Source organism: Cystobacter fuscus DSM 2262, from assembly GCF_000335475.2.
Lineage (GTDB): Bacteria > Myxococcota > Myxococcia > Myxococcales > Myxococcaceae > Cystobacter > Cystobacter fuscus.
In genome coordinates this window covers 1-57671 of the sequence record NZ_ANAH02000064.1, presented here as the reverse complement: position 1 = coordinate 57671, position 57671 = coordinate 1, and the positions used below count along the sequence as shown (strand labels likewise).

The window sequence follows — 57671 nt, the reverse complement described above, 5'->3', positions numbered from 1 at the left end:
GTAGAGCGGCGTGACTTCCACGCCCGCCTGGGCGCCCCACTGGAGCAGGAGCGCCGTGGCCGCCTGGGCCTGCTCGCGCACCTTGTCGATGAGCTCCAGGTTGAAGGGGCTCTCGTTGGCGTACCAGTTGTACTGGCCGGTGAGCTGCAGGGCGAAGTTCTCCTGCAGGTGGTAGGTGTAGCCGAGCGCGCTGCCGGCGTGCTCGGTGAAGCGGCCATTCACCTGGGGGATGGCCGGGTAGAGGGTGAACTCGTGGCGGCCCGCGTCCGCGAAGCGCTTCTTCTGCACCACGTGCACGGCCACGTTCGGGTTGTGCAGGGGCGCGCCATTCACCAGGCGCTGCGCCTCGGGATCGGCCACCGGGAGCGGCGCGTCCGGGCTGGCGGCGGAGGAAGCCAGCGGGGCATCCGCGGCCCTCACGGGAGGAGGCGCCTGCTCGACGGGAGCCTGGGCCAGGGCCGGCGCGCAGACCGTGGCCAGGAGGAAGGAGAGCAACGAGGTGGGTCGCATGGGATGCGCAGCCTCAGAAGAGGAAGGTGTAACCGAGGTCGAACTGCACCAGGTGCGTGAAGCCGGGCTTGGGCGCGGGCTCGCCACTCTCGCGCCCCGCCTCCCAGTCCTCGCGCACCACGTTCACGCGGTAGCGGTCCGCGAAGATCCAGTCGCGCAGCTCCAGGCGCAGCGCGTGCCGGGGGCTCAGGAAGAAGCGCAGGCCCACCGCGCCGGACACCACCGGCGCCACGCGCGTCTCCGCGCGCCAGTAGGACTCGGTGGCGGTGGAGCGGTCGGCCACGTCCGTGCGGTTGTCACACACGCCCTGCTCGCGATCGATCACCTGACCGCACTGGATGATGGACTGGCGCCGCAGCGAGGCGAGCCCGCCACCGGCCCAGAGGTAGGCCTGGAAGTGCGCCGTCGCGTCGGCCAGCAGGGACAGCTTGCCGTAGATGGGGGCCCAGCGCGCGCCCACCACGCCGTGCGCGCCCATCTGCCACATGTCCGCCAGCTCGTCGGTGAGCCGCGTCTCCTCGCGGGCGAGGAAGCGCTCGGAGATGGAGCGGGCCAGCCCCGTCTGCCGGCTGAGCGCGTAGCCGACGCGCGCCTCGAGGGCGAAGGACTCGACGAAGTTGTAGGCGAGCGCGGCGTTCAGGTTGTAGTGCGCCGTGAGGTACTCACGCGCCGGCAGGCCCACCGCGAGCGACAGCTCCAGGTGTTGCTGGGGCGAGTAGAGGCGGTGGCGCACGGCGGCGGGATCCAACACCTGCTGCTGCGCCGATGCGCTCAGTGCCGTGAGCACCAGGGCCAGCGAGACGAAACGAAGAGGAAGGGAAGTCATATGTCCGGATGGCGCAACCATGTGGGCATGGCCCCGCATGAGGGCAAGAGAGTCAACCTCGTGGGGAGGTGCTTTCACACACCCAGCATGCGCACCGCTCGCTGGCCAACGTTTGGCGGCCACTTCCGGGGGGCCCGGAAACACGAACGCCCCGCCCGGTGGGAAGACCGGAGCGGGGCGTCGAGGAAGGCCCTGTGGCGGTGCCTGGAGGCTCGGTAGGACGAGTGACCCGGCCCTCCCCGCTCAACGGGGAGGGAGCACACACAGGGCGGTGCGGCGGACTACTTGCCGGCGCGGGCGGCCTTGTGCTTCTCGCGCAGCGCGACCTTGATGCTCGGGCGCACGACGATGAGGCCGTCGTTGTGGCCGGGGACGGCGCCCTTGACGAGCAGCAGGCCCTTCTCCACGTCCACGTCCACCACGGTCAGGTTCTGGGTGGTGACCTGCTCCACGCCGTAGTGACCGGGCAGCTTCTTGTTGGGGTACACGCGGCCAGGCGTCTTACGCTGACCGATGGCGCCCGGGTGCCGGCGGTACTCGTGGGTGCCGCGCGTGGCCGTCTGCGAGCCCTTGAACTTCCAGCGCTTCATGACGCCCTGGAAGCCACGGCCCTTGGTGATGCCCGTGACATCCACGAGCTGGCCCTTGGTGAACAGGTCCGCCTTCACGGCGTCGCCCACGTTGAAGCCCGCGGCCTCCTCCGCGCTCACCCGGAACTCCTTCAGGTGGCGGCGCAGCGGCACGTTCGCCTTCTTGAAGAAGCCCAGCTGCGGCTTGTTCAGGCTCGTCTCACGCAGCTCGCCGAAGCCCACCGTCACCGCCGAGTACTGATCCTTCTCGGGGGTGCGCTTGCCCACGACCGTACAGGTGTTGACGTCGATCACCGTCACGGGAACGAGGTTTCCCTCCTCGTTCCACACCTGGGTCATCCCAATCTTCTTGCCAATCAGACCCTTCACGTCGTCCTCACAGCTCGCGCGTTATCGCGCGAAAACATCAATGATTTCAGCAACTTGCGTCCGAATTCCCATTCCCCGGACGCCAGGAAGCGGCGCAATGTAGCAGCTTGCCCCCCCTGGTCAAGCACGGCGGCGAGCACGGTGGAGGGCGCGGCCCTCACTTGGCGCGATCCAACCGGGGGTAGAAGGCGGAGAGCTGCGCGTCCGCGATGCGCTGGGCGTACACGTCCTCGCCGAGCAGGAACAGCGCCTGATCCAGGTAATCTTCCGCGGCCTGCACCTCGCCCTCCTTCTGGGCGATCTGCCGATCCAACTCGGCCAGGGAGGCGTCGGCGCTCTCCTTGCGGGCGAGCATCTCGTCCTCCAGGGCGAGCACGCGCTTGTGGGCGATGATGCCGGGGGCGCCTGGCTGCCCGGGCTTGGGCGTGAGGGCCAGCTCCACGTCCCGCTCCAGGGTCTCCACCTCGCGCGACAGGCGCATGGCCTGCAGGCGGTTCTTCTTGATGTTGTCGCGCGAGAGGGAGAGCTTGGACTCGTCCCGGGTGGTGAGCTCCAGGTCGGCGTGCTTCTTCTCCATCTTCTTGAGCGCGTCCTGGGCGTAGCGCAGATCGGCGCGGCGGCTGGACAGCGTCTTGCGGAGGGTCTTGGTCTCCCCCTCCACGGCGTCCACGGCCTTCTTCCACTTCTGGACGATCTCCCCCTGGGCGGCGCGCATGCGCTCATACTCGGCGAGGTAGTCCTGCCAGGCGGCGTCCTCGTCGTTGAGCTGCGCTTCGAGCGCGGTGAGTTCATCGCGCCGGGCCACCAGGGCCTGCTCGGCGCGATAGACCCGATCCATGGTGCGAGGGCAGTTGGGCTTGCCCGCGAGCCGGTCCCTCGCGAGGTCCCCCAACTGGAAGATCAAATCGTCATAGCTGTCGGCCTTGGCCATGCCCGCCGTTTTACGCCCAAGGCGAGCGGGCTGTCAGCAGGCTCGATTACTCGGCGGGAGCGGCGGCCGCCATCTGGGACTCGCTCACGGCGGCCAGGGCGGCGCCCTCGGCGAGCGCGAGCAGCTCCCGGGAGCGGTCCTGCTCCTCGGTGCGGTTGAGCTCGCAGACCCAGGCGCTGGACAGGTCGGCGTGCTGACGGGCCAGCTCGGCGGTGGCCTCGTAGCGGGCGGCGGAGGCACGGGCGAAGGCGCCCTCGCGGCGCAGCTCGCGCACCGTGTCCTCGTCGAGCGTGATGTCCTCGGGAGGCACGGGCAGAGGACCCCGGCCGAGCGCGGCCAGGCGGGCCAGCAGCCGCGAGGCATGCGCCCGGCAGAACGCGGCCAGCACCATCAGGCGGGCCCGGCCCCTGCTATCGCCCAGTCGCTCGGCGAGCATCGTCATGCGCCGTGCGGATACCACTTCGGATTCCCATGCCGCGGCCAGTGCTGCTGCCAGACGGGTGTGCCTCGCGCCCATAAACCCTCCCCATGTACCAGCCCCTACCCGGTTTCGAAGCTATGAACGGGTTCCCCAGGATTCAACCGATCGGAGCGAATCCCCGCTCCAGCAACCAGTAGAGCGCCGTCAGCCCGAGCAGGACTGACAGGAAGCGGACGGTGCGTCGGTGCCACACGGGCCGGCGCTGGAGCATGCGCAGCAGTGGCAGCAGCACGGCGACAACGGCCGCCTGGCCCAGCTCCACGCCGAGGTTGAAACCGAACAGTGCGCCCACCACCGAGTCACCCAGGCCGTAGCCCGTCAACACGCTGGCGAAGCCCAGGCCGTGCACCAGACCGAAGAGGAAGGTGACGGCCACGCGGTGGCGGGGCGCGCGCCGCGCGAGGTTCTCCACCACCACCCAGAGGATGGAGCCGGCGATGGCGGCCTCCACCCAGCGCGTGCGCACCTCGTCCAGGGGGAGCCAGCCCAGCGCGGTGGCCCCCAGCGTGAGGGAATGGGCCACGGTGAAGGCCGTCACCAACAGCAGCACCCGCCGCGTGCCCCCCCCCACGAGCAGCACCGCCAGCAGGAACGCCAGATGATCCGGCCCTCCGAGGATGTGCGTGACGCCGAGCCCCACCCAGCCGGCGAGCCCCGTGGACGCTTCCTCGGCGGAGTCCTCCAGGGACACCACGAGCGTGGGCTGGGCGGCGTCGGCGAAGCGCTGTCCCCGCTCGCCCTGGACGAGGCTGCCGAGCACCACCCGGTAGCCCACCGGCAGCACGGCGAGCAGCGTGAAGCGCTGGCGCAGCTCCCCCGGCGCGCACGAGAAGGTGGCCCCGAGCTCCACATAGGACTCGCGCACCCAGGCGCTCTGGGCGGTGCGAGCGCAGGGCTGGCCGCCGGCGCTCAGGGGAAGGGCGTCCCAGAAGCCCACCGCCAGGGCCCGCTCGCGCGCGTCGAGATCCGCCTGGCTCAGCACGCCGTCCCCGTCCGCGTCCGCGGGCAGCAGGCGCGCGAGCGTGTCCGCCGTGAGGGTGATGCGCTCGCGCACCTCGGCCCCCCTGGCCTCGGGACGCCAGAGCTGCGCATAGAGGATGTCCGCGTCGTGCGCGCCCGCTCCACCCGCGAGCAGACACAGGACGAGGGCCGCCACCCACCGGGCCGTCCACCACATGGGCCCGGCAGCCTGCCCGCGCGGGCCGGGGCCGTCTACTCCTCGATGAACTCCAGGTGAATCTGCTGCCGGCCGCTCAGCCCCCCGTGGCGGGTGCCACAGCGCGGGCAGAAGAAGGGCCCGTCCCAGTCCCAGTGCGCCTTGACCTCCTCGCCACAGCACACGAGGGGCAGCACCCGCAGGTCATCCACGTCCGGAGCCATGGGACCCGGCAGGGCGGGTGGCCTGAAGCTCACGAAGGTGGGCCGCGGATTGTCCGCGAGCGTGCGCGACACGTGCGCGAGCTGCTCGTAGCGCACGTGGTTGGCCCAGGCGCGCGCCACGCTCTCCACGTGCGCCTGCTGCGCGGGGGTGAGCCACTCGTCCCCCGCGGCCCGGTGGCCACAATAGAGGCACCACGCGTCGGGCACCTCGTCGAAGCTCTCGTGCGCGTTCTCGAACGGAAAGAGCGACGCGAGCCGCCTCTGCAGGATGTTCCCATCATGCGCGCACGGTCGCGTCTTGAAGTCACGCTGGCAGCGCGGACACTCCCTGCGCACGAAGCCGCCCGCGTCCCGGGACAGCTCCACCAGGCAGATGTCGGGCGCTTCCCTCATACGGCCTCCTCAGGCCATCGATCCACGGCCCCGCTGCGCCACCGCCAGCAGCAGCGCCACCATGGAGAAGAGGAGCAACAGATGCACCCAGGCTCCCTCGGTGGAACCACTGATGGATCCGACGATCCACAGCACGAACAGGATGGCACTCATCGTCCAGTACACGCCGCCCACTCCTCTCCCGGTTACACGACTGCGCGCAAAGCTGGGGTGTCGGAGCCATGGGGGCAACCCCTCCTTTCAACAGCCCTTCCGGGGTTCAACGGACCGCTCCGGTAGACCTTTTTTCAGGAGGGGAATCTCCCACCCTGGCCCCATTTCGAGTGATTCCGAGAGGTTGGCGGATGGCACGGTGACTGCTTTGAACGCCGGGCATCTGCCACATGGGACACGTGGCCAGGTCAGGCACGTGTGGGGAAGAGGGTTGACGATATGAAGGGTTGGGCGGCGGCGCTGGTGGTGGTGGGGTCGATGGTGAGTCCGGTCGCGGGGGCGTTCCAGCCCTACTTCCCGGGAGAGAAGAGCCCGGAGATGGTGGAGCTGAGGGCCCGGCTGGCCGAGCGCGCGGTTCAGCTCGAGCAGATGGAGGAGGAGGCGGCGCTCTACGCCGAGGCGGAGGCGCTGGGCATCACCACCGCGGTGCAGGCCTCGCAGCTGCCCGAGCGTCAGCAGCGGCGCCTGGCGATGGCGATCGTCCGCGAGGCGCGCGCCAACGGGTTGGATCCGCTCCTGGTGGTGGCGGTCATCCACTGCGAGAGTTCCTTCAACAACTACGCGGTGTCGGGCGTGGGCGCCATGGGGCTCATGCAGGTGATGCCGGACACGGGCAGCTATCTGGCGGACAAGGCGGGCTTCAAGCTGCAGCGCCACTCCAACCTGTTCGATTCGGAATTGAACATCGAGTTGGGAACGGCCTACCTGGCCAACCTCATCGAGCGCTTCGGCACGCCCGAGCGCGCCCTGGTCGCCTACAACGCGGGCCCCACCCAGGCGCGGAAGATCCTCGCCCAGAGCGGCGCGCGCGAGCGCTTCCTCGCGGGCTACCCCGCCAAGGTGATGCGCGAGTTCCGTAACCTGAAGGCCCAGCGCTCGCGCGAGCTGACCCGGCGCGAGGCCCAGAAGAAGCCCGTGAACGGGCCGGGGTGATGGTTAGCCAACAGTGCGTGCGCTCGGTGCACGACACTGATTCCGAATTCCATTCGGCTGACTGCCCTTTCCAGGCTTTCAGATGCACTCTCCGAGGTGACTCTTGTGCGCCGGGGTGGGCGGTCCACTTCCGGGCCGGGCGTACCCGACACGCGCCGGTTTCCCAGGGAAACGCACGCGGCATCAATGGAGAGACACACTCATGGTGGGACTGGAAATTCACCAGGAAGAACGCGCAGGTCGTCTGACGCTGCGCCTGACCGGAACGCTGGACAACCAGACCGCCCTGCTCCTGCGCCAGTCGCTGGACACGCTGGGATCGAGGGAAGTGGAGTTGGACTTCACGCACCTGCGCGAGTTCCGTGACTCGGCGGTGGGGGTGCTGACGAACGGACTGGTGGACCGCAAGGTGCGCCTGCGCGGCCTGGCCGGGCATCACCAGCGCATGTTCCGCTACTTCGGGCTGAGCATGGGCGAGGCGTCCTCGTCGCGCGCCTACTACACCCCGGAAGAAGTGCTCGCCTGAAGTCTGGTCGTCGGGAATGAGCCGCGGGATGGGAGGGGATGAACCCCCTCCCGCGCCCGCCTCCCCGCCCTTCCGGCAACCGCTTCAGAAGTACAGCATCCCCGCGAAATACCTCGTCTCCTCCCCTCTGCGTCCAGGCGGACACGCCCGAGGCCCGGGGTTGTCGAGACAGACGTTCAGGAGTCGTCGGACTGGGGTAAAGTGGGTCCCCCGATGAACTCCCCAGCCCGAGCAACCCCTGCCCTCTCCTCTCCGGCGGCCGCGAGATCCGCGCTGGAGCAGGTGGCCGCGAATCTGTCCCTGGCCGTGCGGGGCAAGGAGAAGGAAGTCCGCCTCGCCGTCACCTGCGTGGCCGCGGGAGGCCACCTGCTGCTGGAAGACGTGCCCGGAGTGGGAAAGACCACGCTGGTGGAGGCCATCGCCCGCTCCTTCTCCCTGTCGCTGTCGCGCGTGCAGTTCACCGCGGATCTGATGCCGGCCGACATCCTCGGCGCGCAGATCTTCCACGCCGCCACGGCCTCGTTCTCCTTCCGCCCCGGCCCCATCTTCCGCCAGCTCGTGCTGGCCGATGAGCTCAACCGCGCGCCGCCGCGCACCCAGTCCGCGCTGCTGGAGGCCATGGCCCAGGGCCAGGTCTCCCTGGACGGCGTCACCCACCCGCTGCCGCGCCCCTTCACGGTGGTGGCCACGCAGAACCCGGTGGACTTCTCCGGCACCTATCCCCTGCCCGACTCGCAACTGGACCGCTTCCTCATGCGCCTGTCGCTGGGCCACCCGGCGCCCGAAGTGGAAGCGCGCCTGCTGGTGCTCGCGCGCGACGCCGCCACGGCCGGCGCGGTGGTGGAGCCGGTGAGCTCGCCCGAGGCGCTCAACGGGCTGCGCGCCCAGGTGGCCGCCCAGCGCCTGGACGACACCGTGGCCGACTACGTGGTGCGTCTGGCGCACGCCACGCGCTCGCACGGTGACATCGAGCGCGGAGCCTCCACGCGCGCCGTGCTGGCGCTGGGCATGGCCGCCCGGGCCCACGCCCTCTGGGAGGCGCGTGACTTCGTGACGCCCGGAGACGTACGCGCGGTGCTCGGGCCGTGCCTGGCCCACCGTCTGCTGCTGCGCAGCGCCAACCAGGGCACCTACACGCGCGACGAGGCGCTCCACCTCATCGAGGAGATCGCCCGGAAGGTGCCGGCCCCCCGGTGAGCCCGTCCCGTCCTTCCTCGCCGTGGCGGCGGTTGCGCGCCACGCTCCGGCCGCCGCGCACCCTCAAGGTGACGGGCATGGGCCGCACCTACCTCGTGGTGACCTTCGGCGTGGGCCTGGGCGCGCTCAACACCGGCAACAACCTGCTCTACCTGGTGCTGGGACTGCTGCTGAGCGTCATCATCCTCTCCGGCGTGCTGTCCGAGCGCTGTCTGCGCGACCTGTCCGTGCGGCGCGTGGGCGGCGAGGGCGCCTTCGCGGGCGAGCCCTTCGCCTTCCGCTGGGCGCTCACCCGCCGTGAGGGACATGCCTTCGCCCTCACCCTGTCCGAGGTGGACGTGCCCCTCACCGGCGAGGGCGGCGTGGGCCACCTGCCCGCGGGCGTGGAGCACGTGGTGCGCGCGGACCTCACCGCGCCCCGGCGCGGGCCGGTGAAGCTCGTGGGCGTGCGCGTCACCACCACCTGGCCGCTGGGCCTGTTCGCCAAGACGCGCGTCTTCCCCCTGCCGGGCACGCTGCTCGTCTTCCCCCGGCGGGGCTTCGCCTGTGCCACCCCCGAGGACGCGGCGACGGGCCACGTGGGCGAGGCGCACCACCCCCACCGGATGGATGGCACGGGGGACCTGGCGGGCCTGCGCGAGCTGGGCGAGGGCGAGGACTCCCGGCGCGTGCACTGGCTCAAGAGCGCCTCGGTGGGCAAGCTGCTCAAGGTGGAGCGCGAGCGCGAGGAGCGGCGCACCTACGTGCTCGAGGTGCGCGCCGGGCTGGCCGACGAGGCGCTGGAGCGGCGGTGCGAGGAGGTGGCCGAGCAGGCCCACCGGCTGCTCGAAGCCGGCCACGAGGTGGGGCTGGAGCTGCCCGGCCAGCGCCTGCGGCCGGGCGCGGGCAGTGGTCAGGAGCGCCTGCTCCTGCGCGCCCTGGCGTGGGTGGGCTTCGAGGAGCAGCGCGAGGAGGCGGCATGAGGCAACCCCTGCGGCTGCGGCTCGTGTTGAGGGACCTGAGCACGGCGGCGGCCTTCGCCTCCATGGCCATCTCCAGTCAGGTACCCGTGTGGACCCTGGTGCTCTTCGCGCTGGCGCTGATCGTGGCGTTGACGGGCCGGCGCCCCCTGGCGCGCGCGCCCCGGCTCACGGCGCTGCTGCTCCTGCCCGTGGCGGGCGTGCTCTACCTCGCGGTCGCCGCGGGGCAGATGGACCTGGTGGTGGCCGCCTGCTCCTTCGCGGGCATCGTCGCCGCCCAGCGGCTGCTCTCCGAGAGCAGCTCCGCCACGGACGGCCAGGTGCTGCTCGTCGGCCTGTTGATGATCGCCGGCGGCGCGGCGCTCTCCGGTGATCTCGTCTTCGCGCTGTGCCTGCTCGCCTTCGCGGTGCTCGCGAGCCTGTCGCTGGGCCTGGCCGTGGTGGAAGCGGCGGTGCCCCCGGGCGAGCCGGTCCCGGTACGCGCGGTGATGCGTCCGCTCGCGCGCGGCACCATCCTGGCCGTGGTGGGCGCGGTGCTCTTCTTCATCCTCATTCCCCGCCTCAACTGGAACATGGGCGTGCACCGCGCCACGCCGGGACTCGGCACCGCCACCAGTGGCTTCTCCGACACGGTGCGCCTGGGCGGCTCGGGCACCCTCAAGAGCAATCCCCGCGTCGTGCTGCGCGCCCGGCTGACGCCGGACCCGGTGCGGACCGAGCAGCTGTCGGCCTATTGGGTGGGCCGCACCTACGACACCTTCGATGGCCAGGAGTGGTCGACGATCGGCGCGGCCAAGCAGCGCCACCGCACGCGCGTGACGCTGCGTCCGGGCGCGGACAAGCAGGTGTACCAGCGCATCGAGCTGCTGCCCGCCTACGGCAGCCGTACGCTCATCGCCCTGGAGACGCCCGCCAAGCTGGGCAATGCCCTGATGCACACGCCCACGGGCGACCGGCGCACCCGGCTGCAGGAGCTGGGCGGAGACGAGCTGCGCTTCGTGGATGACGGGCTCGGCTACTCCTATGAGGTGTACAGCCTGCCGCCCGGCACGGACACGGACCCCGGCCGGATGAACCAGACGGAGGCGGATCAGCTCCTGGCGCTGCCGGAGAACCTGGATCCCCGGGTGGAGCAGCTGGCGCGTCAGGTGGTGGGCGACGAGAAGGATCCCCTCGCGGCGGCCCAGAAGCTGTCCACCTGGATGCAGCGCGAGTACCAGTACACGCTGGAGCTGAGCGGGGACCTGGCGGATCCGCTGGTGGACTTCCTCTTCGTGCGCAAGGCGGGCCACTGCGAGCACTTCGCCACGGCGCTCACGTTGATGCTGCGCACCCTGGGCTTCGAGTCCCGGCTCGCCACGGGCTTCTTCGGCGGCGAGCGCGTGGGGGAGGAGTACATCGTCCGCGCGGGCGACGCCCACGCGTGGACGCACGTGCTGGTGCCCGGGCGCGGCTTCATCACCGTGGATTCCACGCCCCCCGCGTTCCGCGCCAACCAGTCCCTTCAAGTCCTCCAGTCGCTCATCTCGTTCTACGAGGCCATCGAGGGCATCTGGCGTACGTCCGTGGTGGACTACTCGTTCCGGGATCAGCTCGACTTCATGCGCGGCCTGTCTCGGCCCCCACGGGAGTCCTCCTCCGGCGAGCAGCGGCCCTCGGGCCCGCCGGCCGGTGCCTGGTGGACGGCGGGGCTGGTGGCGCTGGGCGTCTACGGCCTCGTGCGCTACCTGTCGCGGCGTCCCCGGCGCTCGCCCCTGGGAGAGGCCACGCGCCTGGTGGACGCCGTGGAGCGCCAGCTCACGCGCGCCGGCCTGCCTCCCCAAGAGGGCGAGACGCTCGAGGACGTGGCCGCGCGCTTCACCCGCGACGCGCATCCGCTCGGCCCCACGCTCGCGCCGCTCACGCGCCGCTACCTGGAGGCCCGCTTCGGCCAGCGCCCGCTCGAGTCCGGTGAACGCGCCCGGATGCTCGAGGACCTGCGGCGCGCGCTGGACACCTGGCGTCAGGGCTCCCGCTCCAACGCCCCCTGAAGCCCCGCCCCGCCCGGCTCGCCCTCCTCCGCCCGCCTGCCCTCCGATGGGGCGGGGGTGATGGGGGCGCTGGCCGCGCGTGTCGCCTTTATTACCCCTGGGAAAACACGAAGCGACATGTGGCGGCATCGCTTGCCAGGAGGGATGGGCCCGGACCTGTAACGCTTACGGACTGCCTCCCGGGGCAGGACGAAGGGCTCGGCCAAGTATCCGTTGTCACTGATGAATTCTCGCGTGGAGGTGTGGCACGCACGTTGCTCTACGCCCTTCACGTCCGGTTGTCGTTTGACAGGAAAACCTACCTCTATTCACCGGCCTCCGAGCGAGGAGGCCCCTCGGAGACACACCATGCAGCTCTCCACGGAACAGTCGTCCAACTCGGGCTCGCTGGCGATGTACCTCTCGGAGATCAACCAGTACTCCCTGCTCAAGGTCGAGGAGGAGCAGGCGCTGGCGCGCGGCTTCCTGCAGGGAGATCTCGCCGCGGGCCACAAGCTGGTGACGAGCAACCTGCGCTTCGTGGTGAAGGTCGCCTACGAGTACCGCTCCTACGGCATCAAGATGTCCGACCTCATCCAGGAGGGGAACATCGGCCTGATGAAGGCGGTGCAGAAGTTCGATCCCGACAAGGGCATCCGCCTCATCTCGTACGCGGTGTGGTGGATCCGCGCCTATATCCAGAACTACATCCTCAAGAGCTGGAGCCTGGTGAAGCTCGGGACCACGCAGGCCCAGCGCAAGCTCTTCTTCTCGCTCGCGCGCACGCGCCGGGAGCTGGAGAAGTTCGGCACGCTGGACGGCTCGGTGGTGAACGTGGAGGAGATCGCCCGCAAGCTCAACGTGAAGGCCACCGAGGTGCGCGAGATGGAGCAGCGCATGGGCGGGCGGGACTTGTCGCTGGACGCGCCCATGGGCGAGGAGGGCGGCAACAGCCACGTGGACTTCGTGGCGAGCGAGTCCACCTCCCAGGATGACGAGTTCGCGGACCGCGAGGAGGCGGGCCTCATCAACACGCGCGTGCGCACGGCGCTCATGCGCCTGGATCCGCGCGAGCGCTTCATCATCGAGCAGCGCGTGATGAACGAGCGCCCGATGACGCTCAAGGAGCTGGGCGAGCACTTCGGCTTCTCGCGCGAGCGCGCGCGCCAGCTGGAGATCCGCGCCAAGGACAAGCTCAAGGCGGAGCTGGCGGCGCTGATGGCCGAGGTGGATCCCGACTCCCCCGAGGCGTCCGTGCAGCAGTAGGCCAGCAAAGCCAACGGCGACAGCCCTCCGAGGCGCCTTCACCGCGAGCGGCGGTGGGGGCGCCTCGTGCTTTGTCCGCTCCAAGGGCCCCTTCCTGGAAGACGACGGGACTCCGTGCCCTGAACAAGACACTCCGGGCGAACCTGATTATCATTTCTTTCAGGTCTTCTTTATATTTCAACTCTTACCGAGAGAACTCCAAGACAAACCCATCGTTCAGGAGCGTCCAATGGCTGGCAAACCCCTGCGTGGTGCGCGGTTCGTGCGAAGCCTGATTCCCGCGGTGATGATCGCCTTCACGGTGGGTTTGGACCAACTGGCCACCGCGGCGCTGGTCCGCTACCTGGTTCCGGCGGTGGCGGACCTGCCCCTGCCCGACCTCGGTCTGCCCGTCCTCGATCTGCTCCGCGCTCCCCTGCCCCTGCCCCTGCCCGTCCTCTGACAGGTAGGACAAGGTGTGCCCCTGGCCGCTCTCTCGGAGGGGGAGCGCGGGTGAAGGCCCTTTCCGAATGGAAAGGAGCGCGGGAATTACTGGGAGTACGGAGGATTGGGGGAGAGAATGGAGGTACACTGCAAGCCCCTGCTCTCCCACCCGCCTCAAGGACTTCATGGCTCAGGTACAGCCCGGTAACAGCCCGTCCTCGGAACCCGTGACGGATCCCGCCGTGCAGGAAAAGGTGGAGTCCGCGCGCTCGGTGGCCGCCCAGCTGCTCAAGGGCATCAAGCAGATCGGCATGTACCGGCACAACGAGGCGAAGTTCCCCGAGTTCCTCGCCCGGACGCACGAGGCGCTCAGCGCGCACACCGAGAAGCACGGCGCGCTGCACATCAAGGTGGAGCAGCAGAACTTCATGACGTACGGCGAGCCGCTGTTCGCCGAGGACACGCCGCTGCCCTACAAGTTCTTCCGCGACGGCATCCGCCAGCTCATCCTCCGGCCGGGCTTGAGCCTCGAGGAGCTGGTGACGTTCACGCTCATCGCCCTGTCCGAGCCCGAGCGGGGCGCCGAGGACGTGCTCGCGCAGCTGTGGCGCTCGGGCCTGGAGCACCTCGAGTACGTGGTGGTCGAGGGCTTCCGGATGGACGAGGTGAGCGAGGAGGAGGTCGAGGTCGAGGTCGACCGGGTCGTGGGCTACCTCTACTCGCGCCTCAAGACGAGCTCGGACGACTACCTGCGCTTCGCGCGCGTGAACGCGGAGGACCTGGACTCCAAGCTGGACGGCGTGGAGCAGATGCGCGGCCTGGTGGTGGCGGGCAACTACGCCTCGGATGACCTCAAGGCCCGGCTGCAGCGGGAGATCTCCGAGGAGGAAGGGGCCCGGCTGTTCCCCAAGCTGGTGAGCGCCATCTTCCTCGTCATCGAGGGGGGCGTGGAGGACCGGGAGCTGCTCGAGGAGATCTTCGTGCAGCTCTTGGACGCCATGCTCATCCAGGACGACTACGGCACCATCAACCAGATGCTGCTCAAGATGCGCGCCCTGGCGCAGCGCGCGCCCGGGGGAGAGATCGAGCGGCTGGTGAGCTACTTCACCCAGAAGATGGGGGACGAGCAGCGGGTGATGCGGCTGGCGGAGATGCTCAAGGCGACGCGCCCGCGCAACCCGGTGGACATCAACCGCTATATGCAGGCGCTGGACAGCTCGGCGGTCTTCGCGCTGCTCAACGCGCTGGAGACGATCGACATCCCGGAGAACCGGCTGCTCATGTGCGACGCGCTGGCACGATTCGCCCAGGACAACCCCCACCCCTTCGTGCAGCGCCTGGAGTCCGAGCGGCCCCAGACGGTGCGGGACATGGTCTACATCCTGGAGAAGAGCGACCATCCGGAGCGGGTGAAGATGTTCGGGCTGGTGATGCTCAACAAGAACCTCGCGGTGAAGCTGGAGGTGATGAACATCATCGCCCGGGGCCGCACCGCCGAGGCGCGCAAGCTCATCCTCGACGCGCTCAATGACCCGGCCGCCCAGGTGCGCATGCTGGCCGCGCGGCTGCTGCCCGAGTTCGATCGGGACCGCGCCTACACGGACTTGATGCGGCTGATGCGCGAGGCGAGCTTCGACAAGAAGAGCCTCGAGGAGCGCACGGCCTACTACACGGCGCTGGGCTCCACGGCGCTGCCGGGCGCCATCTCGCTGATGTTGCAGACGTTGTCGGTGAAGCCCACGCTGCTCAACAAGAAGAAGGTGCTGGAGGACAAGCTGTTGGCGGTGGCGGGACTGGCGGCCGCCTGCTCCATCCCCGGCTACAAGGCCCTGCAGGGCGTGGTGGAGGACAAGACCCAGCCGCTCGAGGTCCTCACCGCGGCGCGCAAGGCGATGTACCAGACGAAGAAGACGTTGTTCGGCGAGACAACCCTGGCCGAGGAGGCGTGAGATGGCGGAGAACCTGAAGGTCGCGCTCGGAGCCCAGGGCCAGACCGAGAACCTCAGCGAGGTGGGCCGCGCCTACTCGGAGAAGCTGCAGACGCTGGCGCGGGGCCTCATCTCGGGCCTGTACATGCTCATCCGCTCGGTGAAGATGTACGACCCGGAGAACTCGGTCTTCGAGAAGCCGCTGTTGCAGCTCCAGGACATCATCAACCAGATCATCTCCAAGGAAGGCCGGCTGGAGCTGGTGGGCGTCAAGGAGTCGTACTACCTCAACAACATGCTGGTGAAGGTGGACCTCAACTCCATCGACAACCAGCGCTACCTGCTCGCGGAGATGCGCTCCAAGGACGTGGGCGGCATCTCGCTCACCAAGATCATCACCGTGCAGGAGCTGAAGAACTTCATCTGGATCTTCAGCAAGGAGCAGCTCTCGTCGGCCGACGAGGACGGGCTGGCGGACCGCAAGCTGCTCAACATGAAGGTGGCCAGGTACTCGCGGCTCCGGGAGAAGCTCAGCCAGGAGGAGGACGAGAAGCAGGACCAGAAGGTGGACCGCAAGAAGTACGCGATGACGGTCTACGCGCGCGCGGTGTTCTTCCTCACGCGCTACCTGGAGTCGGTGCAGACGGGCAAGCCGCTGAACACCTCGCGGGCGCTGCGGCTGGTGCAGGACTTCGTGGACATCTCGTTCGAGCAGCGCACGCACTTCCTGGGCATGACGACGATGAAGCGCGAGCTGGACTATCTCGTGTACCACCAGGTGAACGTGTGCCTGATGAGCATCGTGTTCGGGCAGGAGCTGGGCCTGACCAAGCCCCAGCTCAGAGATCTGGGCTACATCGCGCTCTTCCACGACGCGGGCATGGCGACCATCCCCGAGGAGCTGGCCACCAAGAAGGGCGCGCTGAGCGCGGAGGAGAAGGCCATCATCCAGAAGGCGCCGCTCATCTCCATCCGCAACATCCTGATGGAGAAGGGCTTCTCGCGCTCGACGCTGCTGCGCGTGGTGACCACGTTCGAGCACAAGGCGGACTTCGGCACCGCGGTGCGCGACGCGCGGGGCGACATCCAGATGATCATCCCCAAGACGAACCTGGGGGCGTACGCGAAGATCATCGCCATCTGCGCGGCGTATGACGCGCTCACCTCCAAGCGGCCCTACCGCGACGCGTACGGTCCGGAGGTGGCGCTGATGCTCATGTGGACGGAGATGCGCAACAAGTTCGATCCGGAGCTGCTCCAGGTCTTCATGCGGGTGATGGCCATCCAGCCGGTGAAGGTCCTCAGCCGCCGCCAGCAGACGATGACGCTCGGCGGGCTGTGAGTTCCATCCGACGATGAGCGGACGCGCGGTTTTCGCGCACCGCGCGCCGCGCGCTATAGACGGGCCCTTCCCTCCTCGCAAAGGAATGCCCGTGCCGTCCTCCCGATTCCTCGCGCCGCTGCTGCTCGTGCTGTCGCTCGGCGCGTGCGCGACCCCTTCCGCCACGGTCTCGTCCCCGCCCCCCGCGGCGGACTCAAGGACAGGCGGCGACGCCGATCAACGCCTGCTCACCTTCCTGGACGCGGCCTTCGAGGAGCGCCTCGCGCTCAGCCCCGAGGGCCTCACCTACCAGGGCTCGAAGCAGTCCTATGATCGGCTCGACGACTACACCGAGGCGGGGGCGCACAAGCAGCAGGAGCTGGCCGAGCAGCAGCTCGCCCGGATGAAGCGGGAGTTCGATGAGAGCGCCTTGAGCCCCGCCTCGCGCCTGTCCTACCGACTCTTCGAGGACCTGGTCACCCGGGGCCGGGAGCGGCTGCGGTGGTACTCGCACGGCTTCCCCGTCACCAACAGCTCGAACCCGACCAGCAACATCCCGGTGTTCCTCATCAACGCGCACCGGGTGGGCTCGGTGAGCGATGCGCGGGCGTACGTGGCGCGCCTGCGCGAGGTGCCACGGGTCATGAAGGAGATCTCCGAGCGGATGCGGGCGCAGGCGGCCCGGGGCATCGTCCCGCCGAAGTTCGTCTTCGCGCCGGTCGAGGCCGATGCCCGCCGGGTGCTCTCCGGCGCGCCGTTCGGTACGGGAGCGGACAGCGCGGTGTGGGCGGACTTCCAGAAGAAGGTGGGCGCGCTCGAGGCGCCCGCGGACGAGAAGGCCCGGCTGCTCGACGAGGCACGCGAGGCCCTGAAGGGTCCGTTCAAGAGCGGCTACGAGACGCTCCTCGCGACGATCGCCGAGGTGGGTCGGCAGGCGAAGGGCAATGATGGCGCGTGGAGCCTGCCCGACGGCGCGGCCTACTACGCCGACCAGCTGCGCTTCTTCACGACCACGGAGATGACGCCTGAGGAGATCCACGCGGCGGGGCTGGCGGAGGTGGAGCGCATCCACGGCGAGATGGCGGTCATCCAGAAGCAGGTGGGCTTCCAGGGCTCGCTCCAGGACTTCTTCGCCCACGTGAAGGCGGATGCGCGCTCGCACTATCCGAACACCGAGGAGGGCCGACAGGCCTATCTGGAGGACGCGCGGCGGTTCATCGCCCAGGCCATGAAGGAGGCCCCCCGCCTGTTCCACCGCCTGCCCCGGGCGGCGCTCGAGGTGCGTGCGGTCGAGCCCTGGCGGCAGGAGACGGCGCCGGTGGCCTTCTACAACTCGCCGGCTCCGGATGGCTCCCGGCCCGGCATCTACTACGTCAACCTCGCGGACATGAACCAGGTGCTCAAGCCGCAGATCGAGGGCATCACCTACCATGAGGCGGCGCCCGGCCATCACTTCCAGATCGCCTTCGCGCAGGAGCTCGAGGGCATGCCGAAGTTCCGTCGCTTCGGCTACTACGGCGCCTACATCGAGGGCTGGGGCCTGTACGCCGAGAAGCTCGCGCGGGAGCTGGGCTTCTACGCGGACCCCTACTCCCGCTTCGGCCAGCTGTCGCTGGAGCTGTGGCGGGCGACCCGGCTCGTCACGGACTCGGGCATGCACGCGAAGCGCTGGTCGCGCGAGCAGGCCATCGAGTACTTCAAGAAGAACACGCTGCTGAGCGACCGGGACATCGTCAAGGAAGTGGAGCGCTACCTCGTGTGGCCCGGGCAGGCGACGAGCTACAAGGTGGGCGAGCTGCGCCTGCTGGCGTTGCGCGCCCGGGCGCAGGAGGCGCTCGGGCCGGGCTTCGACGTGCGGGACTTCCACCAGGTCGTGCTCGGCAATGGCTCGCTGCCGCTCGACATCCTGAGCGAGCAGGTGGAGGCGTACATCGCGGCGAAGCGCGTGCCCGCGGCCCGCTGAGCCTCACGACCGCCAGAACACGATGCGCCGGGAGAGCGCCATGCCGCTCAGGTAGGCGCCCTCGACCCGTGAGCCCGCGCACCAGTCGCCACACGCCCCGAGTCCGCGCTTCTCGTCGAAGAGGGCCCCCTCGGTGAGAGGGGGCTCGGCCTGGGCGTAGCGCCAGCGGTGGGCCACGGCCTTCACCGGGCGGACGTCCACCCCCGCCGCGCGGGAAAACGCCTCGACGAGCAGGGGCGCCACGGCCTCGGGGGCGTCCTCCAGGTGCTCGCGGGAGAAGTCCGGGGTGGCGTGCAGCACCCAGCGCTCGCCCGCGGGCCGGCCCGGCTTGCTGTTGTCCCGGGCGGCCCAGGACAGGGGCGAGCCGTGGATGAAGGCCCCATCCACGGCCAGCGGCACGGGAGTGTCGAAGCTCGCCATCACCGACCAGCATGGCTCCATGCGCACGCCCGCCACGCGCGCGGAGAGCTCGGGCGAGCCGGCCAGCAGGGGCACCGCCTGCGGCGCGGGGACGGCGGCCACCACGGCGTGGAAAGTGCCCAGGGCCTCGCCCGTCTCGGACGTGAGCGCCCACGCCTCCTGCTCGCGCCGGACGTGCTCCACCCGCACGCCGCAGCGCACGTCCACGCGCGAGGCGAAGGCCTGGGCCAGGGCGCTCATTCCGGGGACACCCACGTAGCGCACCGGGCCCTCGTCCTTGAGCGTGAGCGCGCCGTTGTCCAGGGTGCCGAAGCGCGCGCGCCACTCGGCGGCGATCCCCTGCTCCACCCACGTCTCCACCTGCCGCTGGAAGCCCTCGTCGCGCGCGGTGAAGTACTGGGCGCCATGGTCGAAACTGCTCCCGTCCTCGCGTCGCGTGGACATCCGGCCCGCGGGGCTCCGGCCCTTGTCGAAGACCTTCACCGAGAGGCCCATCTCCGTGAGGATCCGGGCGAGCGTGAGGCCCGCGAGTCCCGCGCCGATGACGGCCACACGGGGAAAGCGCGAGGAAGACGAGTCCGAGGAGCTTGAGGAAGCCATGGGGTGGCTTCTACTTCCCCACTCCGCTGGTGATCTTCAAGCCAATGATGGCCACGAGGAGCAGTGCGAGGAAGAAGACACGCGCGGGGGTCACCGGCTCGTGGAAGAGGACGATGCCCAGCACGGCGGCGCCCAGGGCGCCGATGCCCACCCAGACGGCATAGGCGGTGCCGATGGGCAGCGTGCGCACCGAGAGCGACAACAACACCATGCTGGCGGCGAGGGCCACGAGCGTCAGCACCGTGGGCACCACCCGGGTGAACCCCTCGGTGTACTTGAGCCCGATGGACCAGCCGACCTCGAACAACCCCGCGATGACGAGCATCACCCACGCCATGACAGGCCCTCCCGGGGGCTAACGGCCGCGCAGCAGCGCGAGCGCGGCGGTGAAGTCCGGAGGCAGGGGCGCCTCCACGCGCAGCACCTTGCCCGTCCGGGGGTGAGGAAACGACAGCTTCCAGGCATGCAGGGCCTGACGGCCGACAGTGTCCTGCGCCGCCCCGGCCAGGCCCTTGGGCTTGCGGCCCGCGCCGTACAGGGTGTCACCCAGCAGGGGGTGGCCGAGCTCGGCCAGGTGCACGCGAATCTGGTGCGTGCGGCCGGTGAGCAGATCCACCTCCACCAGCGCGGCGCCCTCGAAGGACTCGAGCACCCGGTACACGGTGAGGGCGGGCTTGCCCTCCTTCACCTTGCCGGTGAAGCGCTGGCGGTGCACGGGGTGACGGCCGTAGAGCGTTTCGATGCGGCCCTCGGCGGCCTTGGGCGAGCCGTGCACGAGCGCCAGGTACGTCTTCTCCACGGTGCGCGTCTTGAAGGACTTCTGCAGCGCCACCAGAGCGGTCTCGTGCTTGGCCACGACCAGGCAGCCGGTGGTGTCCTTGTCGAGCCGGTGGACGATGCCAGGGCGCAGCTCGCCGCCCACTCCGGCCAGGTCCTTCACGCGGTGCAGCAGCGCGTTGACGAGCGTCCCCGAGGCATGGCCCGCGCCCGGGTGCACCACCATGCCCGCGGCCTTGTCCACCACCACCAGGTCCTTGTCCTCGCGCAGCACCGTGAGGGGCAGCTCCTCGGCCACCGGCAGGGCCGGCGTGGGGGCGGGAACCTCGAGGGTGAGCCGCTCGCCGCCCTTGAGCCGCAGGGAGACCTTGGCGGGCTTGCCGTCGACCTGGGCGTGGCCGGACTCGATGAGACCCTGCAGGCGCGAGCGCGTGAACTCGGGGAACACGCGCGCGAGCACTTGATCCAACCGCTCACCCCGGGCTTCGGGCGGGGCCAGCTGCTCGCGCACGGCGGGGCCTACCAAATCTTCGACTTCACGTGCGCCTTGGAGCGCAGGACGATGTCGTTGATGGCGCGCTCGAAGAAGTTCATGCGCTGGAAGATTTCCGGGCTGACGCGGCTCTTGTACAGCTCTCGGCCTTCCTCGAGCTCCTCCTTGAGGACCTCGAAGAGGTTGTCCTGCTCGATGCCCTTGATGATCTTCTGCTCGTTGTAGAGCGAGATATCCGAAGCAATCGCGCGGGCCAGCCGCATCGCCTTGATCTTTTCTTCTTCCGTCATTCTGGCCCTTTCTAGGCACCGCCACCTGGGGTGTCAACTTCGTTGCCGGGGGCAGATGCGGGGGGCTGACGGTCCCGTTCAGCGCTTTTTCCTATCCTCCGAGGAAGCAAGGGCCATGTAGCTGCGCGACACCCGGAGGGGATCCAGCCCGAGTTCCCGGGCCATGCTCATCAGCATGCCGCGCAGATAGACGGGCGCGGGCAGCTGATCGTAGCGATCCGCCTCGATGTTCTCCACGTGCCGCACGGAGATGCGGGTGCGATCGGCCAGGGAGTGGGGCGAGAGGTTACGGCCCTCGCGCACCTGACGCAGCAGCTCGCCGTTGAACTCGGCCTCGGTCGAGATGTCGACGACCGTCTTGAGGCGGGTGCGCGAGTCGCGCCCCTTCATCGACGCGGGATTGGGCGACGACTCGGCGGCGGGAGGGGTCGCCGCCGGGGGGAGCGCCGAGGCGTCGCCGGGCGGCTGGGCCGGGGGCGGACGGCTCACGGCGCGCGACGACTCCGCCGTGGGGCGGGCGGGAGGCGGGCGCAAGCCCGGGCGCGCGGGCAAGGGAGGCGGAATGACGCCACCGTGCCTTCTCGCCGGCGCGGAGGGCCGCGCGTGGACGACGGGCTTCGTGCCCGCCTGGGTCTCGGGCAGCAGGGCCTCCGGAGGCGGAGGCGGGGGCGGAGTCACGGCCGAGGGCTCGACGATGACGGAGGGCTCCTCCCCCACCGGCGCGGCCTCCAGCATGGCCGTCAGGTCCACCACCACCGAGGCCGCGTCCACCATGGGCGCGGGCTCGACGATGGGGGCCACTTCCGCCACGGGCGTGGCCACCTGCTCCGGCGCGGTCTCGACGGCGGGGGCTTCCGCCACGGGCGGGGCCTCGGCCACCGGCACCACCTGTGCCGCGGACGGATCCTCCACCACCACTTCCGTCTCGAGCAGTTCCAGGGCCTCGATCTCGGAACTCTCGGGGGCCGGCGTCTGGGGGGCGGCCGCGCGCGCGAGGTCCTCGCCCCGCAGCAGGGCCAGCTCCTCCGGAGTCCGCGTCACCCCGAGCTGCCGGTCATACTCCAGGCGACGCTCCAGCGTGCAGAGCACGTCCCGGGCCTTGGCGAGGCGCTCATGCAGGGCCTCGAGCTGCCCCGGGTCCACCAGCGTGTACACGGCGATGGAATCCGGCGCGTACGTCTCCATGGCCTGGGTATAGGCGCCGAGGATCTGCGCCTGTGAAGCGGAAACGGGAACCTCCAGCAGTTCGTAATACGACTGTTGCTCGAAGTGGTTCATGGGGAAGTCACTCCGTCGAGAGCCAACAAACGGTCGGCGATGCTCTGGATGCCCAGGGCGGAGGGGGAATCCGGCTTGTCCAGCACGATGGGACGGCGCTTGCGCACCGCGCGCCAGGCCTCGTCGTCGTAACGGATGGCGCCGAAATCATCCATCTCGAGGCCGAAGAACTTCTTCCACGCGGCCACCACCGCGGCATTCACCTTCACGTCCGCGTCCGTGCGGGCCTGATTGAGCACCAGCTTCACCCGGAAGGCGGCCAGCTCCTTCTCCAGCTTCGCGGCGAGCGTGGGGCTCGTCTGGCGCACGTGCTGGACGATCTCCAGCGGCGTGCGGCTCGCGCCCTCGCGGGTGGACAGGGCGCGCTCCACCAGCCGCTCGATGCCGTACTCCGACTCCACCTGCTGCAGGCGCCGGAAGAAGGCGGCCTTGACGAAGCGGTAGGCGTTCTCCACCGAGGTGGGCTCGGGCAGCAGCACCAGCACGCCATGGTCGGCGATGATGAAGAAGTCGAGCGTGTTGAAGCTCGAGCCCGCGCCCAGATCGAGGATGAGATAGTCCACGGACTGGGTCTGCAGGCTGCGCAGCAGCCGCTGCTTGTGGGCGTACTTGATGTTGGCCGCGTCCAACACGTCCAGCGCGCCGGCGATCAGCGACAGGTTGGGCACGCCCGTGGGCACGATGACGTCCTCCAGCCGCGACTTGGGGCGCAGCAGGAAGTCGGACAGCGTCGCCGTGGGCTGGCCCACGCCCAGGCACGTGTGGAGGTTGGCCCCACCGAGATCCGCGTCCACCAACAGCACGCGTTGTCCTCGCGCGGCCAGCGCGACTCCCAGATTGGAGGACACGAGCGATTTGCCGATTCCACCCTTGCCGCCGCCCACCGCGATGATGCGGTGGGGGCGGGCACGCACGGTGCCCGTGGGTTCCACGGGCGCGGCGGTGGGGACGGAAGGCGAGGCTGCGGAGCGGAGAGAGTTCAAGGCCACCGCATCAAAACCCGTCCCGGGCCGCTCGTCGACTCCCTGACCGGACGGAAAGACCCTTCGCCCTCGGAACCAGGCCGTCACCTCGTCGAGCGGACAGGCGACCACCTGGATTCCGGAGCCGTCCGGTTTCAGTCATCGAGCAATTCTACGTTCCAGTACGACGCATCGGCCAGGTTGAGGAACGGCAACCACTCCCGGTAGGTGACGCGCCGAGACGCGCCGCGAAAGAAGGGCGTCCAACGAGGCCGGACCGGGGTGCGCAGGAGCTTGATGCCCGCCTGCTCCGGCGTGCGGCCCCCCTTGCGCAGGTTACAGGGCACGCAGGAGCACACCACGTTCTCCCAGCTCGTCTTGCCACCCTGGGAGCGGGGCATGACGTGGTCCAGGTTCAGCTCCGAGCGCGGGAGCTGCCGGGCGCAGTACTGGCAGGTGTCGTGGTCGCGCGCGTAGATGTTGAGGCGGGAGAAGCGCACCCGGCCGCGGGGCAGGTACTCGTAGGCGGAGAGCACCACCACGCGGGGCACGCGGATGCGCCGATCCACGGTGCTGATGGAGTCATGGGCGGTGGTGGCGCTCAGGGCCGCCCAGTCCTCGAACTCGTAGAGCCGGTACTGCGAGTCGATCGCCTTGGCCACCCCGAGGTAGAGCAGCAGGACGGCCCGCTTCACCGAGGTGACGTGAACAGGCTGATAGTTGCGGTTCAACACCAGAACGGCGCTGTTCAACATGGCTGCCTTCCCTGTGAAGCCATGGCGACGGCTTCAGCAACCGGCTCGAGGTCCTCCTCCGCCAGGCAGCGGACATCGAGTACGACATCCCCGTCCGAGATCCGCCCGATCACCGGAACGTCCGCTTTCCGAAGACATTCCAGGAAAGCGGCTGGCTGATTGAAATTGAGGACGCACGCGAAAGAAGGCAACCGGGCCGCGGGCATGGCCCCTCCACCTACCTGTCCGGAAACAGGCGCGACCCGGGCATGAATGCCTTTGGGGGTCAACAGGGAGAGCAGCCGCCGCGCGCGCGCTTCCAACACGGGCGCGGGCGTGGTGAGCAGCCGGTAGGTGGGAATCGCCTCCAGGCAGCCATCCCGGTACAGCTCCAGGGTGGCTTCCAGCGCGGAGACCGTCATCTTGTCGACGCGCAGGGCCCGGGTGAGCGGGTGTTGACGGATGCGGGCGAGCAGCGCGGCGCGGCCCACGAGGATGCCCGCCTGGGGCCCCCCCAGCAGCTTGTCGCCGGAGAAGGCCACCACGTCGGCGCCCGCGGCGACGGTGGCGGGAACGGTGGGCTCGTGGACGAAGTCCTCGCCCGGCAGCGCCACCAGGGCCCCCGAGCCCAGGTCCACCAGCACGGGCACGCCGCGCGCGCGGCCGAGCGCCGCCAGCTCCTTGACCTCCACCTCGGCGGTGAAGCCCACCAGGGCGAAGTTGGAGCGGTGCACCTTCATCAACACACCGGTGTCCGGCGTGAGGGCGGACTCATAATCCGAGCGCCGGGTGCGGTTGGTGGTGCCCACCTCCACGAGCCGGGCCCCGGATTGCTTCATCACGTCGGGCACGCGGAAGCCGCCACCGATCTCCACCAGTTCGCCGCGCGACACGATCGCCTCGCGGCCCGAGGCCAGCGCGGCGAGCATCAGCAGCGCCGCGCCCGCGCAGTTGTTCACCACCAGGGCGTCCTCGGCGCCAGTGAGCTGGGTGAGCAGCTCGACGACGGGGGCGTAGCGGCTGCCGCGCTCGCCCTCCTCCAGGTCATACTCGAGGTTGCAGAAGCCGCGCGCCACGCTGGCCACGCGCGCCACGGCCTCCAGCGCGAGGGGAGCCCGGCCGAGGTTGGTGTGCAGCACCACCCCGGTGGCGTTGAGCACGGGCCTCAGGTTCGGGGTGGACAGGGCGCGCAGGGCCGCGTCCACGTCCGCGTCCTCGAACGCTCGCTCCTCGCCCTGGAGCAGCCGCTCGCGCACGGACGCCACGGCCAGACGGAGCGCGGCGACGGCCCGGGCGCGAGGAATGCCCGCCAGCCGCGCCTCCAGGGAGGGGCGACGGAGGAGCTGCTCGATGGAGGGGAGTGCGCGCAACCGCGCGTTCTTCCCCCCGTCGTCGGTCGAGGGTGCACCCACGCGGACAAGTGTAAGAGGCAACGGGCGCGCGCGCCAGCCAACCCCCCTCCCCTTCACCTCGAAGTCACCTTGGGTCCTTCCATCGAAAACGACTTAAGCGGTTATTTCCAAGATAGCTGGGATAAAACAAGGAAGACGAACACGGGGGTCAATCATTGCCCTGGCGGCATTCACTCCTGGGAGTTGCCATGCGGAGAAATTGGTATCCCGAGCGCTATCCCAGCATCCGCGCGGTGCTCTACTTCCACGCGTACAAGTCCCCGAACGACTGGCGGGTGGACACGTCCGCCTCGTCACTCGAGGCCTACCGCGAGGTGGTCGCCTCCAGCGCCTATCGGGGACAGCTGCCCTGAACCGAGCGTCCCTCGTGGACTCACCCGCGAAACCGGGGGATTCCCGGAGCGGGCGGCTCGATTGGCGACGGAGCGGTCTCCTCGCCCGGATCCTGCTTCCGGGGCTGGCGCTGCATCATCTGGAAGACGTGCGTGCGCTCCAGGTGTCTCGCGTTGGTGCCCTCCCGCCACCGCTCGTCGTCCATGGGCTTCTTCGCGGCGGGCGGCGGTGGCTCGGCCGGAGGGACCTCGGGAGCCATCTCCGGGGCCTTCGCGGACGGAGCCTTCGCGGACGGAGCCTTCGCGGACGGAGCCTTCGCGGGCACCTTCTCCGCGGAGTCCTTCGCGGAAGGGACCTTCGCGGGCGAGGGCTTCGCGGCGGCCTTCTTCTCGGCCCTGGCGGCCTCGCGCTCGGCCTGGAGCTTCTTCGCCTGGACGATGAAGGTGCGCTCCATCTCCATCGCCTTCATCACCGGCGCCGCTCCCACCCGCCGCCGGGTGCCCGCCGACCTCGGCGCGGCGAGGGGATCCCGCTCCGCCAGCGCCATGACGAGCGCGCGCAGGCTCTCGACGTGGCCGGTGCGGTACGGGCTGAGGTGCGTCCGCGCCACCCCATCCAGCTCCTCCAGGACGCGGGGAGCCTGTTCGGGCTCGGGGTTGGCGCGCAAACGCTCGAGCAGCTCGGCGGCGAGCTGGCCCCCCTCCTGATTCATGCCGTACAGCGCCGCGTGCTGACAGAGGGCCGAGCCCAGCAACCTCCGCGCCTCCTCGCTCTCCCCCTTCTGACTGCGCGCGAGGACCACCCCACTCAGGGCCCGGAACACCTGGCGGGCGACGCGCTGCACGAACAGGCTGCCCCCGTTGCGATAGTGGGCAGCGGCCAGGCCGCTCTCGGCCAACGACTGGAGGATGCGGGGATGCCCCAGGGGGCGCGTCGCCACGGGCACGATGCCCAGGAAGCTCGGCTCCCCCAGCTCTTCCGCGATGAGCGTCTGGCGCAGCAGCCGCTGTCCGTTGTCCGTGGCCCCCACCGCGTCGAGGCTCGCCACCGCCACGAGCGCCTCGGTGACCAGGGGACCATTGCCCCCGCCCGGCACCACGTTGCGCGCCGCGAGCAGCAGCGCGCACATCGGCATCAGCTCGGCCAACGTCGAGACGTGTCCGTCGAGCTTCTGGCTGCGCTCGAGCAGCTCGCCCTTGTCCACCGCCATCTGCACCGCGCCCAGCATCGGGCCACAGCGCTCGCGCGCCTTCTGGACGATGTCCTGGAGGCACTGGCCCAGGGCCGCGGCCACGTCGTGCTTGCCACTCTCCGCCAGATTCAACATCAGCCGGACGGCCCAGTTGCCGCCCTCGGGTGCCTCCAGGAGCGCCGGGCCCAGGGCCCTGACGAGCTTGCCCGCCGCGTCCGCGGAGCCCGCACCGAGCGCCCCCGCCAGGAAGGCCTTCGACATCGTGTTGCAGGCCACCCGCCCCAGCGCCTCCGACGTGCCCAGGAACAACACCAACACGTCATGGAACTGGTTGGTCGGCAGGCGGATGGCGTCACGCGCCAGCCGCTCGATGTGTCCACGGCTCTTCTCGACGAGCGTGGCGCGGTAGGCCGGACTCGCCGCGCACCGCAGCGCGGCCTGGAGCTCGGCAACACGCCCGGCCACGCCCGTGCCAGGGAAGGCCGCGAGGTGTCTCGCCTCGGCGCTGGCCGTCTCGGCGAGCATCTTGTCGAACGTCGCGGCGTTCTCGCTTCCGGCCATGTGGGCGGCGCGCGAGATGAACGCGGCGATCTTCCGCCGGTTCTCGGTGGTGGCCTGATCCACCTGGCCGGCGAGCCGGTCCAACTGCGGCTTGAGCTCACGCGCCAGCATGCGCTTGAACTCGGGGCCCTGGGCCCCACTGAGCTGCTCGTTGAGCTGGCTCACGATGCGCGTGGGTGCCTCGCCCTGGTGCTCCATCTGGCCGAGCAACCGCGCTTCGCGCCGCGCCTGATCCACGGCGTTGAGCTCCGTGTCCTCCCCGAGCAGCCGCGTCCTCATGACGGAGCGGGTGTGCGCGTCGTGCTCCTCCCCCTTGACGAGCGGGCGATCGACGAGACCCGGAATGCGCCGCGCCTCCCTGTCCGCCCCGCCCCCCGAGGACGGCGAGCCGGGAGGCTGGCGCCCGGAATCCGAGCTCATCTCAGAGCCCATCCTGGACCCGGCGGGTGCCTTCGAGGCGGGAGGGCGGCGGGGGGCGTCCGGAAAGAAATCCCCACCGGGTTTCGGGGCGGGACTCCTGGCGAGGCCCTTCCCCCCTTTCGTCCCAGGCGCGCCCGGCGAAGACTCGGGCCGGGCGGGCAATGAGGGCTCGGGGGGAGCGGACTTGGGCATGGAGACCCGATTCTACCCGCTCCTGGCCGGGCGCGTCAGACGCAGAAGGGGTGAGGAAACGTGATACCGAAATCCCCTGCCTCGGCGAATAATCCCGTTATTTCTATTTTTCCGGGATAAAAGGCTGGAAGCAAGAGGAGCCCTCTCATGAAGAATCCTTGGATGAAGCGCGGTCCCTGGCTCGCCCCCCTCGCCCTGTGCGTGCTCCTGGGGAGTGCCTGTGGAAATACCCAGACGTCGCAGGAACCGGGCTCGGAGCAGACCGGCACCGACGTCCCCTCCGAGGGCGGTGCCGGTGGCGGTGCTGGCGGCGACCAACCCTTCCAGGCGGCGGACTGTGCCGCGGGCAATGCCGCCGCGCTCGAGGACCTCGGAGACGACCTGCCGGAGGGCACGGGCAAGCCGGTGACCACCATGAGCATCCTGAACGTGGGGGGCACGGGCTCGTACCAGCGCGTGACGAACATGTTGCCCGGCGTCTGGGGACAGCCCTGCCCGTCCAATGCCTGTCAGAAGGCGGATACGCCCGTCAGCGGCCCGCTCGCGCCCTTCAACGAGGAGATGACGGTCAACTTCCGCGGCCCCATGGAGCTGTATGACATCGCGGTCTACCAGCCGGCCGCGAGTGCCTGGAACCGCGTGTCCTCCTGGAACCGCTGCGGCTCCACGAACCTCACCTTCTTCAACAACCTGGGGGGCGGCAACGTCAGCGGCGAGTGGACCGTGTGTGGAGGCAACAGCCAGAGCTACGCCTCCGCGGATGGGAAGAAGGCGGCCGTGGCGCCCACGCGCTTCAATGGCTCGCTCGCCAACCGGACCGAGCTGAACATCCTCTCCGACAAGGCCTGCGTGGGAACGGGCGACTCGAGCGAGTGCGGCTTCTACCGGGGGGTGACCCGCCATGGCTGGGGCGGCGCGAAGATCTTCGCCATCCGCGCCCGCATGCCGCGCTACACCGAGCCCAAGACCCAGTACTACGACGACGTGCCGGCCATCTGGATGCTCAACGCCCGCGTGGTGCGCACCGCCCAGTATGGCTGCAATTGCCGGGGCATGGGCTCGCCCGGGGGCTGCGGGGAGCTCGACGTCGCCGAGGTGCTCCATGGCGACAACCCGCTGTACGCCACGAGCACCATCTACTCGTTCGAGGGCGCCACCGGCAGCGGGCCGAACTACTTCCAGCGCCCGGTGAAGGAGAGCGCCACGTTCATCGTCATCTTCGACGCGAGCGGGAAGATCCAGATGCTGCGGCTCAAGCCGGATGCCTTCGATTTCGGCGACACCGTGTCCAACAGCACCGTGTCCGAGTGGCTCGCGCGCACGGGCCTCAAGATGTCCCTGCCGTGAACCGGGCCCCGGGTTGATGGCGATGTCTGGGTTCCGGCTGGTCCCGTTCGATGCCATCCTGCGAGAATGGAAGATCCCATTCTCGCCCGTGTGGTTGATGCGCTCCGGCCTGTCCCAGGTCTGGCCGCACTCGTGCTCGGCGGCTCGCGCGGTCGGGGCACCGCTGGCCCCACCTCCGACTACGACATCGGCCTGTACTACGAGCCCGACGCGCCAATCGATGTCACGGCACTCCGATCGGCCATCGTTCCGCTCGTCGATGATCCCTCGTCGACGGTGACCCCGCTCGGCGAGTGGGGGCCGTGGATCAACGGAGGGGGCTGGCTCACCATCGAGGGCGTGAAGGTCGATCTCCTCTACCGCGACCTCGGACGCGTGCGCGAGGTCATCGCCGAGGGGCGACAGGGCCGCTTCTCGATGAACTACCAGGTGGGCCACCCTCACGGCTTCTGCTCGGTCATCTGGATGGGCGAGATCGCCACCTGTCAGCCGCTGCTCGATCCGCTCGGCCGCGTCGCAGAGCTCAAGGGCCGGACCTGGCCATTCCCGGAGCCGCTGCGGGACGCACTGATCGCCCGCTTCGGCTGGGAGGTGGGCTTCTCCATCGGGAACGCCGAACTCGCGGCCAGGCGCTCCGAGCAGACGCACGTCGCGGGCTGCGCCTACCGGGCGCTGTGCTGCGTGGCCCAGGTGCTGTTCGCCTTGAACGACCGCTACCTCATCAACGAGAAGGGCGCCGTCCCCGAAGCCGCGACCTACCCCCTCACGCTCGAGGGTCTATCCAAGACGCAAGCCGAGATCTGGCGCGACATCGGCAACGCGGACCACGCGAGCGCACTGCGCCGGTTGCACGGCGTGTCCGACGGTCTCCGCGCGCTCGTCGAGCGAGCGGCAACGAAGGCTAGTTGATGGGATAGGAGTGCACGAAGAAGTAGACGAGCATGCCCTGGAACAGGGCGCAGCCCAGGATGATGGGATCGCGCAGCGCGGGACGGCGGGCGAGCCACGCCCCCAGCGGCAGGAAGGCCGGCCACACCGCGGCGCTGTAACGCCCCAGGCCCACCAGACCCACCGTCCACAGCACGAGCATCAGGGGAAGCGCGAAGGCGGCCAGCACCCACCACCGGCGCTGCCGCAACAACAACAGGGCTCCCACCCCGGGGATGAACGACACCACCACGTACAGGCCGACCTCCGGCGCCCACTTTCCGCGCAGCCAGTCCCCCAGCCCCGCCCAGGCGCCCCCCCACCCCTGCGCGCGCACCTTCCACCAGAGCTGGGGATCTCCGAAGGTCCGCCAGAGATAGACGAAGTAGAGCGAGGTGATCAGCGGAGGCAGCAGCAGCGCGAGCACATCCCGGTGCAGCAGCGCCCGGAGGCCCCCGCCCCTCGAGCGGAGCTGTTGGTAGAGCAGCGAGAAGCCCGCCAGCAGCGAGAGATGGCGCGCCAGTCCCGCCACCCCCAGCGTGAGCCCGGCCCACCCGTGCCGGCCCCGCAGGCTCAGTGCCACCGCGAGCGCGGTGAGCAGCACCATCAACGACTCGGGATAGCCCACGGAGTGGAAGAAGGCGAAGGGGTAGGCCGTGAAGAGCAGCAGCGCGGTGCGTGACTCCTCCTCGTCCGCGAGCTCGCGGAAGAGCTGGTACAGCACCACGAGCGCCAGCAATCCGGCCACCTGCGCGATCCCCACCAGCGCCACCGGAAGGCTCAACCCCGTGAGCTCATGCACCAGCCGTCCGAGCAGGGGCAGCAGCGGAAAGAAGTTGGTGGCCTGGGCCCGCGTGTAGCCCTCCTGGGCAATGCCCACGTACCAGCCACAGTCCCACCAGCAGAACGCCTCCAGGCCCGCGAGTCCGGGGTACTTGAAGGGCGGGCGGTACAGCCTCGTCTCCAGCACGAGCGACACCCGCGCGAGCAGCCAGAGCGCCAGGCGGCTGAACACGAACAGACCCACGGGAAAGGCGATCCGGGCTCCCAGCTCCCGCAACCGGGCACTCGCGCTCACGGCGTCATCACCCGGAGGTTGAGCTTGCGGAAGGGGGCCAGGGTGGACTCGGAGGCGGGAGCCTCGGTCACCAGCGCCGCCAGCGATTGCACGGGCGCCACCACGAAGGGCGCGAGCGTCCCGAGCTTGTCGGCCGTCAGCACCGCCACCGTCTCGGCCGCGCCCTGGATCATCGCCCGCTTGACGGCCGCCTCCTCCGCGTGGAGCGCGGTGATGCCCGCCTCGGCATGCAGTCCACAGACGCCCAGCAGGAACAGGTCGGCTCGCACCTGCCGCAGCGCCTCCACCGTCTCGGCGCCCACCAGCGTCAGGGCCTGCGGGTGCACCCGACCCCCCACCAACCGGACCTCGAGCCCCGGATGCTCCGCCAGCGCGAGCGCCACCGGCGGACTCACCGTGACGACGGTGCCCCGAAGCTCCCGCGGCAGGCTCCGCGCCACTTCCAGCATCGTCGTTCCCCCATCCAGGAAGAGCACCTGATCGGCGCGCACCAGCCCGGCGGCGATCCGCGCCAGGGCCTGCTTCTCGGATTGCCGTGCCTCGGCGCGAACCTTGTGGGCCAGCGGCGCCTGGGCTCGGGGGAGCGCGCCCCCATGCACGCGTCGCAGCAGGCCCGCCTCGTCCAGCTCACGCAAGTCTCGCCGGATCGTGTCCTCCGAAACCCGCAGGATCCCGCAGAGGTCGGCGGCGAAGACCCGGCCCTCGGTCGCGAGCCGCTCAAGGATGATGCGCCGCCGCTCCTCGGGCAGATGCGCGGTGGCGGAGCTGTCTGGAGGCGGCATTCCCTTCCATCTTCCGTGCGGTTCGACGCGTGATACCGCGGGCCCCTGCGGGACTCAAGCGGAGGAAGCGGAACGGGACGGGAGCGGAAAAAACACGCGGCGTCTGGCTCGCTCCCCACGAACCAGACGCCGGCGGAGGGCGAAGCCGCCCTCGATATAAACCCTTCGTGACTCAGTAGCCGACGTAGCCGCCGCCGCCGTTCATCGACTGCAGGCCGGGCACGTTGGACACCGAGCCGTAGCGGTCCACCGCGTAGCGCACGCCCGCGATGATGTTGTCCACCGGGTCGCGGATGTTGTCGTGGCCGGGCAGCTTGTACGCATCGAACGTCGGCTGGATGGTCTGCATCAGGCCGATGGACGGCGTGCCCTTCTTCGCGTTGTCGTCCCACTGGTTGATGGCGTTGGGGTCGCCGCTGGACTCGTGCTGGATGATCTTGGCGATGTCCTCCGCCTTCATCTTGTCCGCGGGAATGCCCGCCGCGGCGAGCTTCTGCTGCGCCTCCTTGATCCAATCGCCCACCTGGCCCTTGGGCGCCTCACCCGCGCCCTGCGGACCGTTCGTTCCCTGCGGACCGCCCGGGCCACCCTGCGGACCGCCCGGACCACCCTCCGGGTTCTGGAAGAACGACTCCGGCTGCTGCCCACCCGCGGGCGGCTGCTCGCCGATCTCCGGCGCCTGCAACAGCTCGGTCAGCTGCTCCAGCGTCTGCACGAGCTGCTTGGCCGTCTCCAGCAACTGGTCCAGCCCTCCGCCCTGCCCCGTCGGATCGCCGAGGCTCGGCGAGCTCGGCTCGGTGCTGAAGGCGTCCGAGAACAGATTCAGCAGTTGGCTGGTGTCCAGCTCCGGCAGGGTCTCCGTCGGCGTGGAGGAGAACGTCGGGGTCTTGGGCAGCTCCAGCTCGGGGAGGCGGTACGACGGGCTGCGCGAGGAGATCGAGAAGGACATGGTGGATTCCTGGGGTAGGGCTGCGCGGCTCGCCGCCGCCATGATGCCCTGACCCAAAGCAGGCCCCGTGCCAGCCGCTCCCCCGCCCCTGGGGGGTTCGTATCTCCCTGATCTTCTTGGACCGTGACTCCTGGAAGCTGAATCCCAGGGGTTTGAACGGGGAATTCAGAACTCTGGGACTGGTGACTGCTGTCACCGCCCGCTGACGGTTGTCACCAGGTCGCCTCCCCTCCCGGCACCAGGCGGGCGTTCGATGGAGGGGTTGCCCCTTGCCGGAGGGACAACCGGTTCACATGAGTTCACTCCGAGCAGTGAATCCACGCATCCCTCTCACCACCAGGAGACGAGCGACATGGGAATCAGCAAAGGCAGCGCGCAGTGGAACGGGGGCCTCAAGGACGGCCAGGGAGTGATGAAGCCCGCCCACGCCCCCGAGGCCCCCTTCTCGCTGGGGACCCGCTTCGAGGGGAAACAAGGGAGCAATCCCGAGGAGCTCATTGGCGCGGCGCTCTCGGGATGCTTCTCCATGGCCCTGTCGCTCGGCCTGGAGACCGCCGGCCTCAAGCCCACGAGCATCAAGACGTCCGCGGACGTGCAGCTCGACAAGCAAGGCGCTGGCTTCGCCATCACCACCATCGCGCTCACCACCGAGGCCATCGTGCCCGGCGCGAGTGATGAGCAATTCCAGAAGATCGCCGAGGAGACGAAGAAGGGCTGCCCGGTGTCCAAGGCGCTCGCCGGGACGAACATCACGCTCAAGGCGTTGCTCGCCCGCTGAGCGCCGCCTCGGGCCTTCACTTCATGCACTCCGGTGACGGGCTCCGCCACCGGAGTGGCCGGGCACGGCGGCGCGTGAAGGCGCCGCCGTGTCCGCGGCCCCGCTGACTACCAGCAGGTGATGCCCACGTTGTTGTAGCGCACGTTCGAGGTCTTGAAGACCAGGGTCCGCATGTCCCCCGAGGCGAAGCCGCTCTCGCCGCAGGCACAGGTGGAGCCCGTTCCCGTGCACGACGTCCAGTTCGTGGTGTCGCCGCCCCCGTCCACGCGGTACTCGGCGTTGAAGACCGCCTTGTTCTGGGCCACGAACGAGGTCTTGTAGACGCCACACTCCTGGTAGCGCTGGCACTCCTCGTTGATGGCGAAGTCGAAGTACGGGGCGAGCGCGGTGACCTGATCGACGTCGTTCTTGAGCGCGATGCCCAGGCAATTGGCATGGGCCGTGTCGGCGAGCCAGCGGTTGTAGGCGAGCTGATCCGCCGCCGTGATGCCCCAGCAGGCCTGATCGGTGCACGAGATCTCATCGTCGTGCGAGTAGGCGTCGACGTTGTCCGGCTCGACCGCGTCACATCCCTTGGCCTTCGCCAGTTGAATGCGCGCCGCCATCACGTCGCGCACCGCCTGCTTGCGGTGATCCAACCACCACTCGCAGCTGTCGCTGCTGTCGCACCAGTCGCCCATGATGTGGATGGACTCGTTACAGTCCTCGCCGGGGCTGCAATAGGTGTCCTGCGGAAACTGGTCGGCATCATCCCGCCAGTTCTCGAAGGAGCCGGCGCTGAAATAGCAGACCACCTTCTTGCCGGCGCTCTTGTACTGCTGGATCTTCGCGCTCGTCGTCCCGAAGAGGTCGACGACGTAGACCTGGGCGTTGATCGTCGTGGGCAGCGAGGTGTTCTCGAGGTCCCAGATCCAGGTGCTGCCCTTGGGGAAGCTCGGGATGGTGCACGCCGCGCCTTCCGCCGTGCTCACCGCCGTGTCGCCGCTCCCCGACCCCTCCCAGGCCTCGTCCCCCTCCAGGGGCTGGCACGCGGACATGAGCAGCGCGGAACAGGAAATCAGACAGGTCAGCCGCTTCGACATTGCGTCTCCCTTCATGCGTCGGTGTTGAACTTCGCCGCGCATAAGCCACGCCGAGCCGCTCGTCGCAACTGACAAATAGGGAGTTCTCGAAAATATCGGAAAACAAGTAAGAATTGCGTAACCCGCCGGTATCCCCGGCGGGTTCCCTCTCCTTTTCTTAGAGCGAGAGATCGATGCTCACGCGGATCCCGAAGTCACACGAGGCCGTGTTGCCGGACGCATCCTTCGCGGTGCAGGTGACCTTCGTCAGGCCGGGCAGGAAGATGGTGCCGGGGGGAATCGAGCAGGTGACGGGCGCCGGGCCGCAGGCATCTCGGGACGAGACGGCGTACTGAAGGGAGACACCGAGCTCGCCGAGGCGGATCTTCGCTTCCAGCGCGAGGGGACAGGTGATGGACGGAGGCGTGTCATCCACCACGGTGACCGAGCCCACGCACTGAGCGCTCGCCGCGCCATCCGAGGCGATCAACGTGACGGCGTGGCGGCCCGGGCCGAAGGACGCATCGGGGGACTGGGACACGGAGAGCGGAGCCGGGCCGTGGTCCGGATCGTAGCTGCCATTGTCCACGCTGGCGCGGGCCTGGCAGGAGGCATCGGCGCGGACGGTGACATCGCGGCAGAGCGCCACCGGAGGCTGGTTGCTCGGAGGCAACTGGCAGGCGAGCTCCAGCGAGGTGGAGGTGGTGTTGTTGCTCTCGATGCACTCGGTGTCGCGCCCCGTGCCCTGGCCGTCATCGTCCGCGATGGCGAAGAAGCTCACCGGGCCGTTGGGCGGGGCGGACACGGAGAGCGTCGCGAGCGCGCTGGTGCCCACGGGCAGCGCCTCGGCCACGGTGGCCACGCCGAGCAGCGTGCCGCCCGAGGCGGGGGCCGCGTCGAAGAACGCCACCTTCACGCCCGCGGCCACCGGGGCCTCGCCCTGGTTGAGCACGCGTGCGCGGAGCACGACCTGGCCCTCGCCCTCGCACGTGGCGGACAGCTCGGACACGACGAGGTCCGCGGCGGCGTAGGGGCTGGGTCCCTCGCCGAAGTGGTTGGCGACGTTGGCGTGGAAGGTGTTGAGCCGCGGGTGGAGCCAGTGGCTCGTCGCGGCCGCCGGGATGGAGCCATCGTCGAGGACGTTCGTCACCGAGTAGGCGTGCTGGTTCCACAGGCTCCGGGTGCCCGCCCACCCCCGCCGTCCCTGGAACACGCGCAGGCCGTGGGTGCCCGGGTAGGCATGATCGTTGGAGACCACCACGAGCTCCGCGGCGGGGTCCCCTCCCACGTTCGCGACGACGGGGTTCTCGTGCGTGGTGCCCGAGCTGTTGGCAATCACCCAGCGCACGGCACCGGTGGCGGCGTCGAGGATGCGCAGCTTCAGCTCGTCGGTGACGACGACCTCGAGTTCGCCGTCATCTTCGAAGTCGAAGGTGGTGGAGCCCACCTTGCCGGAGCTGAGATCCTGGATGGCGGTGGACCACTTCACGGTGCCGTCGGAGGCGAGGACCGAGTACGCCCGCTCTCCGGACAGGCCGATCTCCAGCGCCCCGTCTCCGTCGAAGTCCGCGAGCGTGGGCGAGCCTCCGTGGCCTCCGCCGGGAACGTCCACGCTCCAGCGCAACGAGCAGTCGTCGTCGAGCAGGCTCACCCGGCCACGGCCCGCCACGACGATCTCCCCCTTCGGGTCCTCGTCGAAGTTGGCCACGGCGGCGAAGCCATGGGGAATCTCCGTGTTGACGCACAGCGGGGTGCCATCGTGGCGGTAGATGGCGCGGCCATTGACCACCTCCTGCTGGCCGTCCTGATCGATGTCCGCCGCGAAGGAGACGGGGCCCGTGTACTGGGCGCCGCCCATGCCGTCGGCGCCCACCCACCTCAGCGTGCCGGTGTGATCGTAGACGCGATTGCCATCGAGGATCTCCACGAAGCCATCGCCGTCCAGGTCCGCCAGCGAGGGGCCACCCCATTCGTTGTAGTCGTTGGCGGCGAGGGCCGAGCGGAACTTGAAGGTGCCGTCGTGCTCGAAGCAGATGATGCCGCGGCCGTCCTGGGGGATGGCGCAGATCTCCACCTGACCATCCTCGTCGAGGTCTCCGGCGGCGAGGCTGGCGGCGGGCTTCACCCGGGCCGCTGGATCCGTCACGGCCCACAGGTCATGCCCGTCCTCGCCGCTGACGGCCCGCAGCACGCCATCCGTCTGGTACGTGTCTCCCGCGAAGGTGCTGAAGACGATGTCCGCGACACCATCCGCGTTCACGTCCACCACCACGGGCGTCATCATCACCTGATGGTGCTCGGGCATCACCGCGCTGCCCGTCCACGCCCACTTCAGCTCCGGCTCGAGGGCGCCCGGCGGCGGCGGTCGCACCTCGCAGCGCTCCGCCAGGGGGCGCGCCTTGAGCGTCATCTCCTCCTCCGGAGCCTGCGTGGTGCCACACCCCGTCGCGGACAACATCCCCAGCACGGCGAACATCCGCCCGTACAACGGCCCACTCCCTGCCACATGACGATGGATAGCGCTTCGCGTCTTCATGCCGTGTCTCCTCCCCTCACTGGCCAGACCGCGGCCAGGGCCCACCCGAGCGCCACGCCCGCCAGGTGAGCAATCCAGGTTCAATTGGAGCAAAGCACTGGAATTGGATCTCCGTGCCGCGGGTGTGCCCCATGTCACACCCGGAGGCTGCTCGCTTGGGCTCTGCCGCGTGCGGCCATCCCAGGTGGCGGACGGTCGGGAGCGTGCGCGGTGACGCTTCCCTGGCCGTCGACTGAACAATCCCGGCTGTTCCAGTGGGCCAACTTCCTCCGGGTGCACCCTTCCTGGTAGACATGACGTATCGCGCCAGACGTCCGGCCGGAAAAACCCATGGAGCGCCGGTTGATGCAGACAGCAGACGCCTCACCCCAGCAAGTCTTCCGTCAACTCAATCAGGTCTCCCTCCGCACCGTGACGGCCCACGCCGTGCCCATCGTGTATCTGATCATGGTGATCATGGGCTTCTCGGGGGACGAGGTGCTCGGGACGATGTTCATCATCGCCCCCGCGCTGCTGCTGATCGGCGCCGCGGGGCCGTACCTGTTCCTCAATTGGCTGGTGTCACGCACCCTGCGCGAGGCCGAGGTGTCGGAGCCCGCGGAAGCCCGGCTCCAGCGCATCCTCCGCCTGCCGCAGGCGTACGAGGGCGGTCTCATCGCGCTGACCGCGCTCGGCACGGCCATCTACGGCGCCGTGCCGACGATCTACTACCCGGGCAAGAACCCGTGGACCATTGCCTGGGCCATCATCACCGTCGTGCTGCTGTGCCTGCTCAGCGGCATCCACCGGCGCTTGAAGTTCGAGCAGGTCCTGCGCCCCCATGCCATCCAGGAGTTCCAGCGCCATCCGGAACTGGACCTGGGCGGCTCGGGATTCTCCTGGCCGCGCTACCGTTGGTACCTGCCCTACGCCTTCGGCCTGTTCATCCTCTGCGCGCTGGTGGTGAGCTTCACGGTGCTCGGCCAGCAGGCCCGCCCCATCTATGAGCAGGTGCTGGCGCAGGTGGACGCCGCGCCCCGGGGTCAGGCCTCGCCTTTCCTGCGGGCGGCCGTGGGCCAGGTGATCGACGCCTCCGCCCTCCCGCTGCTCCTGCTCAACGGCTACCTGCTGCTGGTGGCCACGCTCTCGGCCCTGAGCCTCGCCCGGCATCTGTCGGAGGGCGCGCGCAGCGTGCAGGCCTCCATGGAGGCGCTGGCCGCGGGCGCCCCCATCCTCCCCCAGTGGGCCTCCACCGACGAGATCGGCGACCTGGCCGCCGCCACCGCCCGCGCCTTCGGCAAGCTGCGCGACTTCTCCCTGTCCCTGCGTGACTCCGCGGGCTCGCTCAAGAACAGCGCCGATCAGCTCGGCATGTCCACCACCAAGCAGACCGAGGTGCTCACCCTCCAGGCCTCCGCGCTCCAGGAGACCCAGGTCACCGCCCAGGAGATCAAGGAGACCTCCGCCATGGCCACCCAGAAGGCGGAGAACGTGCTGCGCCAGACCGAGCGGGCCAATGAGATCAGCCAGGTGGGCGAGCAGGCCATCCAACGCACCCTGGATGGACTCAAGGCGATCCAGGGCCAGGTGAACGAGATGGCCTCGCGCATCCGCGCGCTCGATGAACGCGCCCGGCAGGTCGGCCGCATCACCGAGAGCGTGAAGAGCCTGGCGGACCGCTCCAACATGCTCGCCCTCAACGCCGCCATCGAGGCGGTGCGCTCGGGCGAGCACGGCAAGGGCTTTGGCGTGGTGGCGCGGGAGATCCGCTCGCTGGCGGATCAATCCATCAAGGCCACCCACAACGTGAGCGTCATCCTCGAGGACATCTCCGAGGCCATCCGCACCACCGCGGCCATCACCGAGGAGGGCTCGGCGAAGGTGGGCACCAGCCTGGGGGAGATCCGCGAGTTCGGCGAGACGCTCCAGCAGTTGTCCAACATCGTCCGGGACAACGCACAGTCCGTGCGGCAGATCACCACCGCGGTCAATCAGCAGGGCACGGGCATCACGCAGATCTTCCAGGCGGTGAGCGACCTGTCGACGATGATGGACCAGACCATGTCCCAGCTGAACAACTCCATGAGCGCGGTGGACCTCGTCCGGGATGTGTCGCACCAGGTGTCCAACTTCCTCGGCAACTATGGCTGGCAGGAGAAAGAGAAGAACCCGGAGTCGCGCTGAGGCCCCCCGCGCGCGGGCTCCAGGCGGGCGGACGTCGGGGGCCCCCTCCGTGGCCGAGTGTCTTTCGTGTTAAAAATCCAGCCCTACTCCAGGGGCGAAAGACATGTCCTCCACAGCCGATCGGCTCATTGAAACGCTGAGAGCGGAAATCGCCGCTCTTGGTCAGCAGGGCGGAGTCGTCACGCCCTCCGTCTACGACACGGCGCAGGTGCTGCGGTTCGCCCCACCCCCCAATCCCCAACCCGCCATTGACTGGCTGATGGCGCAGCAGCACGCGGACGGAGGCTGGGGACCCGAGGTCATGCCCCTGGCCCGGCACGTTCCCACGCTCGCGTCCGTCCTGGCGCTGCTGGTGTCCAGCGACGCGCCGGGCAGCCACGACGCGGCGACGCGTGGACTGGACTTCCTGCGCCGCACCGCGGAGCTCTGGTCCTTCGAGCAGTCACTGCCGGATGACATCCCCGTCGCCGTGGAGCTCGTCCTGCCCCGGCTGCTGGAGGACGCGGCCGCGCTGGGGCTGGATCTGCCCCAGCAGCCCTTCCGGTTGCTGCGCACGCTGGGCGAGCGGCGGCGCGGGTTGATCGCCCGGATGAAGATCCGCGCGGGCACCACGCCCGTCCATGGCTGGGAGGCATGGGGCTCGCAGGCGGACCCCGCGGTGATCGACGCCACGCAAGGCGTGGGCAACAGCCCCGCGGCGACCGCGCTCTGGCTGAACCGGCGCCGGGCGGCCACCCCGGACGCACAGGAGCTTCGAGGCGTGGAGGAGTTCCTGGCGGGGGCCTCGGCGGCGACCCGGACGGGCATTCCGGGCGTCGTGCCCACGGTGTGGCCCATTCCCACCTTCGAGCGGCCCTGGGGCCTGCTCGCCCTGCTCTCCTCGGGACTCTTGTCCCACCCGGCCCTCCAGGACGTCATCCGTCCCCAGTTGGAGGCCCTGCACCGGGCGCTCAAGCCCGAGGGCCTGGGCATGAGCGACAACTTCGACGTCGACGGGGACACCACCACGACGACCGTCGCCCTGTTGGCCAACGCGGGCCACCCGGTGGAGGGCCGCGTCCTGGAGCGCTACCAGCGCGAGGGGTTGTTCATCACCTACTCGCACGAGATGCAGCCCTCGCTGACCACGACGGCGCATGGCGTGCTGGCCCTGGCGATGCTCGGCCAGGACGCGACCCAACCCCTGCGCTTCCTCCTGGAGAAGCGTGGACACAACGGGGTGTGGGTGGGCGACAAGTGGCACTGCTCCTGGCTGTACGCCACCTCCCAGGTGATGGGGGCCCTGGCCCAGGCGGGCGCGGCGGCGGAGCTGCGCGCGAGCGCCGAGGCGATGATCGCCCTGCAACGCGAAGACGGAGGCTGGGGCGTGGGCACGGCCTCCAGCGCGTCGGAGACGGCCTTCGCCGTGCACGCGATGTATGGGCTGCGCTCGGCGCCGGGCGCTTGCGGCGCGGCGGTGCGGCGCGCGCTGCGCAAGGCCGCCGCGTGGCTCACCACCTGGGACGCCGCTCCCCATGCCGCCGAGACGCTGTGGATCGGCAAGGAGCTGTACGGCCCCGTCCGGGTGGATCGCGTCTTCGTGCTCACCGCCCGGCTGGCGCTGGAGCTCGACCGCGACCTGCTCTCGCGCTGAAGCACCGGGGGCGCTCGGCGGCGGCCCCTCCCAGAGGGTGTGGCGGAATGACCCAGCTCGCCCCCCTGCCAAGGTGAAGGCGGCGGGTGCTCCGTGCGCTCGCGTCTCTCCCACGCCTCTCGAGGCACCCCACTTCTGGGCAGTGGAACCCGTCCTGTCTGAAGAACGACTTGGCATGCTCCGTGCTTTGAAGGGTCACTGGACACTCGGAGTGATCTCGGGTCTGAATGCGCCGCCTACATCACAGCAGCCAGACGGACGGGTCTTCTCGCCCATGTCCTCCACCTCGGGTGGAGGGGCACGGGAGGAGCGGTTGGAAGAGGACCCCGCGAGAATCCGACATGGAGAATTCATGAGCCATACCCACTCGGCGGGCCCCAAGCGCCTGTCGCTTTTCGCCACACTGATGCTCGCCGCCACATCGCTCGCCGGTTCGGACGCGCTCGCCCAGCCCACGGGCCTGGGCCGCTTCGAGCTGGAGCGCCTCGTGCTCAATCCCAACGGCCAGGGCTCGCTCACCGTGGGGACGGGCGAGCTGCTCCCCCAGGGTGGGTACCGGCTGTCGCTGCTGGGGCACTATGAGAACGACCCCCTGGTCATGTACCGGGACGGCAACCGGCTGGGCTCGGTGGTGCGCGATCGCGTCACCGCGCACCTGCTGGCGGCCTGGGCGCCCTTGCGGTGGCTGGAGTTGGGCGCGCAGCTGCCCGTGGTGGCGTGGCAGAAGGGGGATGACCTCTCCGGGCAGGGCGTGGGCGCACCGGCGCGCACGGGCCTGGGCACGCCCATGGTGTACGCGCGGCTGGGACTGCTCGCGCAGCAGCGCGAGGCGCCGTTGGATCTGGCGCTCGAGCTGGGCGTGGGCCTGCCCGTGGGCAGCGTGGACACGCTGTCGCGGGACGGGAGCGTGCGCCTGGAGCCCAAGCTGATGCTGGGCCGGCGCTTCGGCGGGCTGCGCGCGGGCGTGGAGGGCGGCGTGCTGGTGCGGCCCTCCGTCATGGTGGGCGGCGAGGAAGTGGAGGACGTGCTGGGCAGCGAGGTGCGCCTGGGCGCGGTGGTGGCCACGACGGGACCGGGGCTGCGCGGAGAACTCAACCTGCGCGGCGTCCTCCCGCTCGGCGGCCAGCCGCAGTCCATGGAGCTGCTGGCCGGTCTGCGGCTGCCCCTGAGCGAGCGCGTCGAGGCCTATGCCCTGGGCGGTCCCGGCTTTGGTGACACGCTCGGCACGCCCACCTTCCGCGTGCTGCTGGGCGTGGCGCTGGTCGATGGGAAGCCGCGTGACGCCGACAAGGACGGCATCCTGGACGACCAGGACAAGTGCCCCAACGAGGCGGGTCCGGTCGAGCGTCAGGGCTGCCCGGTGCGTGACGCCGACGGCGATGGCATCGAGGACGGCCAGGACAAGTGCCCCAACGAGGCGGGCCCGGCCGAGCGTCAGGGTTGCCCGGTGCGCGACGCCGACGGAGATGGCATCGAGGATGGCCAGGACAAGTGCCCCAACGAGGCGGGCACGGCCGAGCGTCAGGGCTGCCCGGTGCGTGACGCCGACAAGGACGGCATCGAGGACGGCCAGGACAAGTGCCCCAACGAGGCGGGCACGGCCGAGCGTCAGGGCTGCCCGGTGCGCGACTCGGACGGGGATGGTCTGGTGGACGAGCGGGATGCGTGCCCCACGCAGCCAGGACTGAAGGAGCTGCGCGGCTGCCCGGCGAAGGACAGCGACAACGACAGCGTGGCGGACCACCTGGACAACTGCCCCACCGAGGCGGGTGTGGCCGACAACCAGGGCTGCCCGGCGAAGCAGAAGCAGATGGTGGCCATCCAGAAGGGCAAGCTGGAGATCAAGGAGCAGGTGTTCTTCGCCACGGGCAAGGCGGTCATCCAGCCGCGCTCCTTCAAGATGCTGGATCAGGTGGCCAAGGTGCTGCGCGAGCACCCCGAGGTGGAGCAGATGATCATCGAGGGCCACACCGACAACCGGGGCAAGGCGGAGGCCAACCGCAAGCTGTCCCAGGCCCGGGCCGAGTCGGTGAAGAAGTACCTGGTGGACAAGGGCGTGGAGGCGTCGCGCCTGGAGGCCAAGGGCTTCGGTCCCGATCAGCCCATCGCGACCAACGACACGGAGAAGGGCCGCGCGGCCAACCGCCGCGTGGATTTCATCATCACCACCCCCGAGCGCGAGCAGCAGCAGTAGCCGGAGAGGAATTCGAAGATCATGAACACTCCAATCATCAAGAAGTGGCTCGCGGCGGTCCTCTGCCTGCTATGCGCGCAGCCAGCACTGGCGGCGCGGGACATCTACCTGCTGGGCAACGGCGACGACGGACCGCTCGATGTCACCGCGGGCCAGCGCGTCGTCAACAGCTACGCCAAGGTGACGGCCAACGTGGCGGTGGGCGCCACGGAAATCCCAGTGGACACCAACACGGGCTTCTCGCCCGGGGACCTCGTGCTGGTGCACCAGTCGACGGGACTCACCCCCGAGCCCGCGCCGGGTAACATCGCGGACATCAACCTCAGCGGCGGCTCGGTGGGCCGCTGGGAGCTGGCGCGGCTCGGTACCGCCAACCTGGAGACGGGCAAGCTCAGGCTGGACGCGCCGCTGATCTACGCCTACTCGGCGGCGGGCGCTCAGGTCGTCAAGGTGCCCGAGTACACGGACGTCACCGTCCGGGGCGGCGCGGAGCTGACCGCCGATGCCTGGAATGGCTCCAAGGGTGGCATCCTGGCCTTCCTGGCCAACGGTGCCGTGAACATTGAGTCGGCGGCGTCCATCAACGTCACGGCCCTGGGTTTCCGTGGCGGGCAGTACATCAAGGACACCAACGCGGCCCGCCGGTCATGCGCCAGCGACACCGAGCCTGCTCCAGGAGGCGCGCAGCGCGCCGAGGGCATCGCCCCCGGTTTGTACGGCCCCAATTCCACCGGACGTGGCAATGGCGCCAACGGTGGCGGTGGAGGCGTGTGCTACCTGGCGGGTGGAGCGGGCGGCGGCAGCTCAGGCCGGGGCGGTGATGGCGGCAAGACGCACTCCGGGGTGGATGGCGCGCGTGCCGTGGGAGGAAAGGGCGGCGCCAGGTTCATCTTCGATCCGCTCAACCGGATGGTTTTCGGCGGCGGCGGCGGCGCGGGACACGGCATCATCGATTCGACCGCCCAGGGCGGCAGGGGCGGAGGCATCATCTTCATCCGGGCCAGGATCCTGGAGGGTGGTGACGGCACCATCCTGGCCAATGGCGCTTCGGGCCCCACCACGACGGGCAACAGCGGCGCTTTTGGTGGAGGAGCCGGCGGCACCGTGTACCTGCGCTTCGCCCAGCTCGCGAACTGCAATGTGCTCTCCCAGGGTGGTCGCGGCGGAGACACGAGTCTCAGTACGGCCTTCATTGGCCCGGGTGGCGGTGGTGGCGGCGGGCGCCTGCTCATGCAGTCCCAGACCGGCACCTGCGAAATCTTCGCCGAAGGAGCCGTCGCGGGCCAGACGCCCACGCAGCGTCCCAACGACACGGTGAACTACGGCGCGACTGGCGGCAGTCCGGGTGATGTGGCGCAGATCATCAATGATGGTTTCCCCGAGACCATGCCCGCCCCCGTGGTGAGCACACCCGCCAACGGGAGCTCCACCAACAACAAGCGGCCCACCTTCACGGGCACGCTCGACCCGTCTTTCCCGACGGGCGCCCAGATCATCCTCACGGTGACGACGGGCACGACCACGCTGACCTTCACCCTGCCCGCGGCGGCCAACTGGAGCTACACGCCCACCTCGGACCTGGCGGCGGGCAACTACACCGTCTCCGCCGTGCTCACCAAGCAGGAGGTCTACAGCCTGCAGAGCAACACCAACACCTTCACGATCGACCTCACCGCGCCCGCGGCGCCGGTGGTGGCGACGCCGGCCAACGGCTCGCAGACCAACGACACCACGCCGATCTACAGCGGCACGGCCGAGCCGGGCAGCACCGTCACGGTGATCGTGGATGGCTCGCCCTTGCCCCAGACCGTCACGGCGGATGCCAACGGCAACTGGAGCCTCACCCCCACCTCGCCGCTGGATCAGGGGACGCACACGGTGAGGGCCACGGCAAGGGACGCGGCAGGCAACGTGAGCACCAACTCCAACACCAACACCTTCGCGGTGGACACCACGCCTCCCGCGGCGCCGGTGGCCACGCCGATCTACAGCGGCACGGCCGAGCCGGGCAGCACCGTCACGGTGATCGTGGATGGCTCGCCCTTGCCCCAGACCGTCACGGCGGATGCCAACGGCAACTGGAGCCTCACCCCCACCACTCCGCTGGATCAGGGGCCGCACACGGTGACCGCCACGGCCACGGACACGGCGGGCAACGTGAGCACCAGCTCCAACACCAACACCTTCACGGTGGACACCACGCCTCCCGCGGTGGAGGTGAAAACGCCGGCCGAGGGCACCACCATCAAAGACAACACGCCGCTCTACAGCGGCACGGCCGAGCCGGGCAGCACCGTCACGGTGATCGTGGATGGCTCACCGGTGGGTACCATTACGGTGGATGGCAGCGGCACTTGGAGCATCACCCCCACCACCGGTCTGTCGAATGGTCCGCATACGGTGACGGCCACGGCCACGGACACGGCGGGCAACTCCGCCACCGACAGCAACACCTTCACGGTGGACGTCGTCATTCCGGCGTCCCCCGTGGTGACCGGTCCTCCCAACGGCACGGTGATCAACGACAACACGCCGGTCATCACCGGCACCGCCCCGCCCAACAGCACGGTCACGGTGATCGTGGATGGCAACCCCATCGGCACCACGACCTCGGACCCGGAGGGCAACTGGACGTACACGCCCACCACCCCGCTGCCCGATGGCCCGCATGACATCACCGCCATCACCACGAATGAAGAGGGCAACGCCAGCCCGCCGTCCAACACCGTCCGCGTCACCATCGATACGGAAGTGCCAGACACCACCATCATTTCCGGTCCCGAGGGCACCACGCCCAACCGGAGCGCGACGTTCGAGTTCGACTCCGGGGAGCCGGGCGTGACGTACGAGTGCCGCCTGGATGGCGGGGAGTGGACGGCGTGCACGTCGCCCGTCACCTACGACAACCTGCCCGATGGCGAGCACACCTTCGAGGTCCGCTCCCGTGACTCCGCGGGCAATGTGGACGCGACGCCCGCCACCCGCACCTGGACCGTGCACGTGGGAGACATCGACTTCCGCGGTGATGGTTTCGGCTGCTCGGCCTCCGGCGGGGACTCCTCGCTGGTGCTGATGGCGCTGGGCTCGGTCCTCGCGCTGGCCCGCCGCCGCCGTCAGCGCTGAGCCCCACCCACACGTGAGCCAAGCCGGGCCCCCTTCCCTCCTGGGAAGCGGGGCCCGGTCCTTTTCTGGCTCCCCGCCGGACCGTCACGGGACCATCACGCCCCCCGCGATACATGCTCGCTCCGAGGCGGAACACGCCCGGCGGGCTCCTCCCGCCCCTACGCACAGTGAGGAACACATGATGAATGCCGAGGCGAAGCAGGTGCTGGACGCGGCGCGGGAGTTGGCTCCGGTGGTGTCATCCCGGGCGGCGGACATCGAGTCGGGGCGCCGGCTGCCGTTGGAGCTGCTCGGTCAGCTCAAGCAGGCGGGCTTCTTCCGGATGTTCGTCCCCCGGAGCCATGGCGGCCTCGAGGTGGACCTGCGCACCGGCATGCAGGTCCTGGAGACCCTGGCCCGGGCGGATGGGGCCACCGGGTGGACGACGATGATCGGCTCGGAGAGCCCCCACCTCTTCTCGTTCCTCTCACGTGAGCGCTTCGACGCCATCTACTCGGGCGGGCCGGACGTCATCATGGCCGGCGGCTTCAACGCCCAGGGGCAGGCGGTGGTGGAACCCGGCGGCTACCGCGTCACCGGGCGGTGGGGTTTCGCCAGCGGCTGCCAGCACGCGGACTGGCTGATCGGCAACTGCGTCGTCCTGCACGAGGGCCAGACGCTCCCGCGTCCCACCGAGGGCCTGCTCCGGATGCGGGCCATGCTCCTGCGGCCCCAGGAGGTGCGCATCCTCGACACCTGGAACGTGCTCGGCCTGAGGGGGACGGGCAGCCATGACGTGGAGATGCAGGGCGTCTTCTGCCCCGAGGAGAACACCCTCGACATCTTCTCCGGCACGTCCCACCTGCCGGGCCCGGGCTTCGTCGCGCCCCTGTTGCAGTTCGCGCTGCACATGGCGGCGGTGTCGCTGGGCATCGCCCAGGGCGCCCTGGAGGATCTGGTAACACTCGTCGGGACGGGCAAGCGGCGGATGTACGCCCGCGCTCCCCTCTTCGAGTCCCCCGTCTTCCAGCTCCAGCTCGGCCGCGCCGACACGCGCGTGCGGGCCGCCCGGGCGCTGCTGCGCGACCTCTCCGAGGAACTCTGGGACGCGAGCACGAACAACCCCGCGGCCATTCCAGCCGTGGCGCCGCGGGTCTCGGCGGCCCTGGCCTGGGTGACGGAGACGGCGGCCGAGGTCGTGGGCGCGTGCTACCAGGCGGCGGGCGCCAGCGCGCTCAAGGACGGCTCGAGCCTGCAGCGGCGCTTCAGGGACCTGCACACCTTCCGGCAGCACGCGGCCGCGGCGGAAGGCTGGTTGGGCCAGGCCGGGGCCGCCCTGCTCGGGCAGCCCACGGGCTTCTGGACCTGAGCGGCCGGGGCCGCCCGCTCGCTACTTGGAGGCCTGGAGCAGGGGCGCCTTGGTGGGGCGCCCGTAGAGGAGCTGGTAGGTGTTGAACGAGCGCAGCACGCGCTTGATGTAGCCACGCGTCTCGGCGATGGGCACCTCCTCCACCCACGCGTCCAGCGACATGCCCGGACGATCCGCGCGCCACTTGTCCACCGCCAGGGGACCGGCGTTGTAGCTGCCCACGGCGAACGGCGTCTGTCCGGGGAAGCGCTTGATGAGCGAGCCCAGGTAGTGCGCGCCCAGGCGGATGTTGAGCTCCGGCTCCAGGAGCGCCTGCGTCGAGGGGACCTTGAGCTTGAGCTGCCGGGCCACCGCATTGGCCGTGGTGGGCATGAGCTGGGTGAGGCCGAGCGCCCCCGCCCACGAGAGCGCCTTGGGGTCCAACGCGCTCTCCTCGCGCATGAGGGCCTGCAACAGGTCCGGCTCCACGCCCGCCGCGGCGGTGTGCTTCTCGATGAGGTCGCGGAAGGCGTTGGGATAGGCCACCTCCCAGAGCGGGCGCGTCTGGGGGGTGATGGGGCCGCTCAAGTCCCGGCGCAGGGCGATGCGCGCCACCGCGTGGGCCCCGCGCTCATCTCCCGACAGCGCCAGCAGGTGCACGATGAGCCGGATGTTCTCGGCCGGCAGGCTCACGCGGTTGATGGCGAGCAGCTCCGAGGACACCGCCTCGGGGAAGCCCAGGCGCAACAGCTCCACGGCGGCGAGGAAGTGCGGATCCTTCTCCATGCCGCCCGCGTGCAGCGGCCAGGGCTCGCGCCGCTCCTGGGTGGAGAAGTCCAACTGGGGAGCCAGGCGCCGCGCGCGCTCCGCATCCAGCGAGCCCAGCATCGTGCGCGCCAGCAGGCCGTAGTAGGTGGCGGGGTGCTCCAGCGCGAGCGACTCGAAGAGCGCCGCGGCCTGCTCGGGCTGCTTGCGCTCCTGCAGCGTGCGAGCCCGCCAGTAGCGCGCGCGCTCCACGTCGTTCGTCTCGTCCGCCTCGGCGAAGCGCTTCTCGATCTCCTCGAGCAGGGGGAGGCCCCCGTCGGCGGCCTTGCGCTCGCGGGCGATCCAGTAGTCCTTGAAGAGTGCCTCGCCCAGGTAGTCGCCCTGGGGGTAGAGCATCGCCAGCGTCTTGAGGCGCTCGGAGGCGAGCTCCAGCCGCCCCGTCTTCACGTACAGGTCGGCGGCGAAGAAGAGCGCGTCATCGGCGAAGGAGTGCTCGGGGAAGTCGCGGGCGAGCCGCTCATACGTCTCGGGGCCGCGCACCTGATCCACGATGGAGCGCGAGGAGCCGAGCACGTAGAGCACGCGCGGCAGCAGCTCGCGGTCCTGGCACTTGTCGGCCACGGGGGTGAGCGCGGCGATGGCGCTGGTGTGCTGGCGCTCCTTGCGCAGGGCCTTGCCGTAGGCGAAGTGGGCGCGGCAGGCGAGCGCGTCGGGCAGTACGAGCTTGGGCAGCAGGGGCTGGAGCAGCTCCAGGCCCTGGCGATTGCGGTGCAGCTCGATGAGCTGCTCGGCGCGAATGACCTTCATCTCCAGGGGGTGCTGCTGGCCCTTGAGCCGGACCTGGGCGATCTGCGCCAGGGGGGTGAGGGGGTGGCGGGCCCACAGGCGCCAGAGGAAGTCGCGCTCGCGCGCCTTGTCCTTCAGGTCCACGGCGAGGTCGGCGCTGGCCAGCAGGGCCTCGGCGCCGACGTTGCGGCCCCAGGCGGGCGCGACGAGGTTGGCCAGGGGGGCGAGCGCGGTGAGGGCGCCCTCGGCGTCCTTCGTCTTGCGCAGCACGCGGCCGAGCCCCAGGCGGGCATCTGCGTAGAGCCGGGACGACTCGGGCACCTGGGAGAGCATCTCGGCGGCCTCGGGGAAGCGGCCGAGGGCCTCCAGGGCGACGCCGGCGTGGGTGAGGCAGCGGTCGCGCAGCGCGGGGTAGTCCGCGGAGAGGGCGCGCATCTCCTCGGCGGCACGCGCGTGGTCCCCGGCGCGCACGGCGCTCAAGGCGCGCAGGTAGCGCACGGGCGGAGAACTCCCCTCCTTCTCGAGCAGCTCGCGGGTGCGGGTGTACTGGCCCTGGTCGAAGGCCGCCTTGGCCAGCGGGAGCGTGCCCTGGGCGAAGTACGGGGCGAGGTCCTCCAGGCCGTAGGCGCGGCCGAGGGAGACGGGAGGGGCCAGGGGCGGCGCCGGGGGCGGCTCACCCGGGAAGGCCGGGTTGAAGACCTGCATGTAGCCCGGGGGCACGAGGGACTTCTCCGTGTCCGGGGGCGGCGAGAGCTGGGCCTCGGGGGGCGCGTTGCCGGTGAGCGACCGGGGAGGCGCGGCCGGCTCCTGGGAGGCGGACTCCGGGGGAGGAGACGCCTGGGTGAAGGCCAGCGAGGTGGCGGCGGCGACGGCGAACAGCGGCAGGAAGGCTTTCATACAGGGGGGGCCGCGGGAGATGGACCGGGGCGGCGACAGGAGACACGGGGAAGCAGGGGAAAAATTTCCGGAACGCGAGGAAGGTTAGACTCTCGACCCGCCCATGGACATCCGGACACAGAGCGCGCTTCTCGCATCCATCATCGGTCTGGCGCTTGGCGTCTCCATGTTGTTGAGAGCCGCACGTCCGCGGGTGCTCACGCTCTACTCCGTCTTCGCGTTGACATTGGGGGGCTACTACCTCTCCACCTTCATCCATGACTTCTTCGCCACGGGCAACTATCCGTGGGTGACGCGGGTGGCGGTGGGCGCCACCATCCTACTGGCTTCGCTCGTTCCTGGCGCGGCCGTCGCCTTCTTCCTCGAGTTCCTCGGCGTCAGCCAGGGCACCCACCTGTTAGGCAGGCGGCTCGCCTTCCTCTCGGCCGTGTTCGGGCTGATGGTGGCGGTGTCCCCGCTGGCCCAGAAGGAGTGGGCGCGGATCGTCGTGGGCACGTGGGTGCTTGGCGCGCTGCTGGCCTCGGTGTCGTTGCTGCTGCGACGAGTGCGCACCACGGATTCACGCATCGAGCGGCTGCGGCTGACGTACCTGGCCATTGGCGCCGGGGCGGCCATCCTCTTCAGCGTGTTGGATCAGCTCGAGCGCTACGGGCTGCCCTTCCCCACCCCGCTGGGGCCCGTCTTCACCACGCTCTACCTGTTCTTCCTCGCGCAGACGCTGTTGCGGCTGCGGCTGATGGATCTGCACGAGCTCTTGGCGAAGATCGTCTCGCAGACGCTGCTCGCCTCCATCCTGGCGGTGGTCTTCACGCTGCTGACGATGTGGGTGGACAAGAACAACACCTCGCTCTTCATCTTCAACACGGTGGTGGCGACGTTCGTGCTGCTCATCCTCCTGGAGCCCCTGCGGGCCAAGGTGGAGGAGCGCGTGGTGGCGGTCTTCTTCCGCGAGCGCTTCGAGCTGCTGAGGGTGCTCGGCAGCACGCGGGCGCGCATGGCGGGCGTCATCGAGATCTCCGAGCTGGCGCGGCTGGTGCTCGACGCGCTGCACGAGTCGGGGCGGATCACCCACGCGTCGCTGTACCTGCTGGCCGAGGACCGGCCGGGCTACCGGCTGTTGGACGCGCGGGGGCCGGCGCCGGTGTCGTTCCTGGACACGGGGGCGGCGCGCGGGGTGCTGTTCGCGGTGGCGTCGGGGCAGAAGGCGGTGCTGCTGGAGAACGTGGAGCGGCGCATCGCGGTGATGAGGCAGCAGGCGGTGGAGGGCAAGCGCTTCCGGGACGAGCTCAAGCGGCTGCACGACACGCGCGCGGCGCTGGTGCAGATGAAGGCGGGGATCACCGTGCCGCTCTTGGGCAATGACCGGGTCATCGGCTTCCTCAACCTGTGGGACGAGCGGGTGCCGGAAGCGTACGCCTCGGATGAGATCGCGCTGATGCTGGAGGTGGCGGAGCGGCTGGCGACGGCGCTGGAGAACTCCAAGCTGTACGAGACCATCCGAGAGAGAGATCGCCTGGCGGCGCTGGGCGAGATGGCGGCGGGCCTGGCGCATGAAATCCGCAATCCGCTGGGGGCCATCAAGGGCGCGGCGCAGTGTCTGGATCCGCGGCGGCTGCCGGGCGAGGAAGGCGAGTTCCTGGAGGTGATCGTCGAGGAGGTCAACCGGCTCAACGGGGTGGTGTCGGCGTTCCTCGACTACGCGCGGCCGCTCAAGCAGACGTTCGGGCCCACGGATCTGAACGAGGTGGTGACGCGCACGGCGCGGCTCATCCACAACGAGCTGCCGCCGGGGCTGGAGCTCAAGGTGGAGCAGGAGGAGAACCTGCCGCGGGTGGAGGCGGACGCGGAGCAGCTCAAGCAGGTGCTCATCAACCTGGTGCAGAACGCGATGCAGGCGCTGGCGGGGGAGGCGGGAGGAGGCATCACGGTGAAGACGGTGCGGCCGGACCGCTTCAACGACTTCCGCCACGCGGGGGACTCGTTCGTGGAGCTGCACGTGTCGGACACGGGCCCGGGGATTCCACCCGAGCAGCACCAGAGCATCTTCGTGCCCTTCTACACGACGAAGCAGAAGGGCACGGGGCTGGGGCTGGCGATTTCGCAGCGCATCGTGAAGAACCACGGGGGGACGCTGTCGGTGCGCAGCAAACCGGGCGAGGGCGCCACGTTCATCATCCGCCTGCCCGCCCCGCCCCCCGAGCCCACCCAGTCCCATGACTCGGGGCTCGCGGACGGGCCGTCCCTTCCCAACGGCAGGCTCGCCGAGACTCCGCCGCCGGACGGCACGCCCTCCCCTCCCCGGCACGAGCGCAAGTCCAGGCGCGAGAAGAAGCGCCGGGCGGTCTGAGACGTGGTGGTGGAGGCCAACGGCGTGGGTCTCCAAAACGAGCACTCGAGAGGCCAAGCAGGCCATCACGAGATCGGTTGAAGCCTTTGGACGGTGGCTGATCCCGCGATGCAGCCGGTGCGAGCTCCCACGAGCGTCGAGCCGTAGCGTTCCACCGCCCGGTGCATCTACCGTAGGGGCATGGCGGAATTTTGGGGATGGCTCACGAGCAGTTGGAAGTGGCTCCTGCTTCTCTACGTAGTCAATCTCATCTTGGGCAAGGCCTTACATTTTTATGCCCGGCGTCAAGTGCGGCGGTGGATTGTCCAGCAATGGCCGCAGCTAGCGATCGAGCGGAAGCTCATCATCCTCCAGGTGCGTGAATGCATCGCAGAGGGGACGACGAGGCTCAACACCAGCCCGGTCACCGCCGAGGAGTTGGTCGACAACCCCGGGAGCACTCCGGTCGTTGAGCGCATCGACTCCATTCTCAAGGCCTTGAGCGAGGTGGATCCCGCTGAAATCGCTGAGATCTTCATTGGATGACAGCAGGGGCATGGGAGCCCAGAGAGGGTGTCCCCGAAAGGGCGTCCGGAGAGGGTGTCAAAGAACTCGAGCGACGCGACTTGGCACAACCCGCGGCGGGAAGGAGGAAGGCGGAAAGGGCGCTGAGAAATCCCCCTGCCCCCAGCGAGCTGCGGCCTCTCGGAACGCCGCGACGAAAGTCTGGTACTGCTCACGCAACTCCCGCAGTGCTTGGCGCGTGGAGGCATGCCCCAGAGGCCGCGGGCCGCGCTTGAGGTGCTCGGCCGGGTATGCAGGTGCCGCGCCCGCACGGGCTGCGCCCCCAAGTCAAGTTCGCCCCTCGCCCGGGCCTCGGCTTCCACCTCCTCCAGCAGGCCCCGAACCACGCGCGGCCTGAAGTGACGCCAGGCGTCAACTACCCTGACACAGGAGGAGTTCACCCCCATCTCAATCGCCCCGTGGACCCAATTGGCCCTGCGTCCAGAGGCGCTCAAGCCGGTCGAGGAGGTGCTCGCTTGAATCCGTTTCCAATCGTGCGAACTCATCCCTCGAGAGTTCAGCGAACGGGTCCGGCCCTAGCGTCACCTTGGGGGTCACGCGAGGCAGATGGGCTGTCGTGCGGCACTCCGGGCACCAGACCCAGATCGTCCCCATGTGATTCTCACGATTGAATGCGTGGAAATAGGCGCGCAGCGTCGTCTGCTCGCACTTCGGACAGACGATCCCCCGCTCCCCGCGCAGCGAACGGCTCGTCGCGCCCATGAATGGCAATTGGAATGCGCCCCCAGCCTCGCTCCATCGACGTGCCATCACCTCTCCAGTGTCTTCTTCACGAGGGCCCAGAGTTCTTCGCCGGCCCGCTCCGCGAGCGCCTCGCTTGAGGTTACCATGCCCGCGGCGAAGTCCTTGATGTGCTTCGCCTCGTGCCCGAAGCTCTTGATCGCCTCCTCCAGGGATGAGAGGCCCTTGTCGGTGAAGGTGATCACCGGGCGCCCGCGCGCATCTTTGATGAGGGCACCATTCGCATCACGCGAGACCCATGCATAGATCGTCGACAGATCGACTCCCGCCTTCTCGAGGGCCTCCATCTCCGCCTTCGCTACTTTGCGAAGACGGTACCCGGACGGGCTCACGCCGGCATTGCCCAGAACGATGCGCAGTCGCTTGAGTGTGACGGGTCCCGTGCTCTCGACCTTGCCGCCGCGGCGCAGGATGCGGCTCAGGCCCAGTTCCTGCTCGGCGGCGCGAAAAACGCGGTTGTCGGCCTCCAATTGGCGCAGAATCCGCTGGAGTTGAGCAACCTCCTCAGCGGTCAGCTTCCCACCCGATTTGAGCGTCGCCTGCCACCGCTCTACCTTGGCTGCCTCGGCGCCCTGCTTTTCGGCGGCGCGTAGCAGAGCGAGCACCTCGTCCTCACTGCGCCCGATCTTCGCGGCGATCCTGGCCACGTTGGCGCCAGTCCGCGTGATGCCTTTGGCCAGAAGTCCACCGGCAACGGGCAAGAGGGCCGCGAGTCCAGCAATTGCGCGCTCCCCAGCGGAGAGCTTGTCACCAAAAATCGAATACCCGGTGACCGCTTCACCCAGAAGGACGATCTCTCCGATGACTGGAATCGCGGTGATGGCGATTTCCCAGGTCGTCTTCGAGGAGAAGATGTCATCGAGAAAGTCGATGAAGTCGCCCGGCTCTCGGCGTGGAGCCCGGTTGCCTTGGTATCCGTACTTCCATGCATCGTTCTGAATGAAGTGGAAGCCGAACTTGTTGGATTTTTTGTTGTCGTACGCCGTGAAGTTGTACTCGCGAATGGTGTTGCTGGTGGTGAACGAGATCCGGATGGAGAAGTCGGGCTCCCCGTCATTGTTCAGGTCGAAGGTCCACACCGTCGCCTGCTGTTCGGAGAGCCGCTTGAGGTCGATGGGATCAAAATTCGAGCGGTTCGCGATGTGTATCGTCTGTGCAAACGGCTCCGCCGGTACACTCCAGCCACCCGTCGTTATCCATCGGTCATCCGGGCCGACCTCCCGACCCTTGCCGTCCCAGTACTTGATGTGCGATTGGTAGGCGCGCGAGTAGTCGACTGGCGAGACCACGACGCGCACGCTGGCGGTTGTCGTGGCACCGGGAAGCAGCTCGAAAGACACGACGAATGAGTCCTGCCCAATGTTGATGACGAAGTCACTCTGCTTTTCCGGACGCGCCTTCGCCATGGTGGTGGCCGCGGGTGAGGACATGACCTGCGGCGGCGGAACCGCTGTTCCAGTGGAGCGCGCTTGAACGAAGCGGGCGGCCTTGATGACCTGTCCACAGGAACTACCTTCTTGCGGAGACGGATGGGGCGATTGCGACGGGCGCACGACTTCGTTCGTTCGTCGTAGGGCCACGAGTTGCCCGTTCGAGAAGGCTCGCAGGACGTACGTGAGGACACTATTCCGCTTCGTCAGGTGTGAACGGGGGGCTCCGGTGGCGGCGGCCATCTCCTCGAGTTGCCAGTCACGCAGACCATCGGTCCCGCTGTTCAGCGAGAAGAAGGAGCGCAGCTCACTCGGATTCCGGGCCCGGGTCCGCTCTTCCGGTGTGAGTTCCTCCTGGTGGACGATGACCGCTTGCCGCGTGTACCAGCGTTTGTGTGACATCGAGAGCCCCTCCACCCAGATAGGGAGACGACACGCAGGAGTTTAGTATATAGGAAAAGAACGAGGCGGCCGAGAGGGTATCGAAGAACTCGAGCGACGCGACTTGGCATGACAGGTGGCGGAAAGGAGAAAGGCGGTGAGCTTCACTCCAAGCGTTGCATCCAGAACACCGAGGCCGCGTACGGCTCTACATGACGACCCACGGCACCTTCTCCAGCGCCGCGTGCACCTCCTCGGCCGTCGTGTCCAACTTCTCGGCTCTGGAAGGGTGTCAGACGATTCGTAGGAAACGAGGTGTCGGAGTCGGGTAGACCGGGGCAGTTGCCCACCCCGGCCCCCCACAGATCCGGACGTGCAGAATTCCCGCATCCGGCTCCTCGGCTCATGGTTTCGCTGCGAGTCGGTAGACGCTGTGGACGACGCGCGGCGCAGGCAGCGGAAACAACTTGAGCAGTCGCCAGAATCTCTCCGGCTTCAGCTCCTTCTGCGAGCGCCGCGCTAGCCACTTGTACCACCTGCTTTCCACCTCCCGTGCAAAGGTAGTGAGGGCAGCCCAGTTCCCAGTAATCCCGTAGTAGCTGTAATGCCCTCTCACCTTCTGCGCGAGGCAGCGGTGTTGCTCCTGTATCGGTCGGTGCCGGTTCAGGCGGCACCATTGTGTCACCCTCTTCAGCGCCCGACTCAATCGGCTCGTGGCTGTCTTGCGTTTCACCACCCATTTGCCCCACCGGGACTTGCCCCAGTAGTGCTTGAAACCCAGTAGGTCGAAGCTCCCGGGTCCACCCTGTCCCTTGTCTTCCGGACGCGGTGGGCGGAATTCAACCAGCCGGGTCTTCTCCGGGTGGAGCGTCAGGCCGTACTTCCCCATCCTCTTGGAAAGTACCTCCATGACGCGGCGAGCATCTTCCTCCCTCTCGAAGCAGATGACGAAATCGTCCGCGTAGCGCACGAGTTCCGCGCGTCCCTTCATGCGCGGTTTGACTTCCTTCTCGAACCACACGTCCAGCACTTCGTGCAGGTAGATGTTCGCCAGCACGGGAGAGATGACCCCACCCTGCGGTGTCCCTTCATCGGGGTATGTCACGTTCCCCTCTTCTAGAACCCCCGCCTTCAGCCACTTGCCAATGAGGCGCAGGAGCACCCCATCTCGCACCCTGCGCTGGATGAGTTGCTGGAGCTGGCCATGGTCCAGAGTGTCGAAGAACTTCCGGATGTCCACTTCAAGGACCCAGCCACCTTTCATCTCCGTGAGCACTTCCCAGAGGCGCTGGAGCGCTTGATGCGCGCTCTTTCCCGGCCGGAAGCCATATGAGCAGGGCAGGAAGTCCTGCTCGTACACCGCTTCCAGCACCATGGCCACCGCCCTCTGCATTCCCTCCCTCGGTTCCATGTTCCGGTGCCCCCTTCCCTCCACAGGGTCCGCCCGGGTGCGTTCCCCTGCTTCAGCGGTACTACGAGGCACTCCGACTTCCTGACGACCTTCACGCCCGGCTTCGTTTCCTTCGCCAGCGCGCTACCACCGCCACCCGTCCTTCGCTCCCGCGGGAGTCGGGCGCCCATCTCCCTCGGGCCTGGGCTTTCTTCCGGTTGCCCTCCGGCCACTTCGACGTGGAGTCGTCAGCACCTCCCAGGTTCCTGGAGGACCCTCTTGTCTGCGTGCCCCGCTCTCAGACCCCGGCGAGACCCCAGGACCTGGCCTGTTTCGGCCCTGGGCTGCTGCCTTCCGCTACTCGTACGGCGTCGGCTCTCGCGACGATTCAGATCTTTCGAGGCTCAATCACGCGGCCCACATACTCGCTGTCTACGCTTCGCAGCCCGGGTTGCCCCGGCACCACGCAAGACTCGCTTCCGGCTGGTGGCCTCCTTTGCCGGGCGGGGTTTGAACCCGCAGGGTCCCTTCGTGAAGTTTCCGCTCCTACATCGCTTCCTCCTCACCCAAGCTTTGCCTGGCGCACACGA

46 protein-coding genes (1 of these 46 running past the window's edge) are annotated in these 57671 nt (G+C 69.1%); 21 read left to right on the top strand and 25 right to left on the bottom strand.

From position 1 onward, the window contains the following. The 8 genes from D187_RS37680 to D187_RS55885 all read right to left on the bottom strand — a co-directional run. Positions 1–510 carry the 5' portion of an outer membrane beta-barrel domain-containing protein gene (locus tag D187_RS37680; RefSeq protein ID WP_002627487.1) on the bottom strand. It extends 507 nt beyond the left edge of the window, so the window shows 510 of its 1017 coding nt (coding positions 1–510); its start codon is at positions 508–510; its stop codon lies beyond the left edge, outside the window. A gap of 13 nt (positions 511–523) precedes the next feature. Beyond that, positions 524–1336: an outer membrane beta-barrel domain-containing protein gene (locus D187_RS37675; RefSeq protein WP_002627488.1), complete on the bottom strand. Its 813-nt coding sequence runs from the start codon at positions 1334–1336 to the stop codon at positions 524–526. Positions 1337–1617: 281 nt separating this feature from the next. Continuing rightward, a complete protein-coding gene (rplC, locus tag D187_RS37670) occupies positions 1618–2265 on the bottom strand; it encodes a 50S ribosomal protein L3 (protein ID WP_051256715.1) in 648 nt (215 codons plus the stop codon). A 187-nt stretch (positions 2266–2452) separates the two neighbouring features. After that, positions 2453–3226, bottom strand: coding sequence for a hypothetical protein (locus D187_RS37665; RefSeq protein ID WP_002627490.1), 774 nt, complete (start codon positions 3224–3226; stop codon positions 2453–2455). 46 nt (positions 3227–3272) lie between these two features. Continuing rightward, positions 3273–3668, bottom strand: coding sequence for a hypothetical protein (locus tag D187_RS37660; RefSeq protein ID WP_002627491.1), 396 nt, complete (start codon positions 3666–3668; stop codon positions 3273–3275). A gap of 136 nt (positions 3669–3804) precedes the next feature. Then, on the bottom strand, positions 3805–4884 hold the full coding sequence (locus tag D187_RS37655; protein WP_002627492.1) for a HupE/UreJ family protein: 1080 nt from the start codon (positions 4882–4884) through the stop codon (positions 3805–3807). Between the two features lie 35 nt (positions 4885–4919). Further along, the gene (locus tag D187_RS37650) at positions 4920–5480 is read right to left on the bottom strand and encodes a hypothetical protein (RefSeq protein ID WP_002627493.1); all 561 of its coding nucleotides are present in this window, start codon (positions 5478–5480) and stop codon (positions 4920–4922) included. A 9-nt stretch (positions 5481–5489) separates the two neighbouring features. Continuing rightward, positions 5490–5645 carry a lmo0937 family membrane protein gene (locus D187_RS55885; protein WP_002627494.1) on the bottom strand — a complete coding sequence of 52 codons (156 nt, stop codon included), beginning with the start codon at positions 5643–5645 and terminating at the stop codon, positions 5490–5492. A gap of 267 nt (positions 5646–5912) precedes the next feature. Here D187_RS55885 and D187_RS37645 point away from each other — a divergent pair, with 267 nt between their 5' ends. From D187_RS37645 to D187_RS37600, 10 genes are all read left to right on the top strand, one after another. Continuing rightward, positions 5913–6626 carry a lytic transglycosylase domain-containing protein gene (locus D187_RS37645; protein WP_002627495.1) on the top strand — a complete coding sequence of 238 codons (714 nt, stop codon included), beginning with the start codon at positions 5913–5915 and terminating at the stop codon, positions 6624–6626. A gap of 202 nt (positions 6627–6828) precedes the next feature. After that, on the top strand, positions 6829–7152 hold the full coding sequence (locus D187_RS37640; RefSeq protein ID WP_002627496.1) for an STAS domain-containing protein: 324 nt from the start codon (positions 6829–6831) through the stop codon (positions 7150–7152). A 213-nt stretch (positions 7153–7365) separates the two neighbouring features. Then, complete coding sequence (locus D187_RS37635; RefSeq protein ID WP_043433631.1) at positions 7366–8349, top strand: AAA family ATPase; 984 nt, start codon at positions 7366–7368, stop codon at positions 8347–8349. Beyond that, on the top strand, positions 8346–9311 hold the full coding sequence (locus D187_RS37630) for a DUF58 domain-containing protein (protein WP_020918535.1): 966 nt from the start codon (positions 8346–8348) through the stop codon (positions 9309–9311). The genes D187_RS37635 and D187_RS37630 overlap by 4 nt, the downstream gene beginning before the upstream one ends. Then, on the top strand, positions 9308–11338 hold the full coding sequence (locus D187_RS37625) for a transglutaminase TgpA family protein (protein WP_002627499.1): 2031 nt from the start codon (positions 9308–9310) through the stop codon (positions 11336–11338). Before D187_RS37630 ends, D187_RS37625 begins: the two co-directional genes overlap by 4 nt. 348 nt (positions 11339–11686) lie before the next feature. Continuing rightward, on the top strand, positions 11687–12583 hold the full coding sequence (locus D187_RS37620; protein ID WP_020918534.1) for an RNA polymerase factor sigma-32: 897 nt from the start codon (positions 11687–11689) through the stop codon (positions 12581–12583). A gap of 229 nt (positions 12584–12812) precedes the next feature. Beyond that, a complete protein-coding gene (locus tag D187_RS37615; protein ID WP_002627501.1) occupies positions 12813–13025 on the top strand; it encodes a hypothetical protein in 213 nt (70 codons plus the stop codon). Positions 13026–13191: 166 nt separating this feature from the next. Continuing rightward, positions 13192–14955, top strand: coding sequence for a HEAT repeat domain-containing protein (locus tag D187_RS37610; protein ID WP_043433627.1), 1764 nt, complete (start codon positions 13192–13194; stop codon positions 14953–14955). A gap of 1 nt (position 14956) precedes the next feature. Next, on the top strand, positions 14957–16276 hold the full coding sequence (locus D187_RS37605; protein WP_002627503.1) for an HD-GYP domain-containing protein: 1320 nt from the start codon (positions 14957–14959) through the stop codon (positions 16274–16276). Between the two features lie 91 nt (positions 16277–16367). Next, entirely contained in the window at positions 16368–18218 is a 1851-nt protein-coding gene (locus D187_RS37600; protein ID WP_002627504.1) for a DUF885 domain-containing protein, read from the top strand. Positions 18219–18221: 3 nt separating this feature from the next. Here D187_RS37600 and D187_RS37595 read toward each other — a convergent pair whose 3' ends face one another. From D187_RS37595 to selA, 8 genes are all read right to left on the bottom strand, one after another. Beyond that, complete coding sequence (locus D187_RS37595) at positions 18222–19238, bottom strand: NAD(P)/FAD-dependent oxidoreductase (protein WP_002627505.1); 1017 nt, start codon at positions 19236–19238, stop codon at positions 18222–18224. Positions 19239–19248: 10 nt separating this feature from the next. Further along, positions 19249–19575: a quaternary ammonium compound efflux SMR transporter SugE gene (sugE, locus tag D187_RS37590; RefSeq protein WP_002627506.1), complete on the bottom strand. Its 327-nt coding sequence runs from the start codon at positions 19573–19575 to the stop codon at positions 19249–19251. Between the two features lie 18 nt (positions 19576–19593). Beyond that, positions 19594–20541, bottom strand: coding sequence for an RluA family pseudouridine synthase (locus D187_RS37585; protein WP_076606305.1), 948 nt, complete (start codon positions 20539–20541; stop codon positions 19594–19596). Next, positions 20535–20798, bottom strand: coding sequence for a hypothetical protein (locus D187_RS37580; RefSeq protein ID WP_002627508.1), 264 nt, complete (start codon positions 20796–20798; stop codon positions 20535–20537). Before D187_RS37580 ends, D187_RS37585 begins: the two co-directional genes overlap by 7 nt. 78 nt (positions 20799–20876) lie before the next feature. Then, positions 20877–22076, bottom strand: a complete 1200-nt coding sequence (locus tag D187_RS50975) for a helix-turn-helix domain-containing protein (protein WP_002627509.1) — start codon at positions 22074–22076, stop codon at positions 20877–20879. Continuing rightward, positions 22073–23008, bottom strand: a complete 936-nt coding sequence (locus tag D187_RS37570) for a P-loop NTPase (protein ID WP_043433774.1) — start codon at positions 23006–23008, stop codon at positions 22073–22075. Before D187_RS37570 ends, D187_RS50975 begins: the two co-directional genes overlap by 4 nt. A 185-nt stretch (positions 23009–23193) precedes the next feature. Beyond that, positions 23194–23793, bottom strand: a complete 600-nt coding sequence (locus tag D187_RS37565; RefSeq protein WP_002627511.1) for an HNH endonuclease — start codon at positions 23791–23793, stop codon at positions 23194–23196. Then, a complete protein-coding gene (gene selA, locus D187_RS37560) occupies positions 23787–25184 on the bottom strand; it encodes an L-seryl-tRNA(Sec) selenium transferase (RefSeq protein WP_043433623.1) in 1398 nt (465 codons plus the stop codon). The genes D187_RS37565 and selA overlap by 7 nt, the downstream gene beginning before the upstream one ends. A 188-nt stretch (positions 25185–25372) precedes the next feature. Here selA and D187_RS55880 point away from each other — a divergent pair, with 188 nt between their 5' ends. Then, complete coding sequence (locus tag D187_RS55880) at positions 25373–25537, top strand: hypothetical protein (RefSeq protein ID WP_002627513.1); 165 nt, start codon at positions 25373–25375, stop codon at positions 25535–25537. Positions 25538–25557: 20 nt separating this feature from the next. Here D187_RS55880 and D187_RS50970 read toward each other — a convergent pair whose 3' ends face one another. Further along, positions 25558–27690, bottom strand: a complete 2133-nt coding sequence (locus tag D187_RS50970) for a hypothetical protein (protein ID WP_051256713.1) — start codon at positions 27688–27690, stop codon at positions 25558–25560. A gap of 339 nt (positions 27691–28029) precedes the next feature. Here D187_RS50970 and D187_RS37550 point away from each other — a divergent pair, with 339 nt between their 5' ends. Both D187_RS37550 and D187_RS37545 read left to right on the top strand, forming a co-directional pair. After that, complete coding sequence (locus D187_RS37550) at positions 28030–29229, top strand: DUF2403 domain-containing lipoprotein (RefSeq protein ID WP_002627516.1); 1200 nt, start codon at positions 28030–28032, stop codon at positions 29227–29229. 66 nt (positions 29230–29295) lie between these two features. Beyond that, entirely contained in the window at positions 29296–30138 is an 843-nt protein-coding gene (locus tag D187_RS37545) for a nucleotidyltransferase domain-containing protein (RefSeq protein WP_002627517.1), read from the top strand. Here the strand turns inward: D187_RS37545 and D187_RS37540 are convergent. The 3 genes from D187_RS37540 to D187_RS37530 all read right to left on the bottom strand — a co-directional run bounded on the left by D187_RS37540 (position 30131) and on the right by D187_RS37530 (position 32965). Then, positions 30131–31234, bottom strand: a complete 1104-nt coding sequence (locus D187_RS37540) for a mannosyltransferase family protein (RefSeq protein ID WP_063725071.1) — start codon at positions 31232–31234, stop codon at positions 30131–30133. The genes D187_RS37545 and D187_RS37540 overlap by 8 nt on opposite strands. Further along, positions 31231–32016, bottom strand: coding sequence for a DeoR/GlpR family DNA-binding transcription regulator (locus D187_RS37535; protein ID WP_002627519.1), 786 nt, complete (start codon positions 32014–32016; stop codon positions 31231–31233). The genes D187_RS37540 and D187_RS37535 overlap by 4 nt, the downstream gene beginning before the upstream one ends. 172 nt (positions 32017–32188) lie before the next feature. Then, positions 32189–32965: a transglycosylase SLT domain-containing protein gene (locus tag D187_RS37530; RefSeq protein WP_002627520.1), complete on the bottom strand. Its 777-nt coding sequence runs from the start codon at positions 32963–32965 to the stop codon at positions 32189–32191. 352 nt (positions 32966–33317) lie between these two features. Here D187_RS37530 and D187_RS37525 point away from each other — a divergent pair, with 352 nt between their 5' ends. Then, positions 33318–33743 carry an OsmC family protein gene (locus D187_RS37525; RefSeq protein WP_002627521.1) on the top strand — a complete coding sequence of 142 codons (426 nt, stop codon included), beginning with the start codon at positions 33318–33320 and terminating at the stop codon, positions 33741–33743. Between the two features lie 107 nt (positions 33744–33850). Here the strand turns inward: D187_RS37525 and D187_RS37520 are convergent, their stop codons facing one another. Continuing rightward, positions 33851–34825 carry an endo alpha-1,4 polygalactosaminidase gene (locus D187_RS37520; RefSeq protein ID WP_002627522.1) on the bottom strand — a complete coding sequence of 325 codons (975 nt, stop codon included), beginning with the start codon at positions 34823–34825 and terminating at the stop codon, positions 33851–33853. Positions 34826–34982: 157 nt separating this feature from the next. Continuing rightward, complete coding sequence (locus D187_RS37515) at positions 34983–37340, bottom strand: FG-GAP-like repeat-containing protein (RefSeq protein ID WP_002627523.1); 2358 nt, start codon at positions 37338–37340, stop codon at positions 34983–34985. Between the two features lie 330 nt (positions 37341–37670). Here D187_RS37515 and D187_RS50965 point away from each other — a divergent pair, with 330 nt between their 5' ends. From D187_RS50965 to D187_RS37490, 5 genes are all read left to right on the top strand, one after another. After that, a complete protein-coding gene (locus D187_RS50965; RefSeq protein ID WP_002627524.1) occupies positions 37671–39503 on the top strand; it encodes a methyl-accepting chemotaxis protein in 1833 nt (610 codons plus the stop codon). A 103-nt stretch (positions 39504–39606) separates the two neighbouring features. Next, positions 39607–41136 carry a hypothetical protein gene (locus D187_RS50960; RefSeq protein WP_002627525.1) on the top strand — a complete coding sequence of 510 codons (1530 nt, stop codon included), beginning with the start codon at positions 39607–39609 and terminating at the stop codon, positions 41134–41136. Between the two features lie 352 nt (positions 41137–41488). Further along, positions 41489–43330, top strand: coding sequence for an OmpA family protein (locus D187_RS37500; RefSeq protein ID WP_002627527.1), 1842 nt, complete (start codon positions 41489–41491; stop codon positions 43328–43330). A 21-nt stretch (positions 43331–43351) separates the two neighbouring features. After that, the gene (gene agmC, locus D187_RS54365) at positions 43352–46453 is read left to right on the top strand and encodes an adventurous gliding motility protein AgmC (protein ID WP_020918533.1); all 3102 of its coding nucleotides are present in this window, start codon (positions 43352–43354) and stop codon (positions 46451–46453) included. A 178-nt stretch (positions 46454–46631) separates the two neighbouring features. Further along, positions 46632–47801 (top strand): acyl-CoA dehydrogenase family protein, encoded by a 1170-nt coding sequence (locus D187_RS37490; protein ID WP_245591925.1) that lies wholly within the window; start codon positions 46632–46634, stop codon positions 47799–47801. Positions 47802–47822: 21 nt separating this feature from the next. On the opposite strand, the gene D187_RS37485 is transcribed toward D187_RS37490, so the two are convergent. Continuing rightward, positions 47823–50228: a lytic transglycosylase domain-containing protein gene (locus tag D187_RS37485; RefSeq protein ID WP_002628227.1), complete on the bottom strand. Its 2406-nt coding sequence runs from the start codon at positions 50226–50228 to the stop codon at positions 47823–47825. 103 nt (positions 50229–50331) lie between these two features. Here D187_RS37485 and D187_RS37480 point away from each other — a divergent pair, with 103 nt between their 5' ends. After that, positions 50332–52575 carry a sensor histidine kinase gene (locus D187_RS37480; RefSeq protein WP_002628229.1) on the top strand — a complete coding sequence of 748 codons (2244 nt, stop codon included), beginning with the start codon at positions 50332–50334 and terminating at the stop codon, positions 52573–52575. Positions 52576–52755: 180 nt separating this feature from the next. Continuing rightward, positions 52756–53100 (top strand): hypothetical protein, encoded by a 345-nt coding sequence (locus tag D187_RS37475; RefSeq protein ID WP_043433620.1) that lies wholly within the window; start codon positions 52756–52758, stop codon positions 53098–53100. A 788-nt stretch (positions 53101–53888) separates the two neighbouring features. On the opposite strand, the gene D187_RS37465 is transcribed toward D187_RS37475, so the two are convergent. Both D187_RS37465 and D187_RS37460 read right to left on the bottom strand, forming a co-directional pair. Then, positions 53889–55712 (bottom strand): hypothetical protein, encoded by a 1824-nt coding sequence (locus D187_RS37465; protein ID WP_002628231.1) that lies wholly within the window; start codon positions 55710–55712, stop codon positions 53889–53891. Between the two features lie 382 nt (positions 55713–56094). Continuing rightward, entirely contained in the window at positions 56095–57102 is a 1008-nt protein-coding gene (locus tag D187_RS37460) for a reverse transcriptase domain-containing protein (RefSeq protein WP_081714013.1), read from the bottom strand. Between the last annotated feature and the right edge of the window lie 569 nt (positions 57103–57671).

What these genes read in the sequence shown, in the direction of transcription:
- D187_RS37675 (WP_002627488.1), bottom strand. Translation starts at nt 1,336, where the DNA reads ATGACTTCCCTTCCTCTTCGTTTCGTCTCGCTGGCCCTGGTGCTCACG.
- rplC (WP_051256715.1), bottom strand. Translation starts at nt 2,265, where the DNA reads ATGACCCAGGTGTGGAACGAGGAGGGAAACCTCGTTCCCGTGACGGTG.
- D187_RS37665 (WP_002627490.1), bottom strand. Translation starts at nt 3,226, where the DNA reads ATGGCCAAGGCCGACAGCTATGACGATTTGATCTTCCAGTTGGGGGAC.
- D187_RS37660 (WP_002627491.1), bottom strand. Translation starts at nt 3,668, where the DNA reads ATGACGATGCTCGCCGAGCGACTGGGCGATAGCAGGGGCCGGGCCCGC.
- D187_RS37655 (WP_002627492.1), bottom strand. Translation starts at nt 4,884, where the DNA reads ATGTGGTGGACGGCCCGGTGGGTGGCGGCCCTCGTCCTGTGTCTGCTC.
- D187_RS37650 (WP_002627493.1), bottom strand. Translation starts at nt 5,480, where the DNA reads ATGAGGGAAGCGCCCGACATCTGCCTGGTGGAGCTGTCCCGGGACGCG.
- D187_RS37645 (WP_002627495.1), top strand. Translation starts at nt 5,913, where the DNA reads ATGAAGGGTTGGGCGGCGGCGCTGGTGGTGGTGGGGTCGATGGTGAGT.
- D187_RS37640 (WP_002627496.1), top strand. Translation starts at nt 6,829, where the DNA reads ATGGTGGGACTGGAAATTCACCAGGAAGAACGCGCAGGTCGTCTGACG.
- D187_RS37635 (WP_043433631.1), top strand. Translation starts at nt 7,366, where the DNA reads ATGAACTCCCCAGCCCGAGCAACCCCTGCCCTCTCCTCTCCGGCGGCC.
- D187_RS37625 (WP_002627499.1), top strand. Translation starts at nt 9,308, where the DNA reads ATGAGGCAACCCCTGCGGCTGCGGCTCGTGTTGAGGGACCTGAGCACG.
- D187_RS37620 (WP_020918534.1), top strand. Translation starts at nt 11,687, where the DNA reads ATGCAGCTCTCCACGGAACAGTCGTCCAACTCGGGCTCGCTGGCGATG.
- D187_RS37615 (WP_002627501.1), top strand. Translation starts at nt 12,813, where the DNA reads ATGGCTGGCAAACCCCTGCGTGGTGCGCGGTTCGTGCGAAGCCTGATT.
- D187_RS37610 (WP_043433627.1), top strand. Translation starts at nt 13,192, where the DNA reads ATGGCTCAGGTACAGCCCGGTAACAGCCCGTCCTCGGAACCCGTGACG.
- D187_RS37605 (WP_002627503.1), top strand. Translation starts at nt 14,957, where the DNA reads ATGGCGGAGAACCTGAAGGTCGCGCTCGGAGCCCAGGGCCAGACCGAG.
- D187_RS37595 (WP_002627505.1), bottom strand. Translation starts at nt 19,238, where the DNA reads ATGGCTTCCTCAAGCTCCTCGGACTCGTCTTCCTCGCGCTTTCCCCGT.
- sugE (WP_002627506.1), bottom strand. Translation starts at nt 19,575, where the DNA reads ATGGCGTGGGTGATGCTCGTCATCGCGGGGTTGTTCGAGGTCGGCTGG.
- D187_RS37580 (WP_002627508.1), bottom strand. Translation starts at nt 20,798, where the DNA reads ATGACGGAAGAAGAAAAGATCAAGGCGATGCGGCTGGCCCGCGCGATT.
- D187_RS50975 (WP_002627509.1), bottom strand. Translation starts at nt 22,076, where the DNA reads ATGAACCACTTCGAGCAACAGTCGTATTACGAACTGCTGGAGGTTCCC.
- D187_RS37565 (WP_002627511.1), bottom strand. Translation starts at nt 23,793, where the DNA reads ATGTTGAACAGCGCCGTTCTGGTGTTGAACCGCAACTATCAGCCTGTT.
- D187_RS55880 (WP_002627513.1), top strand. Translation starts at nt 25,373, where the DNA reads ATGCGGAGAAATTGGTATCCCGAGCGCTATCCCAGCATCCGCGCGGTG.
- D187_RS50970 (WP_051256713.1), bottom strand. Translation starts at nt 27,690, where the DNA reads ATGAGCTCGGATTCCGGGCGCCAGCCTCCCGGCTCGCCGTCCTCGGGG.
- D187_RS37550 (WP_002627516.1), top strand. Translation starts at nt 28,030, where the DNA reads ATGAAGAATCCTTGGATGAAGCGCGGTCCCTGGCTCGCCCCCCTCGCC.
- D187_RS37545 (WP_002627517.1), top strand. Translation starts at nt 29,296, where the DNA reads ATGGAAGATCCCATTCTCGCCCGTGTGGTTGATGCGCTCCGGCCTGTC.
- D187_RS37535 (WP_002627519.1), bottom strand. Translation starts at nt 32,016, where the DNA reads ATGCCGCCTCCAGACAGCTCCGCCACCGCGCATCTGCCCGAGGAGCGG.
- D187_RS37530 (WP_002627520.1), bottom strand. Translation starts at nt 32,965, where the DNA reads ATGTCCTTCTCGATCTCCTCGCGCAGCCCGTCGTACCGCCTCCCCGAG.
- D187_RS37525 (WP_002627521.1), top strand. Translation starts at nt 33,318, where the DNA reads ATGGGAATCAGCAAAGGCAGCGCGCAGTGGAACGGGGGCCTCAAGGAC.
- D187_RS37520 (WP_002627522.1), bottom strand. Translation starts at nt 34,825, where the DNA reads ATGTCGAAGCGGCTGACCTGTCTGATTTCCTGTTCCGCGCTGCTCATG.
- D187_RS37515 (WP_002627523.1), bottom strand. Translation starts at nt 37,340, where the DNA reads ATGAAGACGCGAAGCGCTATCCATCGTCATGTGGCAGGGAGTGGGCCG.
- D187_RS50965 (WP_002627524.1), top strand. Translation starts at nt 37,671, where the DNA reads ATGGAGCGCCGGTTGATGCAGACAGCAGACGCCTCACCCCAGCAAGTC.
- D187_RS50960 (WP_002627525.1), top strand. Translation starts at nt 39,607, where the DNA reads ATGTCCTCCACAGCCGATCGGCTCATTGAAACGCTGAGAGCGGAAATC.
- D187_RS37500 (WP_002627527.1), top strand. Translation starts at nt 41,489, where the DNA reads ATGAGCCATACCCACTCGGCGGGCCCCAAGCGCCTGTCGCTTTTCGCC.
- agmC (WP_020918533.1), top strand. Translation starts at nt 43,352, where the DNA reads ATGAACACTCCAATCATCAAGAAGTGGCTCGCGGCGGTCCTCTGCCTG.
- D187_RS37490 (WP_245591925.1), top strand. Translation starts at nt 46,632, where the DNA reads ATGATGAATGCCGAGGCGAAGCAGGTGCTGGACGCGGCGCGGGAGTTG.
- D187_RS37485 (WP_002628227.1), bottom strand. Translation starts at nt 50,228, where the DNA reads ATGAAAGCCTTCCTGCCGCTGTTCGCCGTCGCCGCCGCCACCTCGCTG.
- D187_RS37480 (WP_002628229.1), top strand. Translation starts at nt 50,332, where the DNA reads ATGGACATCCGGACACAGAGCGCGCTTCTCGCATCCATCATCGGTCTG.
- D187_RS37475 (WP_043433620.1), top strand. Translation starts at nt 52,756, where the DNA reads ATGGCGGAATTTTGGGGATGGCTCACGAGCAGTTGGAAGTGGCTCCTG.
- D187_RS37465 (WP_002628231.1), bottom strand. Translation starts at nt 55,712, where the DNA reads ATGTCACACAAACGCTGGTACACGCGGCAAGCGGTCATCGTCCACCAG.
- D187_RS37460 (WP_081714013.1), bottom strand. Translation starts at nt 57,102, where the DNA reads ATGGAACCGAGGGAGGGAATGCAGAGGGCGGTGGCCATGGTGCTGGAA.